The sequence below is a fragment of the Diplocloster modestus genome (assembly GCF_019042245.1).
GTDB lineage: Bacteria > Bacillota > Clostridia > Lachnospirales > Lachnospiraceae > Diplocloster > Diplocloster modestus.
In genome coordinates this window covers 1-57,671 of the sequence record NZ_JAHQCX010000023.1, presented here as the reverse complement: position 1 = coordinate 57,671, position 57,671 = coordinate 1, and the positions used below count along the sequence as shown (strand labels likewise).

Below are 57,671 nucleotides of genomic sequence, written 5' to 3'. Positions count from 1 at the left end.
CGGATCCATAGCGGTTGACAAGTGCCTGTACCAGTACGAAACCGATGGATACGATGGACTGCTGAATGGTGGATGGAATCGCGATCTTCCAGATTGTTTTCAGGGTACGGAAGTCAAAATAGGAAAAATCCTCCTGGATCTGCATTTTGCGGAGGCGGATCATCAGCCAGATAAAGGAGAGTACCGCGGAGATCCCCTGGGAAATCAGGGTGGCATATGCCACGCCCGCCACACCCATTTCAAATCGTATGACAAAGACCAGGTCCAGAACGATGTTTGTTAGTGACGAAAATGCCAGGAATACCAGCGGAGACCTGGAATCCCCCAGCGCATTAAAAATAGATGTCAGCGTATTGTAGGTAAAAAGGAAGAACATACCCGCGAAATAGATTCTCAGATATGTGGATGCGTCTGCAAACACATTATCCGGTGTATTCATCCAGCGCAGGATCACACCGCTTCCTCCTACTCCGATCACCGTAAGCACGGCACTTAACACAGCGGCGAACAACAGGATCGTATAGATACAGGTCTTGACCTTTCCCATCTGTCTGGCACCGAAGAACTGGGAGATCACTACGGATGAACCCACACTCATGCCAGTGGCTATAGCCACAAATAAAAAAGTAATAGACGCAGACGCGCCGACAGCAGCCAGCGCATCCGAGCCTACAAAATTTCCCACAATCATCGAATCGACGATATTATAAAGCTGCTGAAACAGATTGCCCAGCACCATGGGTACCGCGAAAAAGAACAAAGTCCTCCCGGGTTTCCCCACTGTCATATCTTTATTCATAACTAAATAACCCCTTTAGTTGTTCCGCATTCGCTCCACAACTTTAATCTCCGCATTCGCTCCGATTAAATACTTAGCGGTACCCGCCCGGCATAGCCGGTCGGTAGCGAATAGTTGTTCCGCATTCGCTCCACAACTATTCTTAGTTTTTGAAGCTGTGTATTGGGGCGGGAATCCGGCCTCCCCTGTTCACAAATCTCTCGCAGGAAAAACCGTTCACCGGCATCACCGGCGCATACCCCAGCAGACCACCGAATTCTACCGTATCTCCCACCGTTTTCCCGATCACAGGAATCAGACGGACTGCCGTCGTCTTCTGATTGATCATACCAATGGCCATCTCATCTGCGATAATACCGGAAATCGTGGATGCCTTCGTGTCTCCCGGCACGGCAATCATATCCAGGCCGACAGAGCAGACACAGGTCATGGCTTCCAATTTTTCCAGAGTTAACGCCCCTGCTTCCACCGCGTCGATCATCCCCTGGTCTTCACTGACCGGTATAAATGCGCCGCTCAAGCCTCCCACATAGGAGGATGCCATCACTCCGCCTTTTTTTACCTGATCGTTGAGCAAGGCCAGAGCCGCCGTGGTACCGGGCGCTCCCGGGTATTCCAGTCCGATCTCCTGAAGGATCTCTGCCACTGAGTCCCCGATGGCCGGCGTGGGTGCTAATGACAAGTCCACGATTCCAAAGGGAATCCCCATACGCCTTGACGCTTCCTGGGCTACCAGCTGACCCACCCGGGTTACCTTAAAGGCGGTCTTTTTGATGGTCTCACAGAGAACCTCGAAGTTTTCCCCCCGCACCTGTTCCAACGCCTGCTTCACAACACCAGGGCCGCTGACACCTACGTTAATTATGGCATCCGCTTCCGTAACGCCGTGGAAAGCTCCTGCCATAAACGGATTATCATCCGGCGCGTTGCAGAATACGACCAGCTTCGCACAGCCCAGAGAATCCTGCTCCTTTGTATATTCCGCCGTCTTTAATACAGTTTCTCCCAAAAGTTTCACAGCATCCATATTTATCCCACATTTTGTGGAACCCACATTCACAGAGCTGCACACCCGGTCGGTGCAGGAAAGCGCCGCGGGAATCGAACGGATCAGATACTCATCCGCCGCCGTCATTCCTTTGGACACCAGCGCGGAATATCCACCGATGAAGTTGACTCCCACCGTCTTTGCCGCCTTATCTAATGTCTTCGCGATCTCCACGAAATCCTCCGGGCACTTGCAGGCTGACGCTCCCACCAGGGCAATGGGGGTCACAGAAATTCTTTTATTTACAATGGGAACCCCGAATTCCCGCTCGATCTCTTTTCCGGTAGCCACCAGCTTTTCCGCCAGGGTTGTAATTTTACGGTAAATATTTTCATTTACTTTTTGCAGATCTGCATCTGCACAGTCCAGCAGGCTGATACCCAGCGTAATCGTACGCACATCCAGATTCGCCTGTTCGATCATCCGGTTCGTTTCATTTACTTCAAATATATTAATCATCGCGTTATCCCTGCGCCTTCCTCTCGTTAAATCCGATGCATTTTGTCAAAAATATCTTCATGCTGGCATTTGATGGTTACCCCGATTTCATCTCCGATCTGATCCAGCTCCTTACACAGATCCGCAAAAGGCTTGGTGGAATGATTTGTATCCACGATCATCATCATGTTGAAATATTCCTGCACGATCGTCTGAGAAATATCCTCTATATTAATATTGTTATTTGCCAGGTATGTACACACTTTGGCGATGATACCCACGGTATCCTTTCCCACAACGGTAATGATTGTCTTTTTCATCCTCTGCTCTCCTTCTATTCTTCTCAAATCTCTTTCTTAATTCTCTTTTTAATTTTCTCTTAATTTTATTTCTATAATTCTCTTTTTCAAACTGCGATTAGATCCGATACGCAGTCTCTTTTTGCCACCTGGATTTTAAAATCCCCGGATTGGTACGGGCACATATCCAGGTCTATTTCCAGCTTTACCGTTTCATAGGCCAGTTCCGCATAGTTGTTCTCCTTGCTCAGATGACCCAGTACGATTGATTTTAATTTATCATGCAACAGCCTGCAAAGCAGCTGACCGCTGGCTTCGTTTGACAGATGGCCTCGTTCTCCCAGAATCCGCCGCTTCAACGGATAGGGATAGGCACCCACCTCCAGCATATGTATATCATGGTTCGCCTCCAGCAAAAGGGCATCTAAGCCCTGCAGATTCTCCACGATGTAATCTGTATAAATCCCCATATCAGTGGCAACTCCGACTGCCTTCGCACCGCATTCCAGCCGGTAAGCCACCGGATCAGCGGCATCATGGGAAATGGAAAACGGCCGGATCTGCAAATCCTCGATTTCAAACACGTCATCCGGACGGATCGGACAAAACAGCTCATCCGGTATCTTTCCCACGGAATTCATCCGCTTCACCGCCTCAAAAGTGGCTGCTGTCCCATAGATCGGCAATCCATATCTTCTGGCCAGCACTCCCAGGCCCTGTACGTGATCGATATGTTCATGGGTAATCAGAATCCCCTTCATATCCCCTGTGGTCAGATCCAGTTCATTCAGTCCCTGTTCGATCCGTTTACCGCTGATTCCCGCGTCCACCAGCAAATGCGTTTTTTCACTGCCCACATAGATACAGTTCCCGCTGCTGCCGCTGGCTATACTGCATAAATTCATGCTGTTCTTCCTTTCTGATCCTGTCTCACATTTTTCTGTCCCAATGCTATTCTATCTCCTATAAACCTCTATTTATTTCTTATCCCTGAGCCTGTCCTAATGGATAACCAATTGCAGGACATATGAATTCATTCCTGCCGTTTACGGATACCGCTCTCCCTCATTTTCCGATCAATCTGGACATATACATACGAAAGCTCCCCATTATTGTCAATCTCTTTTGCACAGTGCCTGCGGTATTCTTCCGCTGACAGCTGATGTGCCATTATCCGCTCCACCTTTTCGTCGCTGTAGCCCCGCGAGCGCTTCAACCGTTCCCGGCGTATATCGTCCGACGCGTAAATATACCAGAATTCATCGCAGAGAACGCGGTAATTGTCTTCAATCAGCAGCGCTGCTTCGACCAGCACCAGAGAAAGCTTTCCCGCTTCCCTCTCTTTATCAATCTCTTCCACAATGTAAGTTTTCACCGCTGGATGGATAATTTTCTCAAGCTTTGCCAGCAGTTCCGGCTTTTCGAATACCAGAGCCGACAGCTTTGCCCTGTTGACGGTCTGATCCCCGTTCAGGATGCCGCTTCCGAAGGTCTCCACTACCTGATAATAGCCGGGCTGCCCTGTCTCCATCATCAGATGACCCACTTTATCCGCCTGGATCACCCGTGCGTTATAATTTCTTCCTATATACTCCAATATAGTACTTTTCCCGGAACCGACACCTCCGGTGATGCCAATCACTTTCATACGATCCGCTCCTACTTCGCTTCGTACCAGTTTTCTCCTTCGTGCATATCGATCTCCAACGGCACGCTTAAGTCTGCCGCCCGATGCATCTCCTCCGACAGAATCTTCTGCACTTCTTCCACTTCGCTTCTGTCTGCCTCGATCAGCAGCTCATCATGCACCTGCAGGATCAACCGGGACTTTAATTTTTCCTTTTTCAACCGCTCATTCACATGGATCATAGCGATCTTGATAATATCCGCCGCCGTTCCCTGGATCGGCGAATTCATGGCCACCCGCTCTCCGAAGGAGCGCTGCATAAAATTGCTGGACTTTAATTCCGGAACCGGCCGCCTGCGGCCGAACATGGTAGTCACATATCCCTCTTCTTTTGCATGGGTCACCAGATTATCCAGAAATTTCTTCACACCCGGATAGGTTTCAAAATATTTCTCAATATAATCCGCCGCTTCCTTTCGGGTAATGCTAAGGCCCTGGCTCAGCCCAAAGGAACTGATACCATAGACGATACCGAAATTCACCGCTTTGGCGTTGCTCCTCTGCTGCGGACTGACCTCATCAAAGGGGGTATGGAACACCTGGGAAGCGGTCATCCGGTGAATATCCGCCGCTTCACGGTACGCATGAATCAGATTCTCATCTTCCGACATATGCGCCAATACCCTCAGCTCGATCTGGGAGTAGTCCGCATCGATAAAGACATAGCCGGGCGCAGGTATGAACACTTTTCGAATCAGCCGGCCTAATTCCATACGGATCGGTATATTCTGAAGATTCGGCTCCGTACTGCTGATTCTCCCGGTAGCCGTAATCGTCTGGTTAAACGTGCTGTGGATTCTTCCGTCCGCCGCGATATAGGGTGCCAGCCCATCCGCATATGTGGACTTTAATTTTGCCAGCTGGCGGTATTCCAGAATCAGCGACACGATCTCATTTTCCGGGGCCAGCTTTTCCAGCACATCCGCCGCCGTGGAGAATCCGGTCTTCGTCTTTTTCCCTCCGGGAAGTTCCAGATGTTCAAACAGCACCACGCCCAGCTGTTTTGGAGAATTGATATTAAACTCCTCTCCGGCCATCTGATAGATGCTCTGTTCCAGCTGCGCGATCTTGATTCCCAGCTCTTCCCCATAGATCTTAAGCTCTTCCGCCTGCACCAGGATCCCGGCCTGTTCCATATCGTAAAGGGTAAACACTAACGGCATCTCCACCGTTTGGAAAAGCCGAAGCATATCGGTGTCCCTTAGGTCTGTCTGCAGTTCTCCCGCCGCTTTCCAGGCAATATAAGCCATATAACAGACACAGGTCAAAAATTCCCGGGGTTTTTCTTCCTGCGCCATCGTCCATCCTGATTTGCCCAGCAGATCCATCCGGGACGGAATCATCATTCCCAGATATTCCTTAGCAAGATCATCATAGGAATAGCTGTCTTTTAACGGATTCAGCAGATACGCAGCAATATTACAGTCGAACAGCCGCTCTTTCACAGAGTCTGTCAGGACAATCTGCCCCAGCTGGCTTTTAAGATCCAGCGTCGCCGCCGCATCCGCTTTTGCCATCAGCTTCCCCAGCTGTTCCTTCAGGTACTCTTCCGTCACAAAGCCTTCTACCGGAATATAACAGATCTCCTTATCCCCGCAGGCAAGAGCGAGCCCGAGAATCTCGTTCTCCTCTATCCATATGAAGCCGATCCGGCTGTTCTTCTCCAGAATATTCTGAATATTCCGGAACACTTCCTCCACATCCTGCAGCAGCGTGACTTTTCGAAAATGTCCTTCTACTTTTTGTGCAGGCACTTCCACGTGAAACCGGCTCAGCATATTCTTAAATTCCAGCTGTTTAAACAGGTTATAAGCCTCGGGTGTATACAGCTCGCCCAGCTTCGCCTTATCCAATGAGAATGGGATGTCACAGTCCACACAGATCGTGGCCAGGGTTTTACTCATCTGAGCCATATCATAATGATCCCGCAGCGCTTCTTTCGCCCGGTTTGGCTTAATCTCCTCCACATGGGCATAAGCATTTTCGATGCTGCCATAATCCACGATGATCTTTGTCGCCGTCTTTTCCCCAATTCCCGGTACCCCCGGAATATTATCCGAAGCGTCCCCCATCAATGCCTTGACATCGATAAACTGGGTGGGCGTCACCTGATAACTCTTACATACATCCGCCGCGTAATAATCCTCAACCTCCGTGGTCCCCCGTTTCGTCTTGGGAATCCGGATCTTTACCTTATCCGTGGCCAGCTGCAGCAGATCCCTGTCCCCGGACACCACTGATACCTCCAGGCCCAGTTCCTCACAGCGTTTGGATATGGTGCCCAGCAGATCATCTGCCTCATACCCGGCCTGCTCGATCACCTGAATCCCCATAGCGCCCAGCACTTCCTTCATCACCGGCACCTGCTGGTGCAGTTCATCCGCCATCGGTTTTCTGGTTCCCTTATAGTCTCCAAACATCTCATGCCGGAAGGTCGGTGCATGTACATCAAACGCCACAGTCAGATAATCGGCCTGCTCCTCCTCCAGAATCTTAAACATTATATTTAAAAACCCATAAATCGCATTCGTATGCAATCCATCCGAATTCGTCAGATCCGGCACACCGAAAAATGCCCGGTTCAGTATGCTGTGCCCATCTATCAATACAATCTTTTCGCTCATAGTTTCCTCCAGTGACGCATTTACTGCATCATAAATTCAGGTATGGGTGAACATCTTTTTGTTCAACCGTTCCTCCAGTGACGCATTTACTGCGTCATAAATTCAGGTATGGGTGAACATCTTTTTGGTTCAACCGTTCCTCCAGTGACGCATTCCCTGAGGCTTACCCTATAATACTATACACTAAATACCGCTATTTTTAAACCTCTTTTAGAAAAAGAATTTCCCGCAAAAGTTTCCGAATAAAGTTTCACAAAGAATTTCCCGCTGTCCGGCATCTGCCGAATCCACGAAAAAAAGAGTTTCGCCTGCGAAACTCTTCCGCCCGATTCAATCATAGTTTCGCAGGCGAAGCCCTCCGCCTCCGCCTGCGTCGGGCCGCGTAAACGGCATCTTCCTTTCCTCCGCTCTGCAATCCCCCGAAGGATTTTTTATTCTATAGAAGGTATTTTCCTACGGAATAAAAAAACTGATTGTCCAGAAAACAATCAGTCTTTTGCCAACTGCGGATGGAGGGACTTGAACCCTCACGCCCTTGCGAGCGGCAGATTTTGAGTCTGCTGCGTCTGCCATTCCGCCACATCCGCTTAACCTTCACTCAGTGCTTAACTACTTTGTGAACCGAAATTTATTTTAGCATAAACTTCCATCCATGGCAAGCACTTTATAAAATTTTCTCTGTCCATTTTTCTCTGCAGCCGCCTTATGTAACTTAGTCACATAAGTTCTCTACGGCAATCGCTATAATAACCATATCACTTTGAAAAGGAGATGCGAATGCATGAAAATATGTATTGTAGGCGGAGTGGCCGGCGGTGCCAGCGCCGCTACCAGATTGCGGCGCCTGGATGAGAAAGCTGAAATTATATTGTTTGAAAAAGGGGAGCATATCTCGTATGCAAACTGCGGACTGCCTTACTATCTGGGGGGAACGATCCGGCATCGGGACTCTTTGATCGTCACCAAACCAGAGTTGTTATGTAAACGCTTCCGGGTGGATGTACGGATCCGGAATGAAGTGCTGAGTATAAACCGGCAGGAGAAAAAAATAGTGGTGCGGGACTTGACGAGCGGAACCGATTATGAGGAAACTTATGATAAATTAATTCTGTCCCCGGGTGCCAGTCCAAAAATACCGCCGCTTCCCGGTATGGATTCCGACGGTGTATTCACACTGCGCAATGTCACAGATACTTACCGGATAGACGACTATCTTCTGGAAAACAAACCGGCAGCGGCCGTGGTGGTGGGCGGCGGCTTTATCGGTGTGGAGATGGCTGAAAATCTTGTGGACCGCGGACTTTCGGTTACTCTTGTGGAGTACGCGGACCAGGTGATCGCATCTCTGGATCCCGAGATGGCAAATATCCTGCACCGGCATCTGTCAGAACACGGAGTTAACTTAATGCTGGGAACCGGTATAACCGGAATATCCCACGGCTCCCATGGACTTCGCGCCGGCCTTACCTCAGGCGAAGAAGTACCTGCCGGATTGATCCTTCTGTGCATGGGAGTAGCTCCGGATTCCCGCCTGGCGAAGGATGCCGGGCTTGATCTGGGGCTGAATGGCAGCATCGCGGTCAATGAATATTATGAAACCTCTGATCCGGATATCTACGCGGTGGGTGACGCGATCAGTGTAACTCATCTGGTCGGCCGTACAGAAACACTGGTCCCCCTGGCCGGCCCTGCCAACAAACAGGGACGCGCCGCCGCTGAAAATGCACTGAAGGGCCGGAAGCTAAAGAGAAGCCCGGTGCAGGGCAGTTCCGTCCTAAAAGTATTTGATCTGACAGCCGCCTCGACCGGATTAAATGAAAAACAGCTACGTCAAATGGACCTTCCTTATAAAAAGACTTATGTACACCCTCAGTCCCACGCATCTTATTACCCCGGAGCCTCTCCGATCTCTATGAAAATGCTTTTTGGAGATGACGGGCACATATTAGGCGCTCAGGCAGTCGGTGCGGAGGGCGTAGAAAAACGCATCGATGTTCTGGCCGCGGTGATTCGGCTGGGCGGTACCGTATACGATCTGGAACAGCTGGAATTGTGTTACGCCCCGCCTTATTCTTCAGCCAAGGACCCGGTCAATATGCTGGGTTACACTGCCTCCAATATTCTGAATGGGGATATGCCTGTTTTCTATGCGGAAGAGGTCTCCTCCCTGGATGCGCAAACAGCAACCCTGCTGGATGTAAGTACCACGGATGAAATCCTGATGGGTACAATCCCTGGCTTTCAGAATATACCGCTTGATACATTAAGGGAAAACCTGAACCGGCTGGATCCTGGAAAACCCGTTTATGTCACCTGCCGGGTGGGACTGCGCGGATACCTGGCCACCCGGATGTTACTGCTAAATGGCTTCCGCGCATTTAATTTAAGCGGCGGATACCGGACTTATTCACTAACCGGCAGTTATAAGGTACCAGCACCAGTGGGATTACAAAAGCCTCAAAGTATTCCTTCCACCCCGGTTTCATCTGCTGTCACGACGCCGGACGCCGATGCAGCCGGAAAACCTGTCCCTTCGATGAAACTTTTGACCGTGGACGCCTGCGGACTGCAGTGCCCCGGGCCGATCATGAAAGTATCGGAAAACATGAAGTCATTAAAAGAGGGGGAAAATTTGTGCGTTCAGGCTACTGACCCTGCTTTCGCTTCTGATATCGACGTCTGGTGTCAGAGGACCGGCAATCGCCTGATCCGTACTTCCTGTGAAAAAGGGATCTATTCCGTTGTCCTCCAAAAGGGGGGAACTTCTGTGCAGGCTGCCCAGTGTGATACCTCATCCGCAGGTGATGATAAAACCATGATCATTTTCAGCCAGGATCTGGATAAAGCCATCGCCTCCTTTATCATCGCCAACGGCGCTGCAGCCATGGACCGCAAGGTAACTATGTTTTTTACTTTCTGGGGATTGAATATTCTGCGGAGGCCCCATAAAGTATCCCTCAAAAAAAATTTTATGGAGAAAATGTTCTCAGGAATGATGCCCAGAGGAAGTCAAAAACTAAAGTTGTCTCATATGCAAATGGGGGGAATTGGTGCCCGTTTGATACGTAAACTTATGAAAGATAAGAATGTAGCTTCTCTCGAAGAACTCATCGCATCTGCGCAGCAAAACGGCGTAAGGATCGTAGCCTGCCAGATGTCCATGGACCTCATGGGGATCCACAGGGAAGAGCTTTTAGACGGTGTGGAGGTCGGTGGAGTGGCCACTTTTCTGGGGTCTGCGGAGACCTCCGATACCAACTTATTTATCTAAAAATTTGTTCCATCTTTTGTCGTAAAATGCGACATTTTCAATGCTTCAAAACGGGGTAAGTGCTTGACTTTTTCTTCGCTTCTATCTAAAATCAAATCTGCACCGTAAAATTTGATACCATGATCGGGGAGGGGAAATCATGTCAACAACAGATCTGCAAGAAGCATTGAAAGAAAAAGAGAAGGAAATCCTCCGTTTGCAAACAGATAATACAAATCTGTATCAGACTGTCTGTACATTGAATCAAACTTTAAACCGTATGATTGACGTATTTATCTGAATTGCGAAAATCTTTCTCCCATTATCTGGAGGACATTCCGCTTGTCTTTCACTCACATAGTAAACGCCACGAGGACCTTTCCTGACTTCGTGGCGTTTCATTCTGATTTTTCGTACTTAATCGCTGTACAGCTTTTCCAGCGCCTCATTTTCACCCAGAATAATATAGGTGTCATCAACCAGGGCACTGCGGTCAGGGTCGGGGGTCGGGATAATCCGTTCCCCGTCTTTTCTGGCGATAACATTTAGTCCAAAACTGCGCAGGTCCAGCTGGCGCAAAGACTTTCCGATCCAGTTCTGAGGAGTGACCACCTCCACCATACTGAACGAGTTGGATAATTCCATCGTGTCTATAAAATTACCGGATATAATATTACGCGCTGTCCGCACACCCATGGCACGTTCCGGGAAAATAACCTTGTCCGCGCCCACTTTCTGCAATACCATACCATGAATATCGTTATGTGCTTTCGCAAGGACATACGGAACCCCGCATTCCTTTGTGACTATCGTCGCCATGATACTGGCTTCCAGATTTTCACCGATCGCGATAATCGCACCATCCAGATTATGAAGTCCCAAAGAACGCAAAGCCTCGGCATCCGACACATCTGCCCGGAAGGCGTGTGTCACATAATCTGCGATGTCTTGTACCTTTTCCACTTTCCAGTCCACCGCAAGTACCTGACAGCCGTTCTTTGCCAGCGTCAGAGCCACGCTGCGTCCAAATTCTCCCAACCCGAATACTGCAAACTCTTTCTTGGCCATGACCAATTCTCCTTTTATTTATCCAATAATAATCCGACGTTCCGGCAGCTCCCGCATAGTATCCTTTTTGGAATGGCGGACAGAAAAAGCAACTGCCATGGTAATCGGTCCGATTCTGCCTATATACATCGTAATAATCAATATGATCTTGCTGAACATACTCAGATCCGCAGTCACCCCCCGGGACAAGCCCACTGTTCCGATAGCGGAAACGACCTCAAACAGGGTATCCACCAAAGAGATATCCTCCACCGCACAGATCAGCAGGGAAGCCGTCAAAACAACCCCGATACTGATCACTACCACCGCCAGTGCCGTCCGAAGACTTTCCTGAGCAATCTTACGCTCGAACACTTCCGTATTCGTCTTACCGCGGACTACCGCCAAAACGGTTAATACCACCATACCCACTGTGGTCGTTTTCATACCACCTGCCGTACCGGCCGGCGAGCCGCCTACTATCATTAAAAGCAGTGTAACCAAAGTGGAGCCTTCCCTCATATTTTCCTGCGGAAAAGAGGCAAACCCCGCAGTCCTGGTCGTCACAGACTGGAACATCGAAGCCATAAATTTCTGAAAAACATTCAGGTTCCCGATGGTCCCCGGATTATTAAATTCCAGCACAAAATACACAAGTGTTCCGAAAGCAATCAGAATTCCTGTAATCACCAGTACCAGCTTGGAATGCAGTGCCAGATTCTGAAACGGCCTGTAATTCTTCACATCTTTCTTTCTGGATTCCTTAAATACCCGTACCACATCCCACCAGACAATGAATCCCAGGCCTCCGAGAACAATCAAAAGCATAGTCGTAATATTTATCAACGGATTCGTCATATAAGGGATAAAACTGGATTCCCCAATCAAATCAATTCCCGCATTACAAAATGCGGATACCGCATGGAATACCGAATACCCCACACCCCTTATAAAACCAAATTCCGGAATAAACTGAAAACTGTACAAAACAGCGCCGGCCAGTTCCACCACCAGCGTACCCGCCAGGATCTTCTTCACCAGTTTCACCAGTCCTGACAGTGTGTCCAGATTATAGGTCTCCTGAATCAGCATCCGGTCCCGAAGGGTGATCCTCTTTCCAACGATAATAAACACACTCATCACCATTGTGATGACTCCCAGCCCGCCCAGCTGGATCAAAATCAATATAATGATCTTCCCAAAGAGGCTCCAGTGGCTGGCCGTCACAAAAGTAACCAGTCCCGTCACACAAATGCTCGTCGTCGACATAAACAGAGCATCTATAGGATTTGTCCAGGTCCCGTCCGCCGAAGAAACCGGCAGCATCAGTATAACCCCTCCTATCACAATCGCTGACAAAAACCCGAACGCGATCGTTCTGGTTGTATTCATCTGGAGTCTCTGCATAAACTTCTTCAAACTGATTAACATGGTATTCCTCTGCTCACCGAAACACGGTTCTATTTTGCACATCTCATGCTCTGGTCCGGTACTTTACAAAGCCTAATTATAACCTTTCACGCCTCCGGTTGCAAGTTATATTTGTATTAATTATGGAAATTGTATTGCTGATGACAGCTATGTTGAGATTTTCTGCTAAAGGGACGGGAAGAGAGGGAAGCGGCGGGGCCTTGGAACCGGGCGGCTCATCGCCTGGGGTCAAATCACTTCGGCCGGAACTAAGAACAGCTAACTCCGAAGGCGGGAGAACCTCTTATTGGCAGGACCCGGAACAAACTCGCCAAAAACCGGCTCGGACAGTGTTCCAGGCCCTGCGAGGTTCTCCCGCCTTCTGCGTAAGCTGTTCTAAGTCCCGGCCTCAAGTGATTTGGCCCCAGGCGATGAGCCGCCCGGTTCCAAGGCCCCGCCGCTTCCCTCTCTTCCCTGCTTTACAAAAGGCCTGCATGCATGTTCCGACAATAGTATTAGAAGTCTAAAGTATTCAGAGTCTAAAGTATCCCAGGTATGATTTTGCATCTAAGTGTCTCTCCAAAGTAGGAGTGTGCAGGAGCAAGGAGGACTTCCGGGAAGGGGGAACAAAAGGAACGGGTGCCGAATCGCTTGAGGCCGTGTCTTAGAACGGGTTACGCAGAAGAGGACGAAACTTCGCAGGACCCGGGGCACTGTTTGAGCCGCTTTTTGGCGAGTTTGCCCCGGGTCCTGCGAATAAGAGGTTTCGGCCTCTTCGGAGTTACCCGTTCTTAGACACGGACGAAGCGATTCGGCACCCGTTCCTTTTGTTCCCCCTTCCCGGAAGTCCTCCTTGCTCCTGCACACTCCGGCCCTCAGCAGCCCTTAGCAGCTCCCCATTGACAGAAAGATAGGATTTGGTTAAGATGGATATAATTCTGGAAAAGGAGTAGAAAAACATGGAAAAACAGATTACCGGGCATACCCGGTTAACCGGTTTATTGGGCAGCCCGGTTGCACATAGTATTTCTCCCATGATGCATAACGAATCGTTTGCGCGGCTGGGACTGGACTATGTTTATCTGGCATTCGATGTGGGCTGTGAGGATTTGAAAACCGCAGTGGAAGGCCTGAGGGTTTTGAATGTCAGGGGCTTTAATCTGACGATGCCGGATAAAAACCGGATGTGCGAACTGGCGGACCGTCTTTCCCCTGCCGCACAGATGATCGGCGCGGTGAATACGATTGTCAATGACGATGGGGTACTCACCGGTCATAATACGGATGGTGTGGGATATATGTGCGCGGTAAGAGATGCCGGTCATGATATTATAGGAAAAAAGATGACTCTGCTGGGCGCCGGCGGCGCGGCTACCGCGGTCTGTGTGCAGGCCGCGCTGGACGGCGTGGCGCAGATTGATCTGTTCAGCATTAAGGATCAGTTCTGGTCCCGTGCTCAGAATCTGATCGATAAGCTGAATGCGCAGACGTCCTGCAGGGCTTCGCTGTATGAGCTGCCGGATGACCGGATGCTTAAAAATAGTATCTCGGATAGTGCGATCCTGACTAACGGCACGTCGGTGGGAATGAGCCCTCACGCGGACGGCTGTATTATTCCGGATTCTGGAATGCTGCGCCCGGATCTGATCGTCTCGGATGTGATCTATAATCCCAGGGAGACCAGGCTGCTGCAGATGGCCCGGGATCGCGGCTGCCAGGTCTTTAATGGACTGTACATGCTGCTGTATCAGGGAGCGGAGGCTTTCCGTATCTGGACTGGGCAGGACATGCCGGTATCGGTGATTAAGGAGAAATATTTTTCCTGATTCAGATCCTATTCTTATGGATTCCTTTTTTATTTAATCTGTGATATGATGAAAACAACATAAAATTAAGAGGTGAAAATCGTGAAATTACTGGAAGAAAAAATTCTGGCAGAAGGACACGCATTAAATGAATCAATACTGAAAGTGGACAGCTTTATTAATCATCAGGTCGACCCACAGTTGATGTATGAGATGGGAAAGGATATCGCCGATCATTTTCGCGGACAAGGTGTTACCAAAGTATTCACCATCGAAAGTTCAGGTATTGCTCCGGCGGTCTACACTGCACAGGAATTAGGGGTTCCCATGGTAATCCTGAAGAAACAGGTTTCCAAAACCCTGAAAACCGATGTATGGCAGACACAAGTCACCTCTTTTACTAAGGGAGTGGATTACGAGCTGACCATGGCCAAGAATTACATATCAGAAAATGACCACATTCTGATCGTGGACGATTTTCTGGCTAACGGGGAAGCCGCCACAGGCGCGGTTCGGTTGATCCGCAAAGCGCATGCTACGATTGCGGGTATCGGCATTCTGATTGAGAAATCCTTCCAGCCCGGAAGGCTGAAACTGGAGGACCAGGGATTGGATGTCTATTCTCTGGCCAGAATAGGTAAAATGGATGTGGATCTGATCGAATTTATTCACGAGTAGTCAATATAATTCATAAACTGCATACGAAGCCAATACAAACACGGGCCGTGATCTGGCCCGTGCTTTTCATTCAATATAAACGTGCTCCTCTGGAATAAAAAACTTCTGGAGTGTGACAAACTCCTTTTTACTGATCAAGTTTAATCTCGTATTCCAGCGTAATATCCTGGCTGTAATAACCGTCCTCACTGACTGCCACCGCGCGGATGGTATTTTTTCCTTCCCGCAGCATAATGGGGCGGACATACAGATGGCTCTTGTGGGTGGGCTGTGAGCCGTCAAAGGTATAATAGATCTCTCCCTTGTCCGCCAGCAGTTCAATCTCCACATTTTTGTAATAGATTCCAGGTGCCAGATCGACATCAGGAGCGGACACCATATAAACGGAAAGTTCTTTTCTGATGTTCTGATCGGTACAGTCCAGTATCAGATCGGGAATATCACTCATACGCTCATCCTTTTTATAAAATCCAATGAGCTCTTCGTATTCCTCCACGGTTGCAAGGCCTTCGTCTATCATATGCTCCAGCACAACGACTGCCTGCTCATCCTCGTGCTGTTCCGTATAAATCTCAACCAGTGTTTCATAAGCAGCCGGATCCTCAGGCTTTAATTCCATCGCCCTTTCCAGATATTCGATCGCCCTGCTGATCTTCTGCTTGTCCCTGTATTCCTGCGCTTTCTGGAATTGATAGGTGTAGGAATGATTCCTGTAGGTGAGAAAGCCTACCGCTCCTCCTGTGATCAGTAACGTCACCGCAATACCCAGAATCCATAATTTTCTTCGCGGTGTCAGCGCCTTAGACTGTGGTTTGGAATGGGTATGTACTGTTTTCTCCTGTACTGGTTTCTCCTGTATTGCTTTCCAGTCTGAGGCAGATTTTTCCTCCGGATTCATCATACCGGCCACATTTTCCAGTACCGCTTCATCCAGCGGATTAAAATCCGGTACGATCTGCACAGGTTCCCCGCACTTCTCGCAGTACACATGTCCATCTTTCAGCTTAGTCCCACATTTTTTACAAAGCATGGTCATTTCCGCCTGTTCTTTCTATCTTTTCGCTGATTCTACGCAATTACGCATCAGCATGGCGATGGTCATTGGTCCTACGCCTCCCGGAACAGGGGTAATCGCGCTGACATGGTCCAGCACATCGGCAAAGTCCACATCCCCGCACATTTTACCATTTTCCCTGTGTATGCCAACGTCAATGACGACGGCTCCTTCTTTGATATATTCATGATTGATCATTCTGGGTTTTCCTATGGCCGCGATCAGTATATCCGCGCGCTTTGCCACTTCTTTTAAATTTTGGGTCTTGGAATGACACACCGTGACGGTCCCATTTTCCCGAAGGAGCAGTAACGCCATTGGCTTCCCAACGATATTGCTTCGTCCGATCACCACGCACTCCTTGCCTGCGATCTCCACGTCAGAGCGCTTCAGCAGCTGGATAATACCGGCCGGTGTACAGGACAAAAAGCCGGGCTGGCCGATGCACATGGCACCGACACTGGCCGGATGAAAGCCGTCCACGTCTTTTAGAGGCGATATGGCCTGGATCACTTTATCTTCATCAATGTGCGCCGGCAGCGGCAGCTGAACCAGAATTCCGTTCACATCTTTCTGCTGGTTGAGCTTCTCTACCAGAGACAGCAGTTCTTCCTGCGTGGTCTCTTCCGGCAGTTCGTAGGATAGTGACTCGATCCCGATATAGGCGCATGCTTTTTTCTTGTTATTCACATAGATTGAGGAGGCCGGGTCCGCGCCCACCTGCACTACAGCAAGGCAGATACTCTTTCCCTGCTCTTTTAAAACCGCTACCTCTTCTTTACACTCATCCTTGATCTGCTGGGAGATCATTTTTCCGTCTATAATTCGTGCCATTCCCATTCACTCCTTTTTCTCCTAGAATAAACCTGTTATTTTTCCGCTTTCATCCACATCGATGCTGTCTGCAGCCGGTTTTTTCGGCAGCCCCGGCATCGTCATGATCGCACCGGTAATCGCTACCACAAAACCGGCACCCGCTGATATATATACTTCCCTTACATTGACTGTGAAGTTTTCCGGCCTTCCTAACAGGGTAGCGTCATCCGACAGGGAATACTGGGTCTTCGCCATACAGACTGGAAGATTTCCAAAGCCCAGCTCCGTCAGATGCTTCAGCTCTTTTGACACCGCAGCGGAGAATACCACGCCGTCAGCACCGTAGATCTCTTTGGCTATCGTCTCAATCTTTGCTGCCAAAGGCTGCTGGTCATCATACAGCACTCGAAAATGGCTTTCTTTTGCAGACAGGGTATCCAAAACCTTTTCCGCAAGCGCAATGCCGCCTTCTCCTCCTTTTTCCCATACCTCGGAAATGGCGAATTCACATCCTCTGTCTTTACAGAATTTTTCTACAAAAGCGATTTCCGCTTTTGTATCGGTTATAAAGGAATTCAGGGTTACAACAACCGGAACACCATATTTTTGGAGATTTTCAATATGTTTCTCCAGATTGACGATGCCTTTTTCCAGGGCCTCCAGATTTTCGCCGCTTAACTGGTCTTTGGGGACGCCCCCGTTATATTTTAATGCGCGGACCGTTGCCACCAGCACGACGGCATCCGGCTTAAGTCCCGCTTTCCTGCATTTGATGTCAAAGAATTTCTCCGCACCCAGATCCGCACCGAATCCCGCCTCCGTGACGACATAATCCGCCAGCTTCAAAGCTGTCTTCGTGGCTCTCACACTGTTACACCCATGGGCGATGTTCGCAAACGGTCCTCCATGGACCAGCGCCGGTGTATGCTCCAGGGTCTGGATCAGATTCGGTTTCAGCGCGTCCTTCAAGAGAGCGGCCATCGCTCCGGTAGCATGAAGTTCCTCAGCGGTTACCGGTTTTCCCGCTCTTGTATAAGCGACGATCATACGTCCCAGACGCCGTTTCAGATCTTCCATATCATTGGAGAGGCACAGCACAGCCATGATTTCCGACGCAACGGTGATGACGAAATGGTCTTCCCGGACTACACCGTCACCTTTGCTGCCAAGTCCCACTACCACATTTCTCAAGACCCTGTCATTCATATCCAGACAGCGTTTCCAAACCACCTGTCTCGTGTCGATTTCCAGCGCATTCCCCTGCTGTATATGATTGTCCAGCAGAGCAGCCAGCAGATTATTGGCGGAAGTGATGGCATGAAAATCTCCGGTAAAGTGAAGGTTCAGATCCTCCATGGGCACTACCTGGGCATATCCGCCGCCGGCCGCGCCTCCTTTGATGCCAAAGCAGGGACCCAGAGAGGGCTCTCTAAGGGCAATCACCGCTTTTTTGCCCAAGCGTCCGAAGGCTTCGCCCAATCCTACCGTAGTGGTTGTCTTTCCCTCGCCCGCAGGTGTGGGATTGATCGCAGTCACCAGAATCAGTTTTCCATCGGGCCGGTCCTTTACCTTTTCCCAAAGTTCATCTGAAAGCTTTGCCTTGTACTTTCCATAAAGCTCCAGGTCTTCTTCCTCGATTCCCAGCGCTGCGGCCACCTTTTGAATGGGCTCCATACTGGCTTCCTGTGCAATCTGAATATCCGTTTTCATAACTTACTGCCTCCTTTGACATCATTCTCCGTGATTTATACATATTCCTCTATGTAATTTGCAAATTCATCCATCGACATAAGAATCTTACGGGGTTTGGTACCTTCTTCCTCCCCGACCACCCCGGCTTCCGCCAGCTGATCCATAATCCTGGCCGCACGGTTGAAGCCGATTTTGAACTGTCTTTGCAGCATCCCGATGGATGCCTTGTCTTTGTCTATGATAAATTTACCGGCCTCTTCAAAATATACGTCCCGCGCGCTGCCTGAGTCCTGTGCCGCAGCGCTTCCTCCACCGCCGGACACCGCGCTGTTGATCCGGCTCTCTATATTGGGATCGTAGGGCGCAGCGGTATTTTGCTTTTTAAGGAATTCCACCACATCTCCCACTTCCCGGTCGGATACGAATGCCCCCTGCACCCGGATCGGTTTCTGATATCCGGTGGGATAAAAGAGCATATCCCCTTTTCCCAACAGTTTTTCCGCGCCGTTCATATCGATAATGGTCCTGGAATCTACGCCGGAAGTCACAGAAAATGCGATCCTGGAAGGCATGTTGGCCTTAATCAGGCCTGTGATGACATTCACACTGGGCCGCTGGGTCGCCAGGATCAGATGCAGGCCCGCCGCCCGCGCCAATTGTGCCAGGCGGCAGATCGACTCTTCCACCTCACCGGGAGAGACCATCATCAGGTCTGCCAGCTCGTCCACAATGATCACGATCTGCGGCAGTTTCTGCGGTTTATTTTCATCCTCGATGTCTTCGATGGACGCGATCTTCGCGTTATAACCTTTGATATCCCGGACGTTTCGTTCCGCGAATTTCTGATACCTGTCTTCCATCTCAGCCACCGCCCAGTGCAGCGCGCCCGCCGCCTTTTTCGGATCGGTAACCACCGGTATAAACAGGTGGGGAATCCCATTGTAGACGCTTAACTCCACCACCTTTGGGTCGATCATGATCAGTTTCACATCCTCAGGCCCTGCCTTATAGAGAATACTCATGATCAGCGTATTGATACACACCGACTTACCGGACCCGGTGGCACCGGCGATCAGCAGATGGGGCATTTTAGCAATGTCTGTAACCACCGTCTGTCCGGAGATATCCTTTCCAACCGCGAAAGCAATTTTGGAGGGATGTTTCTGAAAATCATCGGTTTCCAACAGATCCCTTAACATGACAGGATTGTTTTCTTTATTCGGAACTTCGATCCCCACTGCCGCTTTTCCGGGAATCGGCGCTTCGATCCTTATATCCGCCGCCGCCAGGTTTAACTTAATATCATCCGCCAGGTTTACGATACGGCTGACCTTTACCCCCTGCTCCGGCTGAAGCTCATATCTGGTAACTGCCGGTCCGCAGCTGACATTCGTCACCGTCACATTTACACCAAAATTATGCAGCGTCTGCTGCAATTTCAAGGCAGTCTCTTTGAGCATCCGCTCGGAGTCTCCAAACCTGCCCCCGTTTCCCTTCTTCAAAAGACGGAACGGCGGATACACATATTCCACCTTGAACACCGCCGACGCCTGGGCCAGCTCCTTCTCCGTCTGCATCGCCACGTTTTCTTCCCGAACCTCCCCGTCTGCCTCACGGGGCTTTGTTTGTGGCTGGTTCTGGGATGGGACTGAATCCTGGGAATGATGATACGAATAACTCTGAGAATCCGGCATCTCCCCGACGTGCTCCTCAGCTCTTTGTGCAGAACTCTTCACCGATCCGGCCGGCATATGCTGCAGCTCCGCCGCCACCTCCGGGAATATCTCCGGCTCCGGCTCTATGTCCGGTATCGGCATCTGCTCCTGCTCGAAAATATGAAAATCAAACTGATCCAGAAGCTCTGCCTCTTTGACATCCTCCATGGTCAGTTCTTTTAACGCACTCTCTTCCTTTTGCTTTTTTTGTTCCTTCTTATCAATCTTTGTATTCAAAGAAACTCCGGATACCTTTTTATCCATCCGTTTCTCCCGCTCTTCGCGTTTTTCAGCGGCACGTTCCTTCCTGCGGGCCACATCCTCCTTCGCGGAATCGTATACCTTCTTTCCGCCTTTTTTTACACCGCCCAGGAAAGAGCGCTCGGTGATGACCACAAGGCAGATGATCATTAAAATGACCAGGAAAATGTAGACGCCTGCGGTCCCCAGCGCAGGACTTAACAGATTTATCATCAATCCGCCCGTCAGCCCTCCGGATGCTGCCCTCCCAGACGCATGCTGATATATCTCTTTAAAGGGCGTATCCTTGGAATAACCGACAGACACCTGCTGAATGAACGCGCACAAAAGCAGGAACAGCAGTACGCCCGCTCCCGCCTTTAATTTTGCGATACCGTTGTCCCTGTTGGAAATACAGAATGCGATAACCAAAAACAGAATAACCGGAAATATATATTCCATCCAGCCGAATAATCCGAAGAAAAAGGAGCTGACTGTCTTACCAACAAAACCGCCCACTCCAAAATTGCTTATCATTAGAAATATGGCAGCCGCCAGAGAAAACAAAACGGCCACTTCCATTCCGATCGGGCTATTTTTATTCCGTCGTTTCGCAGCACGTTTTTTTTTCGTATTCGCTTTCGACCGCGACGCACTGCGCTTTCTGCTCGATTGTGAAGCCATTGTCAAGTTCCTCCTATACTATAAAACGGGCTCCGATTACTGCCAGCAGTCCTACGGCAAAGCAGTAAATGGAGAAATACTTAAATTTTTTATTCCGGACCACGACCAGCATGGTCTTTATGCAGATGTATCCCACCACAGCAGCCACAAGCGCTCCAACCGCATAGTTGATGATATCCTGTGACTGAAACATGGTTTTATCCAGATCTTTTAATTCCAGCACGGCAGCGCCTAATACCGCCGGAATGGACATGATAAATGAGAACTTCACCGCGAACTTCCGGTCAAATCCACTCAACAGACACGCCGAAATCGTAGTCCCCGACCGTGAGATTCCGGGCAGAACCGCAATTCCCTGGCAGATTCCGATTAAGAACCCATTCGTATAGCTTACGTCCTTCGGTACTTTTCTTCCGCCACCGGTGGCATCGGCGATCAACAGCAGTACTCCCGTTATCATCAGACAGATACCGGGCACCAAAAGCCCCGCCCCGACGATCTCCACCAGGTCCCGTGCCACATAGCCAATGACTCCTGTCGGTATCGTAGCCACGATCACCAGAATCACAAATTTCCGGTAATTCGTCCGCACGATCCGTATGTAACTCCGGTTGGCTCCGCCGATTTTTTTAAAGAAAATAATCAGGTTCCTCACCAGGTCAGCCACGATACCGCAGCCTTCCACGATCAATTTCCGGATATCCCTAAAAAACGCGATAAATACGGCGAGAAGGGTGCCCAGATGCAAAACGACATCAAACAACAACCCTGTTTCCAGCTTTAATCCCAGTAAGTTTTTCAAGATGGCCAGATGACCGGAACTGCTGACGGGCAGGAATTCAGTCAAACCCTGAACCAGGCCCAAAAGCAGTGACTGCCATAATGTCATGTTCTCTCCTCCTGTGTACCTTCACTTTCGCATATGTATTAATTATAGCATCGAACGGGGCGGCTGTCACGGAATAATTTACCGTTGCTCCCTTAGGGGCGGCCTTGGATGGGTCTGTATATGGACCGGGATGGGAGGGAAAGGGCGTACCCATCCCTGCTTTACAACAGACTTTTTTTCAATGGTCTGCGTTCTCGGGTATCATATAGTAGTTATGATTTTTTTATTTAGCTGTTATTTGTGTGAAGTGATTGGGTTTATGTGGGAATCTTTTGGGAATCGTCGGTTTCCACTGTGGTTATGGTACTCATATCTAAAAATTCATGATTCTTTTTTGCCTCTTCTTTTGAATGGTAGAATATTACTTCATCATATGGTTTTAATTGTGTTTTCCATGAATTTACTGTTTTTAGAAAGTCTTTACCGTTCTCCGCAATTAAGTAACAGTTCCTATTTCTGTCAAGGTAGCATATTGGTGCATCACTTTTTAAATCACAGATTTCTCCAATTGTTCCTATGTATCCTCCGCAGCTATCCACTGCCATAATATCTACGCGAGGGATGGTGTAGAAATCTATCTCTGGCAGGCTATCTTCAAATATAAAGTGAATGTCGTATTTGTCGGCGAACTTTTGATACTCCGCATTTTTGTCCTTAACTGGCATGGAATAGATGGTAGTTCCCGCTTGTATTATTTCCGTATCTCTCATATATACGGCCGTGCAGCTTACTTCTTCCGTCTTATCAATATATATTTTTCTCATTTAAATACCCCATGATTACTGTATTGCCTGGATCTCTTTTTAGAATCCTGAACTATAAATATGAAAGAATTATTTTTAAATATTCTTTTATTCTAGTATTCCTGTACAGTAATGTCAAATGGTTTACTTTCTGTACGGTAAGGTCAAAATCACCATTCATGACCAGCTTTACCATGAAGGGGCGATAAACAAGAGCCGGGATGGGTATAACATCTCCGCAGCCTGCAGAACACAGAAAAGGGCCTTATGTAACGCAGGGATTGGAGGGAAAGGACGGGGCCGGGCGGAACCAGGCGGGAACTCCCGCGGGGCCAAATCACTTGAGACCGGGCCTTAGAACGGCTTACGCAGAAGGCAGGAGAACCTCGCAGGGTCTGGAACACTGTCCGAGCCGCCTTTTGGCGAGTTTGTTCCAGGCCCTGCTAATAAGAGGTTCTCCTGTCTTCGGAGTTAGCTGTTCTTAGGTCCGGTCGAAGTGATTTGGCCCCGCGGGAGTTCCCGCCTGGTTCGGCCCGGTCCCGTCCTTTCCCTCCAATCCCGGCCCTTCCTCATCCCGGCCCTTCCTCAACTCCCCCGCCGCTGTTCAATCATGGCATATAATTTTGCCATGGCTTCTTTAATTCCTCCGACTTCGTTAATGATTCCCTCATCTACGGTCTGGGAACCTACCAGGATAGTTCCCACATCCTTTGTGAGGATTCCGGTTTCCATCATGAGCTGTTCCAGACGGTCTTCTGTGGTATTGCAGTGAGAGGCGATGAAACCTACGATACGGTCCTGGATCTTTTTAAAGTAATCGTAGGTCTGCGGGACTCCGATTACCATCCCGGTCATCCGAACCGGATGAATGATCATTGTGCCAGTCGGGACGATGAAAGAGTATTCGGTAGCTACCGCCAATGGGACTCCAATGGAGTGGCTGCCTCCGAGAACCAGGGATACGGAGGGTTTACTCAGAGATGCGATCATTTCTGCGATCGCCAGGCCGCTTTCCACATCTCCGCCCACGGTATTAATGATGACCAGAAGACCTTCGATCTCCTGGCTGTCCTCAATGGCGGCCAGCTGGGGCAGCACATGCTCGTATTTGGTCGTCTTGGTGTTGGCTGGCAGACACTCATGCCCTTCTATTTCACCGATGATGCTTAACAGATGGATTTTGTAGTTTTTGGCATTTTCATCCAAAGTCATCTGTCCCGCTTCCCGGATCAGCTGTTCCTGATCCTGCTCTTTCTTTAATTCCTGGTCTTTTTTCTCATCGCGGCTTTCACTCTGCCTGTCCGGTTTGTTTTTTGAAGATACATCCTTTTGATTCCCATCCGCCCGGTCTATCATACTTTCTGTTCCTCTGCTATTCCAATTTGCCTCAAGATATTCTCCCATGTTGGACCTCCCATTCTAAACAAAAAGAACCACTTTTTACCATGGTTCTTTTTTGTTTAGTATATGGAAATTCTATATTTCTATACAGGCGGATCACCAAATATTATCTCTTTTGGACATTTAACTTTATAAGATTCTTTTCTCAGCTATTCTTCTCCTAATTATGAACTGCTTGTTAAACGAATTATCTTTTATATCATTTATTATCGCATGACAAAGCTGAATTCTCTCTTTTTATATCAGTCATTTGTTTTTTTATGCCTTCTTCCAGATTCCGGAATTATATAGCCTCTTTCAAAATCTAAACTTAATCTAACATACATTCTGCTATGATCTGTTTATCTTGTAGAAAAGGAGAAGATAACACCACATGAAATATCGTCATGAATTCAAATTTCAATTAAGCCCCAATGATTACCTGACGGTCAGGGCAAGGCTTCGAGCGGTACTGCTACATGATTCACACGTTGGTGAAAACAATGAATACCATATCCGCAGCATATATTTTGACACACCTGGTGACAAAGCACTACGTGAAAAAATCGATGGTGTCAATTCGCGCGAAAAATTCCGCATTCGCTTTTATAACGGTGACCTTACCCATATAAACCTCGAAAAAAAGAGTAAATTAAATGGCCTGAGTCATAAACAGACCACAGCGGTCTCGCAGGAAGAGGCAGCGCTGCTTCTGGAAGGCATTTATCCTGACCTAGCCCCGCAAAGAACACTGCTTGCAGAACTTATTTCCAAAATGCAGTATCAGCAGCTTCGGCCAAAAACGATTGTGGATTACATCCGGGAGCCATTTATATTTACTGCCGGGAATGTCCGGGTGACTTTAGACCGCGGTATCCGCACCGGAACGGTCAATGGCGTACAGGCCCTAACGTCTTTGGCTGTCACCATTCCAGCCGGAACACAAGGGCCGCTATTGGAAGTAAAATACGATGAATTTCTTCCGGAGATCATTCGGGATATCGTACAGCTAGGCAGCCGTCAGGCCGGGGCATTTTCCAAATATGCCGCATGCCGTATCTACGGGTAACAGAAAACTATACTAAACAAAAAAGAAAGAGGTAAAACCAATGACATTTAAAGATATTTTTAAATCAAACTTTTTAGAAAATGTGGCCAGTGTTTCCATTATAGATATGGTGCTGGCAATCATTCTTGCATTCTGCGTCGGACTCTTCATATTCATGATCTATAAGAGGACCTATAGCGGAGTGATGTATTCTTCAGGATTCGGCATCTCACTGATTGCCATGACTATGATCACCACGCTTGTAATCCTTGCTGTGACAAGTAATGTTGTGCTGTCCCTTGGTATGGTCGGTGCCCTGTCAATCGTTCGTTTCCGTACTGCCGTAAAAGAACCGCTGGATATTGCATTTATGTTCTGGGCTATCGCTGTCGGTATCGTGCTCGCAGCCGGTATGATACCTCTGGCTGTATTCGGTAGTGTCGTGATTGGAATCGTTCTGCTCATATTCGTGAACCGGAAGTCTCATACGCAGCCTTATATCGCAGTCGTAAGATGTACGGATCAGAAAGCGGAAAAAGAAGCGGGGAAATACCTTGCTTCTGAGGTGGAAAAATGCGTAGTCAAAAGTAAGACCGTGACACGCGGCAACATTGAGATCAATTACGAAATCCGTCTCAAAGATGAACATACGGATTTCCTTAATCAGATGTTCGTGTTAGAGGGCGTAGAAAATGTTGTGTTAGTAAGCTACAACGGCGACTATATGGGATAGACAACTGAAAGGAACCTTAAGCAATGAGTAAAAGTAAACACATTGACCGTATCTGCATTGCCGTCATAGCGGCCGCGCTTATCATTACAATGCTGTTTGTCGGCATCGGCCCCCAATTCATTCAGAAGATCTCGGCAGACCCGGCATATGCAAAACGGCTGTTCGATACCGACAGGGTGCATACACTGGATATCGTCGTCAAGGATAAGGATTGGCTGGATATGCTGGATAATGCTCTGGATAAGCAATATATCCCCTGTAACGTAGTAATTGACGGCGAAAATATCAAAAATGTGGCTATCCGGCCGAAAGGGGCCTCGTCACTTTTTGCTGTCTCTCAGTCCGATTCTGACAGACTCAGTTTTAAGGTCGAATTTGACCACTATGAGCCGTCTAAAACCTATTACGGTTTAGATAAGCTGGCATTAAATAATCTGATTCAGGACAATACTTATCTTATGGACTACCTTTCCTATGATATGATGCGTAAAATGGGGGTGAGTTCTCCGCTGACAAGTTTTATATGGATCACAGTAAACGGCAGGGACTTTGGTCTTTATCTCGGTGTGGAAGGCATTGAGGATGCTTTTGCACAGCGTAATTACGGAAACGATCGTGGGAATATTTATAAACCCGACATTGAAAACTTATTTGGGATGGGCGGCGAAGAAGATCTGGAGCTTCCTGAGAACGGGGAGAACCCTGAACCTCAGGATCAAGTGGCCGCTATTGCGCTGAATGATGGAGTTTCCAATGATACAGCGGATACCCCTGCACCACAAGACCAAGTAGCTCCCATCGCGGAGGACGGAGCCTCCGGCAATGAAGCGGATAAGGCCAGTGTTCCCGGGGCGGCAGCAGACGATAATGCGGCAGATAACAATACCGGGCAGGTGGACGGCACCATCGATGCGGGAGATGTATCGCTGCTTTACAGCGATGACGACCCGGAACATTATGCTAATATTTTTGACAATTCCGTTTTTGGAGATGTAAGTAAAGCGGATAAAAAGCGCCTGATCCAGTCACTTAAAAAACTGAATGAACAAAAAGACCTCTCGGAGGCGCTGGATATAAAAGAAGTAATCCAATACTTTGCCGTCCATAACTTTCTTGTCAACGGGGACAGTTACACCGGCGTACTTGTACACAACTACTATCTGCGTGAATACAATGGAACGCTTTCCATGCTCCCTTGGGATTATAATCTTTCTTTTGGCGGGATGCTGATGAATTTTGCACAGGTTGGCAATGATGCCACCTCTTATATTAATGCCCCCATTGATTCGCCGGTAACAGGGGGAGATGATGTAATGCAGTCCCGGCCTATGATCTCATGGATCTTCAGTGATGAGAAGTATAAAGACATGTATCACCAGGCCCTCAGCTATTTTATTGCAGAATACTTTGAAAGCGGGTATTTTGATGGACTGGTCCAGAAAAATGTGGATTTAATCTCATCCTATGTAAAAAAAGACCCTACAGCCTTCGCAGACTATGACGAATTTCTGAAAGGTACACAGACGCTGAAAGAGTTCTGTAAACTTAGAGTCGAAAGTATCCGCGGCCAGCTGAACGGCACGATTCCCTCCACAATCGAAAGCCAGGAGGCAGATTCCGCTTCACTTATCGATGGCTCTTCCATAGATTTGAATGCTATGACAAAGGAAGGCGACATTGGTGTTGTCTCTGAATCTTCAGCTCATACGTCGGAACCGACGGCGGAACAGCCACCTGTCAGGGAAGCTGCCAGTGAGGCGGACGGCGATATTACAATGGCGCTGCCGGAAGAAGGCAGTGCGGAGACCGGTACAAACACGCCGGATCCTTCTGACGCTGCTCCTGATCAGGCCTCAGAAGAACAGAGTGGAGACATTGTCAAACCTCTGCCTGAGGATAGTTCGGAAAATGGTAACGATATCGGTGAAAACCCAATTAAGGATTCTGGCAAAATGTGCTATACTGTTACGGTATAACAAAAAAGAACAAGGATTTCTATCTGCACCAGATTCTGCTGTCAGCAGGATATACTTGAAAGATCCACGGAAAGGATAAAAATTGAGATTATTATTAATAGAAGACGAAGAATTATTATCGGTAGCCATTGCCAAAGGGCTCAGGAAGCATGGTTATGCCATAGACTGTGCCTACGACGGGGAGGAAGCTCTTGCGCAATACAGCATTAATGATTACGACCTCCTTATTTTGGACCTTAATCTGCCCAAACTTGACGGGATGGAGGTCCTTCGGAGGATTCGTGAAGAGGATAAGACTATGCGTGTGCTCATCCTGTCTGCGCGGAGCAGTGTTCCGGACAAGGTTGCAGGACTCGATGGCGGATGTAATGATTATCTGACCAAGCCTTTTGACTTTGCTGAGCTGGAAGCCCGCATCCGCGCCTTGCTACGCCAAAAGACAGAGGCTCAAAGCGCGTCTCTGCGTCTTAGCGATTTACAGGTAGATACCGCTTCTAAACAGGCTTTCTGGGGCAAGACGCCGCTTGGACTGACCAAAAAAGAATACTCCATTCTGGAATATTTAATGATGCACCCGGACAGAACGATTTCTCCCGGGGAGCTTATTGAGCATGTCTGGGACAATGAGGCAGACCCGTTCAGCAATTCATTCCGATTCCATATCTCCTCTCTGCGGAAAAAGTTATCCAGTGTTTCCGATAATGACGGATTGATCATTACACTGCGCGGACAAGGATACCGGATGGCAAAGGAGGAGGAACTCATATGAATAAATGGCCGCTCCAAATCAAAATCACACTACTGGTAGGAATAGTTGCAACACTGGCCTGCCTGATTCTCACCGCCCATTCTATTTATTCCGCCCAAAGCTATTACAGCATTCTGGGGGAAGAGACCGTGCAAAAGGATTCTCTTACAGAAAAAAGAATCTCTAAGCCGGAGATCGCACCTGGGGAGATCATCCTTAATGACCCGGTTTCCCCCTACCAAGAGGCCACAAAGCAGTTTTCCATTCAAAGTCTTCTTGTTATGCTTGGCGTCATCATTTTTTCTGTTATACTGACTTATTACCTTGCAGGACGGCTCCTGCAGCCATTGTCCACCCTGACCCGCTCTATACGTGCTATCGATCAGGGGCAGCTCCATCAGCGTGTGGATCTGCCCGAGGCTGCCGGTGAGGTATTGCAGCTTACCTCATCCTTTAACAGCATGATGGACAGATTAGAGGAGTCCTTTAAAGTGCAAAAAAATTTTTCCGCAAATGCCGCCCATGAACTCAAAACACCTCTGGCAGTTCTTAAGGCTTCTCTGCAGGTGCTTGAAATGGATGACGAGCCTTCCATCCAGGACTATCAGGAATTTACAAAGGCCGCCAAAGTCTGTATGGAACGCCTCGTTGGAACGGTCGACGCTCTCATGTCCCTGACAAAAAATACGGGAGAAGATGCTGAATCTTATGTAGAGATGCTGCCGCTTTTGAAGCTGATTGTCACAGAACTTAAAGGTAAAGCTGATTTGGCCGAAGTCTCTCTTAATATTTCCGGGACATGCAAGGCCGTCCATGCAGATCAGACACTTCTTTATCAGCTTCTTTTCAATCTGGCAGAAAATGCTGTCAAGTATAACCGCCCCGGAGGCAGTGTGGACTTCACTCTTTCTGAGATTAATAACTGTTCTGTTATTCAAGTGACCGATACGGGAATCGGTATTTCAAAAGAAGACCTTCCTCATGTCTTTGAACCTTTCTACCGAGCAGATCGATCCCGTTCCCAGAAAATTCCCGGTTCTGGTCTGGGGCTATCCGTGGTGAAGACCATTGCGGAGAGCTGTGGCGGTGATATCAGACTGGAAAGCACAGCAGGTGTGGGTACAACGATTACCATAGTTTTTTAAGAACCCTATTATAAAACCGCAGCCGTCTAATCTTATTACTCTTTTATTCCAATTTGTTCTCTGGACTGAGAAATCGCTGTATCTCCCGCAGCATGACCGGAATGTTCAGTGGTTTTGAAAGATGACTATTCATACCGGCCTTACGGGCCATTTCAATATCCTCCACAAAAGCGTCCGCCGTCATGGTTAATATGGGAATGTCACCTGCGTCTCACACATTCCTGCCCGTTTTCCGCAATTTCTACCTGATCTCCCATCTCTTCCAACAACTATCTACGATCATCTTAGTGATGGCCATGCCGAGACCGGTGCCTTCAATTTGACTGACCCGGCTGTCCTGTTCCCGGGTAAAGGAATCAAAGAGCCGCTCCATAAACTCCGGTTTCATACCAATACCGGTATCCGCAATTCGGAACTCCACCGCAACATGGCCTATTATATTCAGTCATTCGAACTCCTTGCACAGTCCTGCGAGGGTGTAATGCGTTTGGCGATTCAAGCTTTTTCTGATGCGGAAAGAGCAGATTTTCGAAAACAATTTATGCTTTTATACAAAGAGAATATAGAATTGCTAAAAAAATTTTGATAGAACATGGTTTTAAACCGGATGATTTAAGCAGAGCGCCTCCTTCAGCTTGATGAGCACGGAGGCTACCGCTCTCTCGATGCAGAAAAATTAAGAGGCTGCCAGGTCAAAATTTCATGTGGTCCTTAGTGATATCCGTCCAGAGAGACATAATGCTAACGGCTACAAGACTTTCAAACCTGGCACCAATGTCTGTACTGTTATACCGCCTTTCCAAAAGGAAGAAGCATCCCCGCCGTTTCCAGAGGCTCCCGGAGCTGCTTATCCGGTTGCTTTTTCCGCTATAAGAATTTTTCCCCGGCATCCCGAATCAAGGGCAGGCCGTTTCGTTCCCCGGATTCCCGGTGGTATCAGGCCCGGCCCCTCTCCATCAGTCGGTCGTCTCTTAGTTCAGTATAATTTAAGCAAAATCCAAAGCCTGCTCCAAATCTTCCAGGATATCCTCAATATTTTCAATCCCAACGGAGAACCGGATCATGCCCGGAGTCACGCCGGCTTCCAGCAGCTGTTCATCGTTCAGCTGGCGATGCGTATGGCTGGCCGGATGAAGCACGCTGGTTCTGGCATCCGCCACATGGGTAACGATGGCTGCCAGCTGTAAGTGATCCATAAACCGGATAGCCGCTTCCCTGCCGCCTTTCAGGCCGAAGGAGATGACACCGCAGGTCCCTTTGGGCATATATTTTTGTGCCAGCGCATGATATTTGTCCCCGGGCAGCCCCGCATAGTTGACAAACTCTATCTTCTCATGACCAGCCAGGTATTCCGCTACCCTGCCCGCGTTAAAGCAATGGCGTTCCATACGAAGGGCCAGAGTCTCCAGGCCTACATTCAGAAGAAACGCGTTCTGGGGGGACTGAATGGAACCCAGGTCACGCATGAGCTGGACTGTAGCCTTGGTAATATAAGCGCCTTTTCCGAATTTCTGCGTATAAACGATACCGTGGTATGTAGGATCCGGAGTGGTCAGTCCCGGGAATTTATCTGCGTAGGCTTCCCAGTCGAAGTTCCCGCTGTCCACGATGCAGCCGCCCACGCACATTGCATGACCGTCCATGTATTTCGTGGTGGAATGGGTTACGATGTCGGCTCCCCATTCAAAGGGACGGCAGTTGATAGGGGTGGGGAACGTATTGTCGATAATTAACGGAACCCCATGGGCATGGGCGATTCCAGCAAACTTCTCTATGTCCAGAACCACCAGGGCCGGATTCGCTACCGACTCCGCCACTACAGCTTTGGTATTTTCACAAAATGCCTTGTTTAACTCCTCTGCATCCGCATCCGGATTTACAAAGGTACACTCGATTCCCATCTTTTTCAGGGTCGCTCCGTACAGGTTAAAGGTTCCGCCGTATACGGTGCTGGAACATACGATATGATCACCGGCCTGGCAGATGTTGGCTACCGCATAGAAATTAGCCGCCTGGCCGGAAGAGGTCAGCATCGCAGCGACTCCGCCTTCCAGGTCCGCGATCTTGGACGCTACGTAATCGTTGGTGGGGTTCTGAAGACGGGTATAGAAATACCCGGAATCCTCCAGGTCAAACAGCCTGCCCATTTCATCGGTGGTGTCATATTTGAATGTGGTACTCTGGTAGATCGGTAAGACTCTGGGTTCCCCTTTTTTAGGTTTCCATCCTGACTGGATGCACTTTGTCTCCAATCGATATTCTTTGCTCATTGTATCCTCCTTCGGTCAAAACACACGGGACAGCTTAGAAAAGGTATTCTTTCTGTAATTCTCTTACCATCTGGGAATAAATCTCCTGGCACTCTGTGTTTTTATCTTCTTCTATTAGTTTTATGCAGGGAGACAGATATTGCTCCCAAATACTTTCATAAACTTCTCTGCGGTCCGTGCGTTTATTGATCCTCTTGACGATCGTCGGAGCGATATCATAATACTCTTTGATAATCGCCTCCCCGCCGTCCTGATTGGCCAGATATTGATCTCTGTAATTGCGAAGAAGGGTCAATTCGTAGCAGTCATCGGGTTTCCCCAGACTCTCACAGACTGCTGTGGTGATATAACAGAATTTTCTGCGGAATCCACCGTTGATATCCGCAAAGGTGGCTTTTCCCACATGGTGCTGCGGAAACTCCTTGTTCCATAGTTCCAGAATCCGGTCTGCCAACGGATCGGAGGACTCTCCTTTATACTCCAGAATGGTAGGTATGGCAAAAACAACCAGCCCCATATTAAAATCCATGATTTTCTGGCTCCGGGGACCTTTTCTCGTGACGGGCTCCAGCTCTTTGCGCGCCTTCTCCACCACTGCCATGGACAGGTCATTTAACACACGGTCTTTGTCCTCTGCCATCTGATAGACACTCTCAATCGCTTCCAATGTCACGATATGCTGCATATAATGCTTCCGGAAGGCTCCCTCATACAGGCCTTTCTTGAAGTTTACCAACGGCTGGTCCATGTTGAATAATATCTTGGGAACTCCCTCTATGGCCATCTGATAATCCCGCTCGTAGGCTCTCTCATCTTTTTTCTTTTTTTCCGCGTCGGCCTGTTTTTGTGTTTCTTCCTGCTTTACCGCGGCAGCTGTTTCGATTTCCTCACCGCAGTACATACAGATGATTTTGTCACGATCCCCGGGAATCTGCAGCACTCCCTGGCATTTCGGGCATTTTCCTTCGATAAATTCCATGAGCTTTCCTCCGTAAAATTAATTTCCACCAGTGCCGCATTCACTGCGGCTAATTTCCGCTGACACACCGATATTTCTGACCTATTGGCGCCCTGATACTTCGTGTTCCGCTTTTACTCTTTATTCATCCAAATTATGATATACGTTTTGCACGTCATCATCTTCGTCCAGCAGATCCAATGTTTTCTGGAACCATTTCCGGTCATCGTCGCTGATGGTTTCCACCCATGTCTGGGGAATCATGGTCACTTCTGCGTTGGCCATCGGGATCTTAGCCTCTTCTAATTTTTCCCGCACACTGCTGAAATCATCCGGATCTGTGATTATTTCAAAGCTGTCCTCTTCTTCAGAAAAATCTTCCGCTCCCGCGTCAAGCGCTGTCATCATGATATCGTCCGCATCCATATCGCACTCTTCTTTGTCGATGATGATCTGGCCTTTTTTGTCGAACATAAAAGACACACAGCCGGGTGTACCGATATTGCCGTTGCCTTTTGTAAATGCGCTGCGCACATTGGCCGCGGTTCGGTTCTTATTATCAGTCAGTGCGTCCACGATCACCGCTATTCCGCTGGGGCCGTATCCCTCATAGGAGACATATTCATAATTTACGGAATTCGCGTCTCCGGCCGCCTTTTTTATTCCCCGGTCTATGGTATCGTTGGGCATATTGTTGGCCTTCGCTTTGGCAATTACGTCCCGCAGTCTGCTGTTATTGGCCGGATCTGCTCCGCCCTCTTTGACCGCAACGGCAATTTCTCTTCCAATTATCGTAAATACCTTTCCTTTTGCCGAGTCATTCCGCTCTTTTTTATGTTTGATATTTGCAAATTTCGAATGTCCGGACATAACTATTCTCCTCTTCTTTCTACAAAAATATCCATTCTGTATTTTAACATCCTTTGTTTTAAATGACAAGATACAATTACATGCTGGGAGGGGACTGGCTCCTTTCGGCAGCAGCGTAAGTCAGACCAAACGGCTGCGTGGAGAAAGGTGCCTGTCCCCGGATACGGGCCTGTTCGAGTCAACTTCCGGGGACAGGCACCTTTCTCCATTAGCCGCTGAACAGTTCCGCTTTACTGCCGAAAGGAGCCAGTCCCCTCTCTACATAGACAACAGCAGGGCCAGCACCGGTATGGACAGGAAGGACATGAGCGTGGTCATGAACACATACCTGGATGCGGTATTCGCATCGCTGTGATATTCGATGGCGAACATGGCTGTAATACTGGCGCAGGGCATCCCTGCGATGATAACCAGAAGCCCCAGCACGATCGGATTTTCTATAAACAAATGACCCACCAGCCAGAACAGGCCCGGTATGAGTATCACCTTCATGATGCTGAACAGATAGGCCTTACCGTCCGTGAATACAGACTTCAGTGATATTCCCGCCATGGTCGAGCCGATCACGATCATAGACAGCGGCGTGGTCGCATTTCCCACAATGGAACAGGTATCCACGATCACATCCGGCAGCTTTAAATCCAGCAGATAAATCAGCATAGCCAGCACAGCCATCAGGGTTCCCATATTACAGATCTTTTTCCAGTTGATTTTACCAGCTGTTCCGTCGGATACATCCTTCTGGATCAGATAGACTCCCAGTGTAAAGGCCAGCAGGTTAAAAGCCAGGTTAAACATAGACGCATAGAATAAAGATTCTGTTCCGAATATTACCTGTGCCACCGGGAATCCCATGAATCCCACGTTGGGAAAGATGGTCATAAACTGAAACAGGCCTTTTTGATTGTCTTTTACATGAAAAAGCCTGGGAACCATAAGGCTTATGACTCCCAAAGCAATATAGAGCAGAAATGCCAGGCCCAGCACCATAAAAGCTTCTGATTTGCTGCCGTTCGCATTTCCGCCGGCCACAGCGGATACGATCAGGAGCGGGCAGCAGATATTCAGTATCAATGCCGATAGTCTCTGATTGCCCGTTCCGTCCAGAATTCCTGCTTTGTTCGCCGCGTACCCGATTAATATCATCAGAAACAGCGAAATCATTTTTTCTATAACCATTAACAGATCCATTTACTCATCTTCCCTAATCGTTTCCGTCTCCGGAATTTTCTCAACACTTACTTCCTGAATCATCTTATTTTCCACAGACAGCACATGGAAGAGATAGCCCTCATATTCCACGGTAAAGGCTTCCCCGTCCTTTGGTATCCGCTCCAGCAGTGATATCAGAAAACCGTTCAAAGTCTCGTATTCTTCTGCAAATTCTATTCCCAGCAGGTCCTCGATGTCCTCCAATTCGGTCATTCCCTCCATCCGGTAGGTACCGTCAGCCTGCTCCTCGATCTGCTCCTCATCTTCATCATATTCATCCAGAATGCTTCCCACGATTTCTTCCAGGATATCTTCCATGGCTACCAGACCTTCGGTCTGTCCATATTCATCCACCACGATTACCATATGCATTTTCAGGGACTGCATACTTTTAAACAGAAGGTCGATATTCCTGGTCTCAGGGATAAACACCACCGGACGAACCAGGCCTTCCACCTGGCTGATCGGGAGACAGCGCTGCTCTTCCTTCTGGTAACAGACCATAACGTCTTTAAGATGCAGTATTCCTGTTATATTATCGATGTCCTCTTCATATACGGGAAATCTGGATTTGTTCTGCTCCACCACAAAGCGGTAAGCTTCCTCCAGGGTCTGGCTGTTCTCCATCGCCACGATATTTTTCCGGTGGGTCATAATATCTTTGGCTTCTTTCTCTCCGAACTCTACAATATTTGTGATCATTTCCGCTTCGCTGGCTTCCAGAACTCCCTGCTCATGGCCTTCATGCACCATGGAAATAATCTCGTCCTCCGTCACTCCCGGTCCCGAATGCGGGTCCATCCCCAAAATCCGTACACAGAAATTCGAAGTCTTCGTGATCAAATATGTAAGCGGATAAAGTATGGTTGTAACAGCACTCATCAGACCTACCAGCCCATAGGCAAAACTCTCGGGCTTTCGTTCCGCTATTTTCTTTGGAGCCAGGACCCCGAAACTTAACAGAAGGTATACAAATACGGCCGTTATAACTACCAGTACGCCTCTTTCCAGCACTACCGGCGGGATTCTCAGTGTCAGCTCCGGCCAGGCATCGGAAACCATCCAGCGGTAAACCGTTATGGAACAGATCCTGACTTCATAGAAACCTATGATAATCGCCATCAATGTCACGGATAACTGATTCGCGTTGATAAATGGGATCGGGTTGTCCATCATCGCCTTCAGCTTCATTGCCTTCTTATCGCCTGACTGGGCCCGTTCCTCGACCTGCTTGTTGTTAATCGCCTGCAGTGCCGCTCCAAACCCGTAAAACAGGGCATCGATCAGGACAAATACCAGGAAAACCAGAATCCCTATACTGGGACTGCCGCCATCTTCCATTCTTTTCTCAAACTCCTTTTCATTCAGTGCCGCATTATCTGCGGCTTAATTCAGGTATGGTGTAACCATCTAACTATTTTTTTCGCTATGAGCACTTAGTGCCTGTACTTTAGGCACTTACGTGCGATGCATAAAAAATTGTCAGCGAGGCTTTTTCGAGCGCTACTATTTTTTTAAACTATATCATGATGCCTGTACTGCGTCAAGGTACGTCCCCGTCTTATGTATCCAAATCCAAACTGATGAGCAGGGCCTTATCCACTTTTTCCAGGATTTCCTGATCCAGATGGCATACCTTATCTTTTAACCGTTTCTTATCAATTGTGCGCAGCTGTTCCAACAGGATCACAGAATCCTTCACTACTCCGTATTTGTGGGCATCCAGTGCCACATGAGTAGGCAGCTTGGGCTTATTCATTTTCGATGTAATCGCCGCACAAATCACTGTGGGGCTGTGTTTGTTTCCAACGTCATTTTGTATAATCAATACGGGGCGGATACCGCCCTGTTCGCTGCCGATTACCGGCCGCAGATCCGCATAAAATATGTCGCCTCTTTTTATAATCACTACATTCACACTCCGCTTAATTCTTTCCTTGTCATCCTATAGGCCTTTGGCCAAAATCTGGCCGTTTCCTATAGTATTGCCTGATCTTTTGCGTGTATACTATGTATCCGTGATTTTTCTGCCGACATGTTCTTACACGGTTTTATTCCTCAAAATTATCCCTGGTCTCCACAGTCCTTCCATGCTCCTTATAAACTCTGGGAATCCGCTTCCCCAGATCACATACAAATTCATAGTGAAACCGGCCTGAGAGTCCGGACAACTCCCCTACGCTGATCTCTTCTCCACCATCTGTTCCGATCATGGTCACCAGGTCCCCCTGGGTGACTCCTCCGATCTCTGTGACATCCACCATGAACTGATCCATACAGACTCTCCCCAGAATCTTCGCGCGTCTGCCTCGAATAAGGACTTCCCCTTTATTAGACAGGGTCCGTGGATAACCGTCACCGTAGCCGACCGGAATCGTAGCCACCACGGTTCTTCGCTCTGTGACGAAAGTGGAACCGTAACTGATTCCAACCCCTGCCGGCAGCTCCTTCACGTAAACCACCCGGCTGTACAGAGACAAAACCGGTTTTAACCGCACCGTATTCTTCTCCACTTCATCGGAAGGATACAGGCCATAGATAGAAATCCCTGCCCTGACCGCATCCATATTCGCATCCGGCAGCTCAATAATTCCGGCGCTGTTGGAACAATGCTTCAGTGGTATGGATATCCCCGCTTTCTCAAGCTGCCCCGTAAAATCTGAAAACCGCCGGATCTGCTCATGAACCGATCCCTTATCTTTTTCATCTGCCCTGGCAAAATGGGTAAAAATTCCTTCTACTACCAGATTAGGCATAGCCGCGATCTGCTTTATTTTCTCAATGCTCTCTTTTGTATCCGGGAATCCGATCCGGCTCATCCCAGTATCCACTTTCACATGAATCTTCATCGGTTCATTGGATTTTACCGCTTCCTCCGACAACTGTGCGGCCGTGTCCATGCGGAACACGGTCGGCCGGATCCCCTGGTCCAGAAGTACCTGATAATGTTCTGGAAACACATAGCCCAGAATCAGAATGGGCTTGGTAATATCATGATTTCTCAAAATCAGGGCTTCCTCCGCGGTAGCCACTGCGAATCCCCACACATAGTCATATCCTTCCACCAGGCGGGCGATCGGTACCGCTCCATGACCATAACCATCCGTTTTCACAACGGCAATCACAGACGTACCCGGTGATAAATTTCTGTGCATCTGTTCCATATTATATGCAACTGCATCCAAATTCACTTCTGCAAACACCCTGCTGTAAGTTTTCATGCTTTCCTCCAGTGCCGCATTCACTGCGGCCTTAATATTTCCGAAATGCTATCCACCAGGTCATGTGCCATCAGACTGTGCATTCCGCACTTTTTTGCCGCCGCATCTCCTGCCAATCCATGCAGAAACACTCCAAAAGCTGCCGCCTCCTCCGTCTGCATATGCTGGGCAATCAGTCCCGCGATCACCCCAGTCAGAACGTCCCCTGATCCACCGGTCGCCATTCCGTTATTACCGGTCCGATTGATATAGAGTCTCTGATCCGGTGTGGCCACAACCGTTCTGGCATCTTTCAGCACACAGGTCAACTCATTTTCCCTCGCAAACTCTCCGGCGGTATGCAATAAATCCGATGAGATATCCGATATCTCTTTTCCCGTCAGCCGGCTCATCTCTCCCAGATGAGGCGTTATAATGACCTGCTGCTTATGGTTCTTAAGCCATTCCGGATGCCCGGCCAGCAAGTTCAGCCCGTCAGCATCAATAATCAGCGGTATCTGCGCATTTTTCATGATATATTCCAAAACCCGCAGCGCCGTAAAGCTTCTTCCGAGGCCAGGTCCTACTACAGCCACATCGGCCCATCTGAGGCTTTCCTTCAACGCTTCCAGTGAAGCCTCCTCTTCCCTATAAGTAGTCAGTACCGCTTCCGGAATCAAATTCTGCAAAATTTGGCGGTTTGTCTCACCGGTATAGATCCGGACCAGTCCGGCACCCATCCGATACGCAGCCTTTGCTGAAAAATAAGCCGCTCCAGCCATGTTCACCGCTCCGGCCACCAGAAGAACCTTTCCGAAAGAGCCCTTATTCGAATACGCCGGCCGCATCGGCAGACGCTCAAGATCTTCCTTCCCATACGTATACACACGGGGAGGTTTCCCCAGTCCCCGGCAGTTAATTCCGATATCCTGCGCCGATACTCTGCCTGCATATCCGGCTCCCGGATACAGCAGCAGGCCTATTTTCTCATACGCAAACGTCACCGTCACATCTGCTTTTACAGCGACACCCATCACCCGGCCGTTATCCGCGTTAATGCCGGAGGGCACATCCACGGACAGGACAAAGGCTCCAGACTCATTTACCAGCCGGATACACTGTGCATAATCACCTGTTACCTCTCTGGTAAGTCCGATGCCGAAAATAGCATCCACTATCATAGTATATTCCGACAAAGGCATTTTGCTTACCGGTTCCAGCCCAATTGCACGTAAAATTCCCAACTGCGCAGCCGCCTGGACAGAACACTTCTCCTCCTGACCCGTCAGATACACATCCACCGGTATTCCCTTTTCATGGAGGAGTCTGGCCACCGCCATGCCGTCTCCCCCGTTATTCCCCGTACCGCACACCACCAGGACCCGCTTAAGATCACAGCCACAGGACAAGGCCTCCCGAACTACAGCTAGAGCTGCCCTTTCCATCAGTACCATGGAGGGCAGCCCTACTTTTTCAATCGTATAGTTGTCACAGCATTTCATTTCCTGAGAGTTCAATAAATACTTCAATTATTTCTTCTCCTTTATCTCCAGCTTATGTTCTTCCTCATATCTGGTCAGATTGTAAGACAGACGCATAATGCTCTCGGAGAGATGTACGTTCTCCACCATCACGCCTTCGGGAACATTCAGGTCCGTATGTGCAAAATTCCAGATCGCGCGGACACCATAAGAAATCAACCGATCGGCCACTTCCGTAGCGCTCGTCTTTGGAAGTGTCAATGTCGCTATCTGAATATCATTCTCCTTAATAAACTCTTCCATCTGTTCCATGGGCATAATTGAAATTCCCCGGACTGTCCTGCCGGACAGCTTCGGATTAATATCAAAGATCCCTTTTACAATAAATCCGCGTTTTTCAAATGCCGGATAATTAGCCAGCGCCTGACCCAGATTTCCTCCTCCGATAATGATGACATTATGTTTCTTATCCAGCCCCAGCAGGCGTCCGATCTCATCATATAAATATTTAACATTATAACCATATCCCTGCTGGCCAAACCCACCGAAATTATTCAAATCCTGGCGTATCTGCGACGCCGTCACCCTCATCCGCTCGCTCAGTTCATTGGAAGAAATCCGCTCTACGCCGCTTTCCATCAATTCTCCCAGATAACGATAATATCTTGGCAGCCTGCGAATAACCGCCTTTGAAATTTCCTTCTCTTCCACGGTACTTCCTCCTAGCTCATATCATGCTTCCATTATATAATATCTGCCAAATTATTGTCAAACCTTATTGGGGAAAGTTGGGAATTGGGTTCGCGATTCATGGCTAATTCTTACAAATAGGCTTTAGGGAGGGGACTGGCACCTTTCGGTAGTAAGGCCAAAATTTCAAGCAACTACGTAGAGAAAGGGGCCTGTCCCCGGATGTTGGTCTATTTTAGGAAAAAAGACGCCCGCTTTCCAAAATGTAGGGCCTATTCCAGTCAATATCCGGGGACAGGCCCTTTTCTCCACGTAGTTGCTTGAAGGTCTGGCTTTACTACCGAAAAGTGCCAGTCCCCTCCCAAAAAGGCACGTTCCCTGCCCTCTCAGTCCGGTCCTTAGCCAAATATAAGAAACTATTGAATGGAACCGGCCGCCAGGTTATAATGGTTTCAACTGTATGTGCGGAATACAGAGTTTGGACGAAAGGAATGGGTAGGTATGATATTAGCTTGCCAGAGTATACATAAGGCATTTGGAGAGGAAACGATTCTTTCGGATATTTCTTTTCATATAGAAGAAAAAGAAAAAGCGGCGATCGTGGGAAATAATGGTGTCGGGAAGTCCACACTGCTTAAAATTATAGTGGGGGAACTGACGGCGGATTCCGGGGAAGTGGTAATGGCGAAGGGAAAGACCCTTGGGTATCTGGCACAGCATCAGGAGCTGATCAGCGGACGCAGCATTTATGAGGAGCTGCTGTCGGTGAAACAAGATATCCTGGATATGGAACAGCGGATCCGGCAGACTGAGATAGATATGAAATCAGTGGAGGGGGATGCGCTGGATGAGTTGATGGGGACTTATACCCGGCTGACCCATGAGTTTGAATTGAAAAACGGGTATGCTTATAAAAGTGAGATCACCGGGGTTTTAAAGGGGCTCGGGTTTGGGGAGGAGGATTTTGAAAAAGCAGTGGATACGCTCTCGGGCGGCCAGAAGACCCGGGTGTCTCTGGGAAGGCTCCTGCTGTCCAATCCGGATATCCTGCTGCTGGACGAGCCGACCAACCATCTGGATATGCAGTCGATCTCCTGGCTTGAGACTTATCTGAAAGGGTATCCCGGGGCTGTGATTCTGGTAGCCCATGACCGGTACTTTCTGAACAGGATCGTGACTAAGGTGGTTGAACTGGAACGGACGAAGGCGACAGTCTATCAGGGGAATTATACGGATTTTGCCCGGAAGAAGGCGATGCTTCGGGACGCGCTGGTGAAACAGTATCTGAATCAGCAGCGGGAACGCAGGCACCAGGAAGATGTGATCGCGAAGCTTCGTTCTTTTAACCGGGAGAAATCTATCCGCAGAGCGGAAAGCAGGGAGAAGCTTCTGAATAAGATGGAGGTGCTGGAAAAACCGGCGGAGGATACCGCGCAGATGCGAATTCACCTGGAACCCAGGATTACCAGCGGGAATGATGTGTTGTCGGTGGAGAATCTTTCGAAGTCTTTCCCGCCTCTTGAGTTATTCCGTGGGATTCATTTTGATATTAAGCGTGGGGAACGGGTCGCGCTTATTGGAAATAATGGCACAGGAAAGACTACGATTCTAAAGATTATTAACGGTCTGCTTCCGGCGGACGAAGGGGATATTATTCTGGGGACGAATGTGCAGATCGGTTATTATGATCAGGAACATCATGTTCTGCACATGGAGAAAACTCTGTTCCAGGAATTGTCGGATACCTATCCGGATTTGAATAATACCGATATCCGAAATGTGCTGGCGGCATTTTTGTTTACCGGAGATGATGTATTTAAGAGGATTGGGGATCTGAGCGGCGGGGAGCGGGGCCGGGTGTCCCTGGCTAAACTGATGCTCTCCGAAGCCAATTTTCTGATTCTGGATGAGCCCACCAACCATTTGGATATCGCTTCCAAGGAAATACTGGAAAACGCTTTGAAGCAGTATACCGGCACAGTGTTTTATGTTTCTCACGACCGGTATTTTATCAATGAGACAGCTACCCGGATTCTGGATTTGACCGGCCAGACTCTGGTCAACTATATTGGTAACTATGATTATTATTTATCAAAACGAGAAGAATTAACACAGGTCTATGCTGGCGTAACCAATATAGAGGATGACGGAAATTCAGTATCGGAAAACAAACTTACCTGGCAGCAGCAGAAAGAGGAACAGGCCAGGATACGGAAACGCGAAAATGACCTGCGCAGGTTAGAGGAGCAGATCACCGAACTGGAAGCCAGGGACGCACAGATTGACCAGCTGCTGACTTTGGAGGAAATCTATACCGATGTGGAACAATGTATAGTATTAAATAAGGAAAAAACCGATATCGCAGGACAACTGGAAAAACTAATGATAAGCTGGGAGGAGTTGGCCGAATAGCTATAATGAATAATTGATCAAAACTTGATGCCCACCTGATTGTTTTATCGCTAATTGTAAGTTTTTGTCATCCAACTGATCACTCATTGACATTTTAATCCAATTTATATAACATTTTTTGTGAAGACAAAAGGAATATCTTTCTAGTGATACATGGGAGGAATATCAAGTGGTATTGACAGAACGATATTGCCAAATACTGGAGTATATTCAGGAAAAAAAGGCTGTAACGGTGCAGCAGCTTTGTAAGGAATTATATGCCAGTCCGGCAACCATCAGACGGGATTTAACTACATTAGAAAAATACCATTTGATACATCGGGTGCATGGTGGGGCTATTCTATATGAAAGTGGTAATACAGAACCTGCCTCATCTATCCGCCAGACCAAAAATATCACAGTCAAGAAAAGAATTGGTGATTTAGCCAGCGTGTTAGTGAAAGATTACAGCACGGTCTTTCTGGACTGTAGTACGACGGTTTACTACGCGGCTATGAGTCTAACGCAGATGCAGAAGCTTACGGTGGTTACAAATGGTTTGAGTTGTGCGCAGTTTTTGTCTCAACAGACCGATTGGGATATCTTCTTTCCGTCTGGTAAAGTAGAGAGCCAAATGGGAAGTACCACTGGGAGCGATACAATATTGGCATTATCTAAATTCTACGCGGATTTTGCTATCATATCCTGCACCGGGCTGATCCCCGACGGGATTACGGAAGCCAGTGTCGACCAGTCCCGCTATAAGCTAGCCATGCTGGAAAATTCCCAGACCCGGATTCTGCTGTGTGACAGTACAAAATTCGGAAGCCGTTATTTCAGCAGAACCTGTGGTTTTGATTACATCGACTATCTGGTGACGGATATAAAGCCTCCGCCGGAATATGTTGAGTTATTTGAGAAAAACAATTGCCAGATTATTTATCCTGAAGAAGATGAATAATCTTCACTGATTGAATGGCTTCTATTTTTTATATAGGGGCTGTTTTTTTATTGCTATGATGATCGTGCGATGACGGAAAGGAAGATTTTTATTCCGGCATGATCATTTCTAATCGTTACATGAGCGTTTTCTGATCGCATGTAAGTATTTCTCATACTGTCGCTCTCGCATTGACTTTTCCCCTGATATCTACTAAATTTTTAAATATAAACAAATTGTTAAGTGACTGTTAAAATTTTTTTGTAATTATTTTACAATAGTTTTATTAATTATTTTGTTAAATTACATCGATGTAACTTATAAATCAATCCTAATATGTTGGAGGGTGATCATTTTTACGGAGACCAAAGTAATCAATTATTTAACCATTTTTAGCAGCGTAACAATTTTATAACTTATGAGGAGGTTTTTTATGAACCGAATGTTACGGAAGAGTATCAGTTTGTTACTGTCCGCCGCCGTGTTATTGCCGTCAGTCTTGACCACCGGCTTTACGGCTAAGGCAGAACCCTCAGCAGCTTTAACTTTTAAGGAAGTCTGGGGAATGGATGGTATATCAGGTGAGGATTTATCAAATTCGATCGCAGACCCGTTTGGAATGCTGGGCGGTGGAAAATACTCCTGGTCTCTCGGTGAAGGAGCCGGTGTAAACGGAAGTAATGCTCTGGCCTTTACAGACCTGGCAGGAGAAGGTGCTTACAGCGATTGCGATCTACGCTATCATATGCTGCCGGAAGGTACCAAAAATACCGACTGGAGCGGAGCACAGGAATTATGGTTTTATGCTGATATGAGCAGTTTTGGTTCTGAATCAAGTCAGATCCGGTTTGCATTTCAGGAAGAAATGTTTAAATCAGATGGCAGCGGCAATGGCCTCCATGCTCTCGCCTTAAGAAATGGGGCGGCCTACGGAACCAACGATGGCAGCGGTTGGAAAAGCGGAACCGTAAGCGACAGCTGCGTAAACCTGGAACCTGGTTTCCGGGGCTTTGTCAGAATCCCTCTGGACAGTTCCACATTCAACGCTTACTGGATGGGTGATGACACGCTGTATCTCAAAAATGTAAATCAGTTGAATATGCATATAAATGGCAACGGAACCACACAGAATAAAACAGCTTTGATTGACAGCTTTGGTGTGGTCGGTAATTTCGACGATGGAACTTCTCTTCCTACGGATACGCCGCCTACGATCCAGCAGGCCTGGAGTATTGAAGATATGGACGACTCCATTCTCACCGTTGCCGAAGGTGGTATGCTTGGAGATTATTCCGGTATGTCATTAGGAGACACTCCTACCTGTGGTTTATCTGTAGCGGCAGGCAAAGGCGTGGATGGTTCCAACGCACTTGCATGGTCAAGTCTGAACACCCGTGACTGGTATGGAGATCTGGATTTCAGACTTACTGCGGCACCGGGGGCGGTTATGGACTGGAGCGGCGCAACCGAAGCATGGTTTTACGCGGATGCGTCAGAGTTTGGTGATTCTGCCCAAATTCACTTCGCTTTCCAGGAAGGCACCCATGATGATGTCCTTCATGCGATGGAACTGAAGTCCGGAGTGGTTTTCTACGTACAGAATGGTGATTCCTGGCAGACCAAAACAGTCGATGACAATCATCTGATCGTTCTGGATCCCGGGTTCAGCGGCTGGGTACGTGTTCCTTTAAATAACAGGACATGGTCTCAGTATTTTAGTACCCACGGGGAAGACGACGGCAATTTATACTTACATAATGTGAACCAGTTAAATATGCGCGTAAACGGCAGTGACGCCAATGTTGGCACAGCGATTTATTTCGACGCGTTCTCCTTCGTCGGCGACGTAGGCGGCTTAGAACTGCCCGTAAAGTCTAACGATAACCCGGCCGACGTTCCTGCATTCAATGATGCAATTACAGGGGATCCGAATCTGAGCTGCTACAAAAACAGCGCCACATCCATCATAGACTGCAGCGCTGCCAGTGTAAACGGCAGCTCCGTCAGCTATCGCGTCGCTTCGGCACCTCAGAATGGACAGGCATTCATTAACGCATCCAACGGGACCCTGGTGTACACACCGAACGCCGGTTATTCCGGTCCCGACAGCTTCGTCATCAGTGCCACGGATAATGTATTCCGGACTGCTTCTTTAGTTCTGAATGTAAATGTCAGTGAAGAAACCGATCCCGATCAGGGTGAAGTAATCGATCCTACAGAGCCAGAATATCCGGCAGACGACGAGATTCCGATGAATCCTCCGTTAATGGCTCCGAATACCAAGCGTGCTTCCAGCCATTTGACCGACCTGAATCTGGAAGGTTACGCAGGCGGAAATATCCAGGGAAATATCGACAGCTGGCTGCTGCATGCTTTAGAAGACAACCCGAATATTATTGAACAGATCATAAGCACCGGAACTTCAAACCAAAATCCGACCCTGGCTTCCGTCCTGGGTGACGCATTCGGAATGTTAAGCGGGAGTACTTACCGGCTTACCGTGGCAGCCACCGGCGGAGATGGAAAAGCGATTCAATGGAATCACAATAAGCTTGCTCCGAAAAATGAGTACAATGATATAGATCTCAAATTCGGCAGCGATCTCAAAGCGGCTACGGACTGGAGCGGAACAAAAGAGTTATGGTTCCAGCTCAATGCCACCGAATTAACGGAAGGTACCCTGGATATCCGATTTGCTTTCGAGGAGAGCAACACCTCCACGGATAACGGCCGGGAATCCTGGCAGTTAAAAGAAGGCCAGACCATCCGTCTGTGCGCAGACGGTACCAATTGGATAGATATTAAAGTAAATGCGAACCGTACTTTTTCCGTACCTGCAGGCTTCGACGGCTGGGTAAATATACCCTTCAGCGCCGATTCCTTCGAAGTATACTGGTCTGAAAAAGGATCAAACGATGTGATCGACCTGAAAGACGTCCACCAGTTCCAGATGCATTTCAAAGGAAATGACAATACCTTAGGAAAGAACTTCTACTTCGATAACTTCTCTATCGTAGGAGATGTAAAAGGTTCTGCAGATTCCCCCGCTCCCATGTCCGGTGATGATACCTTTAAAACCGTATGGGATCTGGAAAATATCCGTGAGGGCGGAAACGATTATACCGGAGCTTTAGTACCCTGGTACAGTGAATTCCCTGGAAAGCTCTTAACGGGAATGGCCTATACCTACCGCTTATCCGATGATCCCGCTCTCCTGGAAGCCGGCAATCAATTGGTCGAAGAATTAACCAACGCGCAGGGCGACGATGGATATCTGGGCATCTACACAGGCAGCGCCCGCATGGGCGGCAACGGAGCCAACTGGGATGTATGGAATCACTATCACTGCATCTACGGTCTCTATGACTGGTACCGCCTGACCGGTAACGAAACTGCGTTGAAAACTGCGATTAAGGCAGCCGATTATATCTATGAATATTTCGTAGAAGGCGGAAAGACCTTTGATTCTGCTGGCAGCCAGACCATGAACCTGGGTATCAGCCACGTATTCGCACTGCTGTACCAGTATACCAGCGACACCAGGTATCTGAACACGGCGAAACAGATCATCGTGGAAGACTGGCCCAAATCCGGTGACTGGTTAAATAACGCCCAGGCCGGCAAAGAATACTATGAGTCCAAACTGCCCAGATGGGAAGCATTACACACGATTATCACACTTGGCTTATTATATGAGATTGAGGGAGATCCGATTTACTATACCGCGCTGGAGGATATCTGGTGGAGTATCGCCAAGACCGACCGACACAATGACGGCGGATTCACCAGCGGCGAGCAGGCTGTGGGCGATCCTTACAACACAGGCGCAATCGAAACCTGCTGTACCATATCCTGGATGGCACTTGGAACGGAATATCTCCAGCTGTCGAAGAACTCTTATGTAGCGGATGAATTAGAGCTCTCCTATTTCAACGGAATGTTGGGCGCTCTGTTGGAAGACGACAAATATGTAACTTACAACACTCCGATGGACGGCAGAAAAGTGGCCTCTCAGGTCGACATTGCCTTCCAGTACAACACCGGTTCTCCTGACTTTAACTGCTGCCAGGCAAATGCCAGCCGTGGTTTGGGTGAGCTTTCCCAGTGGGGCGTGATCGGAAATGATACGGACCTGTACCTGAATTACTACGGTCCTTCCGCGGCCAACACACTGACTCCCGGCGGAAATGCCATCACCATTAAGCAGGAAACCGAATATCCGAAGGATGGCGCGATTAAGATCACCCTGGATATGGCTAAAAACGAAGCATTCAACTTTAACTTACGTATCCCGGTCTGGTCCTACACGAATGCGTTCAAGGTCAACGGCGAGGAAATGAAAAATGTAGTTCCCGGCGAATATTACACCATCAACAGAGAATGGAAAAACGGTGATGTAATCGAGCTGGATCTGGAAATGAGCGTTCACTACTGGCTGGGCGAGAAAAACTATAAAGGTTACTCTTCCGTATACTACGGCCCCATCCTCTTAACTCTGGATTCGAACTACAGTGATCTTGCAAGAGATGCCGCAAGATTCCAGACCACAGACCTTAAAAAGATGACCGTCTCCGACGGCAGCGGCGAAGGCTGCTGGCTCTTCTTTGAGACTAAGACCGTGAACGGTATCCCGGTAAAACTTGTGGATTTCGCAAGTGCCGGACAGGATAACAGCACCTATTACAGCTGGCTTAAAGTAAACCACAATATGAATTATCTGCCCAATGTAAAAGGCGGAAACCCGGTTTGGAACAATTCACCCGACCTTCCGTCCTACAGCGTAACAACGGGTAATACCGATGGTGGAAAAGTGAAGATTCAAAAGGAAAAAGTCGCATTCGGCGGTTCCTCCAGCTTTACCATCACTACAGATAAGGGATACACCTTAAAAGACGTAACCTTAAACGGAAAATCATTGGGAGTCATTACTTCCTATGATCTGACTAATATCCGACAGGATTATAAGGTATCTGCTGTGTTTGTCAAAGAGGGTGGAGAGCCTACACCTACTCCGTCTCCTACACCGACACCGGATCCTGATAATCCGACACCGACACCGGATCCTGGTAAGCCTACGCCTACCCCGGATCCCGGCAAACCTACACCGACCCCGGATCCTGGTGATAACAACGGTTCCGGCAACAACTCCGGTTCCGGCAATAACTCCGGCTCCGGGAACAGCGGCTCGGACAGCACCACCAATGCGCCTTCCACCGGTGACACATCACCGATTATCCCGATCGTAATACTTCTGATCGGTTCGGGTGCAGGTATCTTCTTCTTCCTGAAACGGAAATCCCGTGCATAGGAAGACCGTAAGAATAACAAAGCCTTTATCTAATTACTCTTCCAAATAATCATGAACGAAAAATCCCCCAAAAGCTTCACCACTTTTGGGGGATTTTTCCATGCTTATTGTTCTACTCCTGTACCACCCAATAACTCTGTCCGGCCTCAGGATCCAGCAAATCAGCCTTATTAAAGATCACCCTGTATTTTTCACTGCTTACCCCTTTACGAAGTCCCTGAGGGCTTCCGGCTATCTGATACAGGTCTTTCATTGTAATCAAATGCTCTTCTCCCACCTCCAGAAGTCCGGCAACCAGTTCCGGACGGTGGCAGATCTCCCTGACCGGCCGGTTCAGGCTGTCCAGGCCTATGACCCCCACCACTACATCACTGCCGGGGAAAATAACCGGCTCATGTTCTGCGGGGGCTTTCAGCGGCCGTCCCTTTGCCCCGTCAGCTTCCACGATCAGATAGTCCGGTATCTGAACCAGCTCCGGATACAGCCCTTCCTCCATACCGGTGATTTTATTTCCCGGAACACGCCTGCCTACAGTCAGACACCGTTCCAGCTCAAGCATATCGCGCACACGCCGCAGATCCTTTGCTCCCTTCACTTCCACAAACTGTTCCTGCGGACACCACAGATGAGTGGTGGTCGTCATCAAAACACGCGCGCCCCGCTCGGTCAGCTCTTTTGCCAGGCGGCACATCGTGGTGGTCTTTCCCCCGGCCCCTACAATGGAAAATATTCTGTCCCGCTTAAGATCAATACGCAATTCTTCCAGAAGAGATACCCCATAAGGGCGGTCTATATCCCTAAGCTCTCTGGCCTCCTCTGCCTCGATCCAGGTACAGTCCTCCATGTGCCTTCGCACTACCGCCTTGCCGCCTCTGTCCCCTTCCAGGCTTCTCAATTCATCCAGATAAGCAGCAGAAAAAATCACCGGGTTTCCCGGCTCCTTACCGTTCCTCACAAACGCGATCCCTTTCTTTGAATTTTGGAACCCTGCGATGAGCCTTTTCATGGTGACCGCCTGCAGATACGGCTGGTCACAGACGGCGAACAGATATGCATCCGAGTCCCCAGCCTGGTTAAGCCCCAGACGTATGGAACGGGAGATCCCCAGCTCCGGCTGATCATTTCGGACCACGATCCAGTCGGTCTGACACAGCTGACACTGAATCTCCTCATACTGGGTGACAATAATTTTCCGGTAAAAAGAAAAACCAATCTCCGGAATCCGATCCAGGATATTCCGGTACATTGGTTTGCCATTTACCTCTGTTAACAGTTTGTTCCCGCCATAGCGTCTGGCGCTGCCGGCCGCCAGCAGAATCACACTCAGTTTCATACCTCATACCTCCAGCTTCATCTGCGCCTCTTCCTCCGCCTGCGCTTTAAAATCCTCCAGCTGTTCCGGATTCACGCTGGGCAGATCCTCGATGGAATGTACTCCGAACGCCCGCAAAAAATCCTCCGTCGTTCCAAACAGGATCGGCCTGCCCGGAGCATCCAGCCGCCCCACCTCACAGACCAGATTATATTCGATCAGTTTGTTCACCGCGTGATCGGACTTCACGCCCCGTATCTTCTCGATATCCAGCCGTGTCACCGGCTGCTTATAGGCGATAATGCTGAGGGTCTCCAGCAGCACATCGGTCAGTACATACTTCCTGGGCTGTTTGGCTATCCGGATCAGCGCCTCGTACATCTCCGGCTTCGTACACATCTGGAAGGAGTCCTCCAGCTCAATAATCTGGATTCCCCGGTCCTCCGCCTTATATTTGTCCATCATATTATGTATAATCTTTCTGGTTGTCTCTTCATCATGGCCGATAGCCACAGCGATCTTCTTAAGTTCCACGGACTCTCCCATGGTAAATAAAACCGCTTCGATGGTCGCTTCTATTTTCATAAGTTCCACTTCTTACTCCTCTGCCTTACGCCGCGCTGATCTGTATATCATCAAAAATATGTTCCTGCATGATCCGGATTCTGCCCATCTTCATGAGCTCCAGGACAGCCAGAAAAGTGACGATCACCTGCATCTTGCCCGCCTGTTTCTCAAGCAGCTCCCGGAAACTGAAATCCGGATGTTCCACAGCGTATTGTTCCACATAGGCGATCTTATCAGTCAGGCTGACTTCTTCCTTCTCTATTTTCCCAAACTTGCTCCGGACCGGGTCTATTTTGTCCACCTGTTTCTTAATCACGGATTTGAAAATATAATGCAGCTTCGTCAGGGTCAAATCCCCCATCAGTTCCGTCAAATCCACAGGCTCCACATACTCTTTCACTTCATCCGGCAGGGTCGAGGCCTTATACAGCGCTTTTCCCGCATCGATCTGCCTATCCCTCAGCTCATAAGACATATACTTATACATCTTATATTCCAGCAGCTGTTCCACCAGCTCCTGTCTGGGATCTTCCTCTTCACCCGCCTCATTTACTTCTTTCGGCAGCAGCATCCTGGACTTGATATCGATCAACGTCGCCGCCATGACCAGGAATTCACTCATCACATTCAGATCCTGACGGTGCATCTCCTCAATATATTCCAGATACTGATTCGTAATCTCCACAATCGGTATATCATAAATATTTACTTTATTCTTATCAATCAAATGCAGCAGCAGGTCCAAAGGACCCTCAAACGCCTGTAACTTAACCGGTATACCCATGTCCCTCTTCCTTTCACTCCTGTTATTGTACTAAGAAATCCGCCGGAATGCAAGAAATTAGCGGGATTAGTTTTCTGAATTTCCGAGGGCCATGGGGGCGGCTTGGGTTGAAATAGGGCCGGAGCGGGCCGGTGCAAGGGGGAACCCTGGGCAGGGGCACAAAAGGAGCGGGAGCCGAATCGCTTCGGCTCCCGCTCCTTTTGTGCCCCTGCCCAGGGTTCCCCCTTGCACCGGCCCGCTCCTCTTTTGGTTCATGCTCTGCAGGGCTTGCCGATTTCCTTTATATTGGGACGATTATCTGATATTGGACGATAATTTGTGATTGAGAGGCAGTTTTTTTAGAATATCAGTAAGACTAGCACCAGGGATATGAGAGGTGTTATGGTTCCAAGCAGAAGCTGTGACGGCGTATGCCGCTTCATAGCCAGACACGCCCAGTATACTACCGGCAGGATCAATAGTGCCCAGTATCCGTTGAGACCACAGAAATGTACCAATAAAGCCACAGGCCCCGCTACACCACAGGCATGCCCGCTTGCTTTGATTTTCAGTAATTTATTTAATATAGAGAGTATTACACCGGATATCAGATAAGTCAGATATATCTGACAGACTCCTTTCGGCGCATCCCCAGCAAAGGCAAATACCGTTCCACAGACATATCCTGCTACCGCCATAATAAACGCCAGTTTCCTCTGTCCGTCCCTTCCCCTGTCCCGAAACCCGGGCAGCACTTTCTGCAGCGGATAAGCCAGCAAAGGCAGCACCGTCAGAAACAAGATCGCCATCAACAGCTGAAATAGCCCTCCGAAAATCAAAGGTCTCACCAAATATAGTAAAATCAACGTAACCAACGCCACAACCGGCGCTACTGTTATCATCCTTACGATCTTCGCCACTCTCATCTTTACATCCGTCTCCATAAACCATCCATCCTTTCTATCCCCGAAAAGTTAGCTTCACGAAATTCCCCACTAAGACCAGACTATTCGCTTCTTGTCCACCATATGCTCATTTTTTCATGTTTCACTTCATTAAATATCCCACGAGACTCATTCTGTTATCCAGCCATTTATGTTTTAAAATCACTAAATATCTAGCCATTTAATTTCCCTCGCGCCACGCGTCTGTATCGCATCACGTCACGACATATTGCATTGTATTATATTATACTATACTATGTAGTATTCAATACTATATAGTATACTCTAGCACTTCCTTCTATAATTGTCAAACTATATACTTATTAATCCCATCAACTATATTAATTATAATTACATACTTACATCAGCTGGTTCTCTAAGTATAAATGGATACATAACAGCTGCTGCATATTCATATATCCGTATTCTATCATGCGATCCAAACCGGACAGATTTATACGCTATCCTCCATATTATGAACAATAATCTCCATAGCCAATCGCATATATTAATTTAAACATCCCATAAAACCTAAATCCCCCATAAACCAACACATGTACCCATCCACAAAAAACACCTCGCTGACTATTTTTCAAGCATCGTACATAGGCAGCTAAATAAAGCTGCTAAATGCTCATAGCCAGAATAAACACTCTAAAAAAACGTCCCCCTCCGCCCATACCAATGTAGGTACTGCGGCCTGAATGAACTTGAGAAGTTGATGGCCTGCTCCGGTGTTACCTGGCGGGGAGGGGTATTTTCGGGCTCCCGGATGGGGGAACGCGGCTCTGCCGGGGACGGGGGGATGGTATTCCCTCTGCCGGTATAGGGCGGCTGAGCTGCTGCTTAGTGAAATCCGAAGGATGGATTCAGGATGCCCGGCGGACTCCACGTCCGACGGGCAAGAGCCTCTGAGCCGGGAACGCATCATGCGTTCCTGGCGAATAGGCTCGGTTCCTGAATCCATCCTTTGGATTTCACTTAGCAGCAGCCAGCGGCAAGCCCTCCGCCAGAAGAGGGAATACCATCCCCCCGTCCCCGGCAGAGCCGCGTTCCCCCATCCGGGAGCCCGAAAATGCCCCTCCCCGCCAGGTAACACCGGAGCAGGCCATCAACTTCTCAAGTCATTCAGGCCGCAGTACCGGCCCTTCCCAGCGTCCCCCTGGTCCACTCCTTAAGTCCCATTCCCACTTTTTTATTAACATTCTATGAATTTTTTTTCATTTTTATTGGCCCGGCCTCTTTTATGTGGTATCATAGGAAAGGAATATGTGAAAATTGAATATTGTAGAAGGAGGTCAATGAATGAACGACAACAGCATTTCTAAAATTACCCCCGAAATCCTGGACCTCGCGAAAATGTGCGTGGATACCAGCCTCATTAATCCCGAATTGTATACGAAATATGAGGTAAAACGTGGATTACGTGATATCAGCGGAAAAGGTGTTCTGGCCGGTCTGACCGACATTTCCGAAATCCGTTCCTACACCATCATCGACAGTGATATGATCCCCTGTGAAGGAAAACTTTTCTATCGTGGTATTGATATCGAAGAAATTGTCAAGGGTTTTATCAAAGAAAACCGTTTCGGTTTTGAAGAAGTAACTTATCTTTTATTATTCGGTAATCTCCCCAATCAGCAAGAATTAAAGAATTTTACAGATTTACTGGCAAATTATCGGACACTGCCTACCAGCTTTGTCAGGGATATTATTATGAAAGCTCCCAGCGCGGATATGATGAATACTCTCGCCCGAAGCGTATTAACGCTGTACGCTTATGACAGCCAGGCGGAGGACACTTCCATCCCTAATGTTTTACGGCAGAGTTTACAGATGATCAGCCTGTTCCCCTTGCTGTCCGTATACGGTTATCAGGCTTACAGCCATTATCACGATGGAAAGAGCCTGTTCATCCATTCTCCGCAGCCTGAATTGTCCACCGCGGAAAATATCCTGCATATCCTGCGGCCTGACAGTAAATATACCGCTCTTGAGGCCAAACTGCTGGATCTGGCTCTGGTGCTTCACATGGAACACGGCGGAGGGAATAACTCTACTTTTACAACCCATGTGGTCTCCTCCTCCGGAACCGATACCTATTCTTCCGTGGCGGCATCCCTGGGTTCCCTGAAGGGGCCTAAGCATGGAGGTGCCAATATTAAAGTCGTCAAGATGTTCGAGGATATGAAAACTACCATTAAGGACTGGACCGATGAAGAGGAAGTAAGCCTCTATCTGCGCGCTCTTCTGCATAAAGAGGCCTTTGACAAGGCTGGCCTGATCTATGGTATGGGGCATGCGGTCTATTCCCTTTCTGATCCCCGTGCCAATATCTTTAAAGCTTTTGTGGAAAATCTTTCCAGGGAGAAAAACCGGATGGAGGAATTCGCCCTCTATTCCCTGGTTGAACGTCTGGCACCACAGATCATATCCGAAGAGCGCAAAATCTATAAGGGTGTAAGCGCCAATGTGGATTTCTACAGCGGCTTTGTCTACAGCATGCTGGATCTTCCCACGGAACTGTTCACTCCGATCTTTGCCATAGCCCGTATCGTTGGCTGGAGCGCGCACCGTATCGAAGAGCTCACCAACGGCGGAAAGATTATCCGTCCCGCCTATAAGAGCATAGCGATACATAAACCCTACCGGCCTTTGACAGAAAGGGAATAAGATCGGGAAAATAAATAACCGATAAATATCTGATCATAAAAAGCGGCTTCTCCTATTCGGAAAAGCCGCTTTTAAAGAATAATCTATTTACTGTATAAGAAAATCACCAAAAGGTTTTCATCGCCTTTCTGGTACACAGGGCAAACCAGACCAGAGCCGCGAAGAAAACAATCATCCCGATAAAGATAGCGCTCCCTATCTGAAGAACAAAATCATTGATCAGGCAGATCCCCCCGTAAACCGTGGTAAACAGGGCAAAGATCAGCGTTCTTGGCCCCATGTAGGCCAGATATCCCGGAAGATCCTTGCATTTCTTCATATCCACATCTTTGGATACTAAAAACCCGGTTTTCACTTCCCCTTTGACCTTCATCAGGTACCACGCATACAGGCAGTAAATACCGCAGCCGAATACGATCACGTCCAATAATACAAACATACTGTCCATATCTTTTACATCCCTTCTTATTTTATTCCCAGATAGTTCTTCACAGTGTTCTGCATCTGATCTGTATCACAGACATCCCTGTGCAGTACCGGAGCGCTTCGGATATCCTCGATCGCCTGGGGTACGGGAACCCTGGAAATTTTCTCTAGTTCATCTACCAGTTCAAAATCCGTCATTGCTTCATATTTCGGATCGATAGCATCCATCACGCTTCTGGTAAATTTGTACGGGCTGGCCGTGGAGGCTATCACCGTTTTTTTCTCATCACGGGTATCCGCCTTGTATTTTTTATATACTTTGGCCGCCACCGCGGTGTGAGGATCGATCACGTATCCTGTGTCTTCATAGATCTGACGGATAACACCGGCGGTTTCTTCCTCCGTGGCGAAATTACCGTAAAAATCTTCCAGCTGGGAACGCATCTCAGCTGTAATCTCGTATTTTCCACTGGTTGAGAGTTCCCGCATCAGCGCCCGGTTCTTCTCTGCGTCTGCTCCCGCAATTTTATAAATCAATCGCTCCAGATTACTGGAGATCAGAATATCCATAGACGGGGATGAGGTAAGCACAAACTCCCTGTTTCTGTCATAATCGCCGGTCTTGAAGAAATCAAACAGGACTTTGTTTTCATTGGACGCACAGATCAGTTTATCGATCGGCAGTCCCATCTGTTTTGCATAATAAGCCGCCAGTATATTTCCGAAGTTACCGGTGGGAACCACCACGTTTATTTTTTCATTTTCCGCGATCTGCCCATTTGCAAAAAGTTTCGCGTAGGCATAGACATAGTATACGATCTGCGGTACCAGCCGTCCGATATTAATGGAATTCGCGGAAGAGAACTGATATCCCGACTGCTCCATCAACGCCGCAAGGGCTTTATCGCTGAACATGGCCTTCACGCCGTTCTGGGCGTCATCAAAATTGCCATGTATCCCCACGACGTATGTATTATCCCCCTTCTGGGTCACCATCTGTTTTTCCTGAATGGGGCTGACACCGTTCTTCGGATAGAATACAATAATCTTTGTTCCGGGAACATCCGCGAAACCTGCCAGCGCCGCTTTTCCGGTATCCCCGGATGTGGCCGTCAGAATCACGATCTCGTGGTCCACCTGATTCTTCTTTGCCGCGGTTGTCATTAAATGAGGCAAAATCGACAGCGCCATGTCTTTAAACGCGATCGTAGAGCCGTGAAACAGCTCCAGATAATAGGCGCCGTCCGCCTTCGTCAGCGGAGCGATTTCCTCAGTATCGAATTTACCGTCATATGCACTGTTGATGCAGTGCTTTAACTCTTCCTCGGTATAGTCCGTCAGATATAACTTCATGACTTCGTAAGCCGTCTCCTGGTAGCTCATACGTGCCAGCGCATCTAAGCCTGTTAAAAGCTTCGGAATCTCCACCGGGACAAATAGCCCGCCATCGTCGGCAAGACCCTTTAAAATAGCCTCCGACGCCGTCACAGTGATATCCGCAGTTCTCGTACTTTTGTATAGCAAATCCATACTTCCCATCCTTTTCTCGCATCGATTTGTTCGATTTTTGATATCATATCTTTCAGCATTATATCACACTCCACTACCGCGTACAAGTAAAAAGAAACTCTGCCTGCTACCCCTGAAATGAAAAAGTAAATTCCACTCTCTTTTCTTGCGGTAGCATTTACTTCTGCACAGTTGATATTTACTCTTTC

General features: G+C 48.3%; 44 protein-coding genes, 1 tRNA gene and 3 pseudogenes (1 of these 48 running past the window's edge). 15 read left to right on the top strand and 33 right to left on the bottom strand.

The features are described from left to right. From KTH90_RS22515 to KTH90_RS22485, 7 genes are all read right to left on the bottom strand, one after another. Positions 1-799 carry the 5' portion of an MATE family efflux transporter gene (locus KTH90_RS22515; RefSeq protein ID WP_158355249.1) on the bottom strand. Its footprint begins 563 nt before the window's first position, so the window shows 799 of its 1,362 coding nt (coding positions 1-799); it begins with the start codon at positions 797-799; its stop codon lies beyond the left edge, outside the window. Positions 800-941: 142 nt separating this feature from the next. Beyond that, a complete protein-coding gene (locus KTH90_RS22510) occupies positions 942-2,306 on the bottom strand; it encodes a PFL family protein (protein ID WP_158355251.1) in 1,365 nt (454 codons plus the stop codon). 26 nt (positions 2,307-2,332) lie between these two features. Next, on the bottom strand, positions 2,333-2,605 hold the full coding sequence (locus KTH90_RS22505) for an ACT domain-containing protein (protein WP_158355253.1): 273 nt from the start codon (positions 2,603-2,605) through the stop codon (positions 2,333-2,335). A gap of 86 nt (positions 2,606-2,691) precedes the next feature. Beyond that, positions 2,692-3,489: an MBL fold metallo-hydrolase gene (locus KTH90_RS22500; RefSeq protein ID WP_158355255.1), complete on the bottom strand. Its 798-nt coding sequence runs from the start codon at positions 3,487-3,489 to the stop codon at positions 2,692-2,694. A 128-nt stretch (positions 3,490-3,617) separates the two neighbouring features. Continuing rightward, positions 3,618-4,232 carry a dephospho-CoA kinase gene (coaE, locus tag KTH90_RS22495; RefSeq protein WP_158355257.1) on the bottom strand — a complete coding sequence of 205 codons (615 nt, stop codon included), beginning with the start codon at positions 4,230-4,232 and terminating at the stop codon, positions 3,618-3,620. An 11-nt stretch (positions 4,233-4,243) separates the two neighbouring features. Further along, positions 4,244-6,895, bottom strand: coding sequence for a DNA polymerase I (polA, locus tag KTH90_RS22490; RefSeq protein ID WP_158355259.1), 2,652 nt, complete (start codon positions 6,893-6,895; stop codon positions 4,244-4,246). Positions 6,896-7,399: 504 nt separating this feature from the next. Further along, positions 7,400-7,482 (bottom strand) — tRNA-Leu (locus KTH90_RS22485). Between the two features lie 194 nt (positions 7,483-7,676). Between KTH90_RS22485 and KTH90_RS22480 the strand changes: the two genes are divergently transcribed. Continuing rightward, positions 7,677-10,166, top strand: coding sequence for a DsrE/DsrF/DrsH-like family protein (locus KTH90_RS22480; RefSeq protein ID WP_158355260.1), 2,490 nt, complete (start codon positions 7,677-7,679; stop codon positions 10,164-10,166). 139 nt (positions 10,167-10,305) lie between these two features. Beyond that, positions 10,306-10,446, top strand: coding sequence for a hypothetical protein (locus tag KTH90_RS22475; RefSeq protein ID WP_238727506.1), 141 nt, complete (start codon positions 10,306-10,308; stop codon positions 10,444-10,446). 116 nt (positions 10,447-10,562) lie between these two features. Here the strand turns inward: KTH90_RS22475 and KTH90_RS22470 are convergent, their stop codons facing one another. Then, positions 10,563-11,213, bottom strand: a complete 651-nt coding sequence (locus tag KTH90_RS22470; RefSeq protein ID WP_158355262.1) for a potassium channel family protein — start codon at positions 11,211-11,213, stop codon at positions 10,563-10,565. 18 nt (positions 11,214-11,231) lie between these two features. Then, on the bottom strand, positions 11,232-12,623 hold the full coding sequence (locus KTH90_RS22465; RefSeq protein WP_238727505.1) for a TrkH family potassium uptake protein: 1,392 nt from the start codon (positions 12,621-12,623) through the stop codon (positions 11,232-11,234). Positions 12,624-13,561: 938 nt separating this feature from the next. Here KTH90_RS22465 and KTH90_RS22460 point away from each other — a divergent pair. Together KTH90_RS22460 and KTH90_RS22455 are read left to right on the top strand one after the other, a co-directional pair. Beyond that, the gene (locus KTH90_RS22460; RefSeq protein WP_158355264.1) at positions 13,562-14,428 is read left to right on the top strand and encodes a shikimate dehydrogenase; all 867 of its coding nucleotides are present in this window, start codon (positions 13,562-13,564) and stop codon (positions 14,426-14,428) included. An 81-nt stretch (positions 14,429-14,509) separates the two neighbouring features. Continuing rightward, positions 14,510-15,085 (top strand): xanthine phosphoribosyltransferase, encoded by a 576-nt coding sequence (locus KTH90_RS22455; protein ID WP_158355266.1) that lies wholly within the window; start codon positions 14,510-14,512, stop codon positions 15,083-15,085. A gap of 127 nt (positions 15,086-15,212) precedes the next feature. Here the strand turns inward: KTH90_RS22455 and KTH90_RS22450 are convergent, their stop codons facing one another. The 7 genes from KTH90_RS22450 to KTH90_RS22420 form a co-directional block, all read right to left on the bottom strand. Continuing rightward, complete coding sequence (locus KTH90_RS22450; RefSeq protein WP_238727504.1) at positions 15,213-16,115, bottom strand: FN3 associated domain-containing protein; 903 nt, start codon at positions 16,113-16,115, stop codon at positions 15,213-15,215. Between the two features lie 21 nt (positions 16,116-16,136). Further along, entirely contained in the window at positions 16,137-16,973 is an 837-nt protein-coding gene (gene folD / locus KTH90_RS22445) for a bifunctional methylenetetrahydrofolate dehydrogenase/methenyltetrahydrofolate cyclohydrolase FolD (RefSeq protein WP_158355270.1), read from the bottom strand. Positions 16,974-16,994: 21 nt separating this feature from the next. Beyond that, entirely contained in the window at positions 16,995-18,665 is a 1,671-nt protein-coding gene (locus KTH90_RS22440) for a formate--tetrahydrofolate ligase (RefSeq protein WP_158355272.1), read from the bottom strand. A 35-nt stretch (positions 18,666-18,700) separates the two neighbouring features. Continuing rightward, positions 18,701-21,286, bottom strand: a complete 2,586-nt coding sequence (locus KTH90_RS22435; RefSeq protein WP_158355274.1) for an FtsK/SpoIIIE family DNA translocase — start codon at positions 21,284-21,286, stop codon at positions 18,701-18,703. Positions 21,287-21,299: 13 nt separating this feature from the next. Next, positions 21,300-22,175 (bottom strand): undecaprenyl-diphosphate phosphatase, encoded by an 876-nt coding sequence (locus KTH90_RS22430; protein WP_158355276.1) that lies wholly within the window; start codon positions 22,173-22,175, stop codon positions 21,300-21,302. A 257-nt stretch (positions 22,176-22,432) separates the two neighbouring features. Continuing rightward, complete coding sequence (locus KTH90_RS22425) at positions 22,433-22,939, bottom strand: hypothetical protein (protein ID WP_158355278.1); 507 nt, start codon at positions 22,937-22,939, stop codon at positions 22,433-22,435. A 564-nt stretch (positions 22,940-23,503) separates the two neighbouring features. Next, positions 23,504-24,271 (bottom strand): ClpP family protease, encoded by a 768-nt coding sequence (locus KTH90_RS22420; RefSeq protein WP_408626305.1) that lies wholly within the window; start codon positions 24,269-24,271, stop codon positions 23,504-23,506. Between the two features lie 421 nt (positions 24,272-24,692). Here KTH90_RS22420 and KTH90_RS22415 point away from each other — a divergent pair, with 421 nt between their 5' ends. The 5 genes from KTH90_RS22415 to KTH90_RS22395 all read left to right on the top strand — a co-directional run bounded on the left by KTH90_RS22415 (position 24,693) and on the right by KTH90_RS22395 (position 29,948). Then, positions 24,693-25,367, top strand: coding sequence for a polyphosphate polymerase domain-containing protein (locus KTH90_RS22415; RefSeq protein ID WP_158355280.1), 675 nt, complete (start codon positions 24,693-24,695; stop codon positions 25,365-25,367). A 40-nt stretch (positions 25,368-25,407) separates the two neighbouring features. Continuing rightward, on the top strand, positions 25,408-26,079 hold the full coding sequence (locus tag KTH90_RS22410; protein ID WP_158355282.1) for a DUF4956 domain-containing protein: 672 nt from the start codon (positions 25,408-25,410) through the stop codon (positions 26,077-26,079). A 23-nt stretch (positions 26,080-26,102) separates the two neighbouring features. After that, on the top strand, positions 26,103-28,055 hold the full coding sequence (locus tag KTH90_RS22405; RefSeq protein ID WP_158355284.1) for a CotH kinase family protein: 1,953 nt from the start codon (positions 26,103-26,105) through the stop codon (positions 28,053-28,055). A gap of 82 nt (positions 28,056-28,137) precedes the next feature. After that, positions 28,138-28,824, top strand: coding sequence for a response regulator transcription factor (locus KTH90_RS22400; RefSeq protein ID WP_158355286.1), 687 nt, complete (start codon positions 28,138-28,140; stop codon positions 28,822-28,824). Further along, positions 28,821-29,948: a sensor histidine kinase gene (locus tag KTH90_RS22395; RefSeq protein ID WP_158355288.1), complete on the top strand. Its 1,128-nt coding sequence runs from the start codon at positions 28,821-28,823 to the stop codon at positions 29,946-29,948. The genes KTH90_RS22400 and KTH90_RS22395 overlap by 4 nt, the downstream gene beginning before the upstream one ends. Before the next feature lie 271 nt (positions 29,949-30,219). Here the strand turns inward: KTH90_RS22395 and KTH90_RS22390 are convergent. From KTH90_RS22390 to KTH90_RS22345, 10 genes and pseudogenes are all read right to left on the bottom strand, one after another. After that, positions 30,220-30,363, bottom strand: a pseudogene (locus KTH90_RS22390) (ATP-binding protein); the annotation flags it as partial. 571 nt (positions 30,364-30,934) lie between these two features. Beyond that, positions 30,935-32,218, bottom strand: a complete 1,284-nt coding sequence (locus tag KTH90_RS22385; RefSeq protein ID WP_158355291.1) for an O-acetylhomoserine aminocarboxypropyltransferase/cysteine synthase family protein — start codon at positions 32,216-32,218, stop codon at positions 30,935-30,937. A gap of 34 nt (positions 32,219-32,252) precedes the next feature. Further along, a complete protein-coding gene (locus tag KTH90_RS22380; protein ID WP_158355293.1) occupies positions 32,253-33,197 on the bottom strand; it encodes a CFI-box-CTERM domain-containing protein in 945 nt (314 codons plus the stop codon). A gap of 120 nt (positions 33,198-33,317) precedes the next feature. Beyond that, positions 33,318-34,046 carry a YebC/PmpR family DNA-binding transcriptional regulator gene (locus KTH90_RS22375; RefSeq protein ID WP_158355295.1) on the bottom strand — a complete coding sequence of 243 codons (729 nt, stop codon included), beginning with the start codon at positions 34,044-34,046 and terminating at the stop codon, positions 33,318-33,320. A gap of 258 nt (positions 34,047-34,304) precedes the next feature. Continuing rightward, on the bottom strand, positions 34,305-35,237 hold the full coding sequence (locus KTH90_RS22370) for an AEC family transporter (RefSeq protein ID WP_158355297.1): 933 nt from the start codon (positions 35,235-35,237) through the stop codon (positions 34,305-34,307). Further along, a complete protein-coding gene (locus KTH90_RS22365) occupies positions 35,238-36,599 on the bottom strand; it encodes a hemolysin family protein (RefSeq protein ID WP_158355299.1) in 1,362 nt (453 codons plus the stop codon). A 220-nt stretch (positions 36,600-36,819) separates the two neighbouring features. Then, positions 36,820-37,167: a type II toxin-antitoxin system PemK/MazF family toxin gene (locus tag KTH90_RS22360; RefSeq protein ID WP_158346919.1), complete on the bottom strand. Its 348-nt coding sequence runs from the start codon at positions 37,165-37,167 to the stop codon at positions 36,820-36,822. Between the two features lie 142 nt (positions 37,168-37,309). Further along, positions 37,310-38,479, bottom strand: coding sequence for an alanine racemase (alr, locus tag KTH90_RS22355; RefSeq protein WP_158355301.1), 1,170 nt, complete (start codon positions 38,477-38,479; stop codon positions 37,310-37,312). A gap of 20 nt (positions 38,480-38,499) precedes the next feature. Continuing rightward, positions 38,500-39,987 carry an NAD(P)H-hydrate dehydratase gene (locus tag KTH90_RS22350; protein WP_158355302.1) on the bottom strand — a complete coding sequence of 496 codons (1,488 nt, stop codon included), beginning with the start codon at positions 39,985-39,987 and terminating at the stop codon, positions 38,500-38,502. Next, a complete protein-coding gene (locus KTH90_RS22345) occupies positions 39,988-40,650 on the bottom strand; it encodes a redox-sensing transcriptional repressor Rex (protein ID WP_158355304.1) in 663 nt (220 codons plus the stop codon). 537 nt (positions 40,651-41,187) lie between these two features. Between KTH90_RS22345 and KTH90_RS25610 the strand changes: the two are divergent. From KTH90_RS25610 to KTH90_RS22330, 5 genes and pseudogenes are all read left to right on the top strand, one after another. Then, positions 41,188-41,640 (top strand): annotated as a pseudogene (locus tag KTH90_RS25610) (ATP-binding cassette domain-containing protein); the annotation flags it as partial. Positions 41,641-41,709: 69 nt separating this feature from the next. Continuing rightward, positions 41,710-43,041, top strand: a complete 1,332-nt coding sequence (locus tag KTH90_RS22340) for an ABC-F family ATP-binding cassette domain-containing protein (protein WP_456318767.1) — start codon at positions 41,710-41,712, stop codon at positions 43,039-43,041. Between the two features lie 139 nt (positions 43,042-43,180). After that, positions 43,181-43,378 (top strand): annotated as a pseudogene (locus KTH90_RS25605) (DeoR family transcriptional regulator); the annotation flags it as partial. Then, positions 43,364-43,981 (top strand): DeoR/GlpR family DNA-binding transcription regulator, encoded by a 618-nt coding sequence (locus KTH90_RS22335; protein WP_456318766.1) that lies wholly within the window; start codon positions 43,364-43,366, stop codon positions 43,979-43,981. The pseudogene KTH90_RS25605 and the gene KTH90_RS22335, both read left to right, overlap by 15 nt. 412 nt (positions 43,982-44,393) lie before the next feature. Continuing rightward, a complete protein-coding gene (locus KTH90_RS22330; RefSeq protein WP_238727502.1) occupies positions 44,394-49,268 on the top strand; it encodes a beta-L-arabinofuranosidase domain-containing protein in 4,875 nt (1,624 codons plus the stop codon). Positions 49,269-49,380: 112 nt separating this feature from the next. Here the strand turns inward: KTH90_RS22330 and yqeC are convergent, their stop codons facing one another. The 4 genes from yqeC to KTH90_RS22310 form a co-directional block, all read right to left on the bottom strand. Beyond that, positions 49,381-50,601: a selenium cofactor biosynthesis protein YqeC gene (gene yqeC / locus KTH90_RS22325; RefSeq protein ID WP_158355312.1), complete on the bottom strand. Its 1,221-nt coding sequence runs from the start codon at positions 50,599-50,601 to the stop codon at positions 49,381-49,383. Positions 50,602-50,604: 3 nt separating this feature from the next. Then, positions 50,605-51,165, bottom strand: a complete 561-nt coding sequence (scpB, locus tag KTH90_RS22320) for an SMC-Scp complex subunit ScpB (RefSeq protein WP_275061477.1) — start codon at positions 51,163-51,165, stop codon at positions 50,605-50,607. 25 nt (positions 51,166-51,190) lie between these two features. After that, on the bottom strand, positions 51,191-51,931 hold the full coding sequence (locus tag KTH90_RS22315) for a segregation and condensation protein A (RefSeq protein WP_158355315.1): 741 nt from the start codon (positions 51,929-51,931) through the stop codon (positions 51,191-51,193). A gap of 338 nt (positions 51,932-52,269) precedes the next feature. Continuing rightward, complete coding sequence (locus KTH90_RS22310) at positions 52,270-52,854, bottom strand: hypothetical protein (RefSeq protein ID WP_158352769.1); 585 nt, start codon at positions 52,852-52,854, stop codon at positions 52,270-52,272. A gap of 1,305 nt (positions 52,855-54,159) precedes the next feature. Here KTH90_RS22310 and KTH90_RS22305 point away from each other — a divergent pair. Then, positions 54,160-55,527, top strand: a complete 1,368-nt coding sequence (locus tag KTH90_RS22305; RefSeq protein ID WP_158352770.1) for a citrate/2-methylcitrate synthase — start codon at positions 54,160-54,162, stop codon at positions 55,525-55,527. Positions 55,528-55,630: 103 nt separating this feature from the next. On the opposite strand, the gene KTH90_RS22300 is transcribed toward KTH90_RS22305, so the two are convergent. From KTH90_RS22300 to KTH90_RS22290, 3 genes are all read right to left on the bottom strand, one after another. Further along, on the bottom strand, positions 55,631-55,975 hold the full coding sequence (locus KTH90_RS22300) for a hypothetical protein (RefSeq protein WP_158352771.1): 345 nt from the start codon (positions 55,973-55,975) through the stop codon (positions 55,631-55,633). Positions 55,976-55,992: 17 nt separating this feature from the next. Beyond that, entirely contained in the window at positions 55,993-57,483 is a 1,491-nt protein-coding gene (gene thrC, locus KTH90_RS22295) for a threonine synthase (RefSeq protein ID WP_158352772.1), read from the bottom strand. Further along, on the bottom strand, positions 57,438-57,671 hold a 234-nt coding region (locus tag KTH90_RS22290; protein WP_238727501.1), incomplete at its 5' end, for a hypothetical protein. The genes KTH90_RS22290 and thrC, both read right to left, overlap by 46 nt.

What these genes read in the sequence shown, in the direction of transcription:
- KTH90_RS22380 (WP_158355293.1), bottom strand. Translation starts at nt 33,197, where the DNA reads ATGGAATTTATCGAAGGAAAATGCCCGAAATGCCAGGGAGTGCTGCAG.
- KTH90_RS22460 (WP_158355264.1), top strand. Translation starts at nt 13,562, where the DNA reads ATGGAAAAACAGATTACCGGGCATACCCGGTTAACCGGTTTATTGGGC.
- KTH90_RS22365 (WP_158355299.1), bottom strand. Translation starts at nt 36,599, where the DNA reads ATGGAAGATGGCGGCAGTCCCAGTATAGGGATTCTGGTTTTCCTGGTA.
- KTH90_RS22435 (WP_158355274.1), bottom strand. Translation starts at nt 21,286, where the DNA reads ATGGCTTCACAATCGAGCAGAAAGCGCAGTGCGTCGCGGTCGAAAGCG.
- KTH90_RS22425 (WP_158355278.1), bottom strand. Translation starts at nt 22,939, where the DNA reads ATGAGAAAAATATATATTGATAAGACGGAAGAAGTAAGCTGCACGGCC.
- scpB (WP_275061477.1), bottom strand. Translation starts at nt 51,165, where the DNA reads ATGAAAATAGAAGCGACCATCGAAGCGGTTTTATTTACCATGGGAGAG.
- thrC (WP_158352772.1), bottom strand. Translation starts at nt 57,483, where the DNA reads ATGGATTTGCTATACAAAAGTACGAGAACTGCGGATATCACTGTGACG.
- yqeC (WP_158355312.1), bottom strand. Translation starts at nt 50,601, where the DNA reads ATGAAACTGAGTGTGATTCTGCTGGCGGCCGGCAGCGCCAGACGCTAT.
- folD (WP_158355270.1), bottom strand. Translation starts at nt 16,973, where the DNA reads ATGGCACGAATTATAGACGGAAAAATGATCTCCCAGCAGATCAAGGAT.
- KTH90_RS22505 (WP_158355253.1), bottom strand. Translation starts at nt 2,605, where the DNA reads ATGAAAAAGACAATCATTACCGTTGTGGGAAAGGATACCGTGGGTATC.
- KTH90_RS22310 (WP_158352769.1), bottom strand. Translation starts at nt 52,854, where the DNA reads ATGGAGACGGATGTAAAGATGAGAGTGGCGAAGATCGTAAGGATGATA.
- KTH90_RS22450 (WP_238727504.1), bottom strand. Translation starts at nt 16,115, where the DNA reads ATGCTTTGTAAAAAATGTGGGACTAAGCTGAAAGATGGACATGTGTAC.
- KTH90_RS22340 (WP_456318767.1), top strand. Translation starts at nt 41,710, where the DNA reads ATGCAGTCGATCTCCTGGCTTGAGACTTATCTGAAAGGGTATCCCGGG.
- KTH90_RS22375 (WP_158355295.1), bottom strand. Translation starts at nt 34,046, where the DNA reads ATGTCCGGACATTCGAAATTTGCAAATATCAAACATAAAAAAGAGCGG.
- KTH90_RS22430 (WP_158355276.1), bottom strand. Translation starts at nt 22,175, where the DNA reads ATGACATTATGGCAGTCACTGCTTTTGGGCCTGGTTCAGGGTTTGACT.
- KTH90_RS22315 (WP_158355315.1), bottom strand. Translation starts at nt 51,931, where the DNA reads ATGGGTATACCGGTTAAGTTACAGGCGTTTGAGGGTCCTTTGGACCTG.
- KTH90_RS22475 (WP_238727506.1), top strand. Translation starts at nt 10,306, where the DNA reads ATGTCAACAACAGATCTGCAAGAAGCATTGAAAGAAAAAGAGAAGGAA.
- alr (WP_158355301.1), bottom strand. Translation starts at nt 38,479, where the DNA reads ATGAAAACTTACAGCAGGGTGTTTGCAGAAGTGAATTTGGATGCAGTT.
- KTH90_RS22405 (WP_158355284.1), top strand. Translation starts at nt 26,103, where the DNA reads ATGAGTAAAAGTAAACACATTGACCGTATCTGCATTGCCGTCATAGCG.
- KTH90_RS22305 (WP_158352770.1), top strand. Translation starts at nt 54,160, where the DNA reads ATGAACGACAACAGCATTTCTAAAATTACCCCCGAAATCCTGGACCTC.
- KTH90_RS22510 (WP_158355251.1), bottom strand. Translation starts at nt 2,306, where the DNA reads ATGATTAATATATTTGAAGTAAATGAAACGAACCGGATGATCGAACAG.
- KTH90_RS22410 (WP_158355282.1), top strand. Translation starts at nt 25,408, where the DNA reads ATGACATTTAAAGATATTTTTAAATCAAACTTTTTAGAAAATGTGGCC.
- polA (WP_158355259.1), bottom strand. Translation starts at nt 6,895, where the DNA reads ATGAGCGAAAAGATTGTATTGATAGATGGGCACAGCATACTGAACCGG.
- coaE (WP_158355257.1), bottom strand. Translation starts at nt 4,232, where the DNA reads ATGAAAGTGATTGGCATCACCGGAGGTGTCGGTTCCGGGAAAAGTACT.
- KTH90_RS22330 (WP_238727502.1), top strand. Translation starts at nt 44,394, where the DNA reads ATGAACCGAATGTTACGGAAGAGTATCAGTTTGTTACTGTCCGCCGCC.
- KTH90_RS22395 (WP_158355288.1), top strand. Translation starts at nt 28,821, where the DNA reads ATGAATAAATGGCCGCTCCAAATCAAAATCACACTACTGGTAGGAATA.
- KTH90_RS22480 (WP_158355260.1), top strand. Translation starts at nt 7,677, where the DNA reads ATGAAAATATGTATTGTAGGCGGAGTGGCCGGCGGTGCCAGCGCCGCT.
- KTH90_RS22415 (WP_158355280.1), top strand. Translation starts at nt 24,693, where the DNA reads ATGAAATATCGTCATGAATTCAAATTTCAATTAAGCCCCAATGATTAC.
- KTH90_RS22470 (WP_158355262.1), bottom strand. Translation starts at nt 11,213, where the DNA reads ATGGCCAAGAAAGAGTTTGCAGTATTCGGGTTGGGAGAATTTGGACGC.
- KTH90_RS22370 (WP_158355297.1), bottom strand. Translation starts at nt 35,237, where the DNA reads ATGGATCTGTTAATGGTTATAGAAAAAATGATTTCGCTGTTTCTGATG.
- KTH90_RS22500 (WP_158355255.1), bottom strand. Translation starts at nt 3,489, where the DNA reads ATGAATTTATGCAGTATAGCCAGCGGCAGCAGCGGGAACTGTATCTAT.
- KTH90_RS22465 (WP_238727505.1), bottom strand. Translation starts at nt 12,623, where the DNA reads ATGTTAATCAGTTTGAAGAAGTTTATGCAGAGACTCCAGATGAATACA.
- KTH90_RS22385 (WP_158355291.1), bottom strand. Translation starts at nt 32,218, where the DNA reads ATGAGCAAAGAATATCGATTGGAGACAAAGTGCATCCAGTCAGGATGG.
- KTH90_RS22440 (WP_158355272.1), bottom strand. Translation starts at nt 18,665, where the DNA reads ATGAAAACGGATATTCAGATTGCACAGGAAGCCAGTATGGAGCCCATT.
- KTH90_RS22300 (WP_158352771.1), bottom strand. Translation starts at nt 55,975, where the DNA reads ATGGACAGTATGTTTGTATTATTGGACGTGATCGTATTCGGCTGCGGT.